Source organism: Streptomyces sp. NPDC058678 (genome assembly GCF_042714835.1).
Taxonomy (GTDB): Bacteria; Actinomycetota; Actinomycetes; order Streptomycetales; family Streptomycetaceae; genus Streptomyces.
Window position 1 is genome coordinate 1 of record NZ_JBHXSG010000042.1, and the last position, 56,099, is coordinate 56,099.

At 70.3% G+C, this 56,099-nt stretch carries 52 protein-coding genes, 4 pseudogenes and 1 riboswitch; of the genes and pseudogenes, 27 read left to right on the plus strand and 29 right to left on the minus strand.

Translation table 11 applies throughout. The features are described from left to right. The 8 genes and pseudogenes from ACFWWR_RS31435 to ACFWWR_RS31470 form a co-directional block, all read right to left on the minus strand. The coding region (locus tag ACFWWR_RS31435; RefSeq protein ID WP_384306765.1) for a nitroreductase family protein at window positions 1-263 on the minus strand (263 nt) is incomplete at its 3' end. A 238-nt stretch (window positions 264-501) separates the two neighbouring features. Next, a complete protein-coding gene (locus tag ACFWWR_RS31440; protein ID WP_383860098.1) occupies window positions 502-1,242 on the minus strand; it encodes an NADPH-dependent F420 reductase in 741 nt (246 codons plus the stop codon). Between the two features lie 105 nt (window positions 1,243-1,347). Further along, on the minus strand, window positions 1,348-1,941 hold the full coding sequence (locus ACFWWR_RS31445) for a TetR/AcrR family transcriptional regulator (protein ID WP_383860101.1): 594 nt from the start codon (window positions 1,939-1,941) through the stop codon (window positions 1,348-1,350). Window positions 1,942-2,194: 253 nt separating this feature from the next. Then, a complete protein-coding gene (locus ACFWWR_RS31450) occupies window positions 2,195-3,031 on the minus strand; it encodes a helix-turn-helix transcriptional regulator (RefSeq protein WP_384306768.1) in 837 nt (278 codons plus the stop codon). Between the two features lie 319 nt (window positions 3,032-3,350). After that, window positions 3,351-4,100 (minus strand): SDR family oxidoreductase, encoded by a 750-nt coding sequence (locus ACFWWR_RS31455; RefSeq protein ID WP_384306771.1) that lies wholly within the window; start codon window positions 4,098-4,100, stop codon window positions 3,351-3,353. 270 nt (window positions 4,101-4,370) lie between these two features. Continuing rightward, window positions 4,371-5,177: an Lrp/AsnC family transcriptional regulator gene (locus ACFWWR_RS31460; protein ID WP_383860109.1), complete on the minus strand. Its 807-nt coding sequence runs from the start codon at window positions 5,175-5,177 to the stop codon at window positions 4,371-4,373. Next, the gene (locus ACFWWR_RS31465) at window positions 5,174-5,347 is read right to left on the minus strand and encodes an AsnC family protein (protein WP_383860111.1); all 174 of its coding nucleotides are present in this window, start codon (window positions 5,345-5,347) and stop codon (window positions 5,174-5,176) included. The genes ACFWWR_RS31460 and ACFWWR_RS31465 overlap by 4 nt, the downstream gene beginning before the upstream one ends. 201 nt (window positions 5,348-5,548) lie before the next feature. Beyond that, window positions 5,549-6,918: pseudogene (locus tag ACFWWR_RS31470) on the minus strand (MFS transporter). 348 nt (window positions 6,919-7,266) lie between these two features. Between ACFWWR_RS31470 and ACFWWR_RS31475 the strand changes: the two are divergent. After that, entirely contained in the window at window positions 7,267-7,623 is a 357-nt protein-coding gene (locus ACFWWR_RS31475) for a hypothetical protein (RefSeq protein ID WP_383860114.1), read from the plus strand. A 295-nt stretch (window positions 7,624-7,918) separates the two neighbouring features. Here the strand turns inward: ACFWWR_RS31475 and ACFWWR_RS31480 are convergent, their stop codons facing one another. Next, window positions 7,919-8,608 carry a TetR/AcrR family transcriptional regulator gene (locus ACFWWR_RS31480; RefSeq protein ID WP_383860117.1) on the minus strand — a complete coding sequence of 230 codons (690 nt, stop codon included), beginning with the start codon at window positions 8,606-8,608 and terminating at the stop codon, window positions 7,919-7,921. Window positions 8,609-8,708: 100 nt separating this feature from the next. Here ACFWWR_RS31480 and ACFWWR_RS31485 point away from each other — a divergent pair, with 100 nt between their 5' ends. The 4 genes from ACFWWR_RS31485 (at window position 8,709) to ACFWWR_RS31500 (ending at window position 11,510) form a co-directional block, all read left to right on the plus strand. Then, window positions 8,709-9,647 (plus strand): NADP-dependent oxidoreductase, encoded by a 939-nt coding sequence (locus ACFWWR_RS31485; protein ID WP_383860120.1) that lies wholly within the window; start codon window positions 8,709-8,711, stop codon window positions 9,645-9,647. A gap of 27 nt (window positions 9,648-9,674) precedes the next feature. Then, window positions 9,675-10,355: an SDR family NAD(P)-dependent oxidoreductase gene (locus ACFWWR_RS31490; protein WP_383860124.1), complete on the plus strand. Its 681-nt coding sequence runs from the start codon at window positions 9,675-9,677 to the stop codon at window positions 10,353-10,355. Between the two features lie 76 nt (window positions 10,356-10,431). Then, on the plus strand, window positions 10,432-10,803 hold the full coding sequence (locus tag ACFWWR_RS31495; RefSeq protein WP_383860127.1) for a DoxX family protein: 372 nt from the start codon (window positions 10,432-10,434) through the stop codon (window positions 10,801-10,803). A gap of 68 nt (window positions 10,804-10,871) precedes the next feature. Continuing rightward, window positions 10,872-11,510, plus strand: coding sequence for an NAD(P)-dependent oxidoreductase (locus tag ACFWWR_RS31500; RefSeq protein WP_383860130.1), 639 nt, complete (start codon window positions 10,872-10,874; stop codon window positions 11,508-11,510). A gap of 171 nt (window positions 11,511-11,681) precedes the next feature. Here the strand turns inward: ACFWWR_RS31500 and ACFWWR_RS31505 are convergent, their stop codons facing one another. Next, the gene (locus ACFWWR_RS31505; protein ID WP_383860133.1) at window positions 11,682-11,978 is read right to left on the minus strand and encodes a hypothetical protein; all 297 of its coding nucleotides are present in this window, start codon (window positions 11,976-11,978) and stop codon (window positions 11,682-11,684) included. 332 nt (window positions 11,979-12,310) lie between these two features. Here ACFWWR_RS31505 and ACFWWR_RS31510 point away from each other — a divergent pair, with 332 nt between their 5' ends. The 6 genes from ACFWWR_RS31510 to ACFWWR_RS31535 all read left to right on the plus strand — a co-directional run bounded on the left by ACFWWR_RS31510 (window position 12,311) and on the right by ACFWWR_RS31535 (window position 20,592). Beyond that, window positions 12,311-13,831, plus strand: a complete 1,521-nt coding sequence (locus tag ACFWWR_RS31510) for an ABC transporter substrate-binding protein (protein ID WP_384306773.1) — start codon at window positions 12,311-12,313, stop codon at window positions 13,829-13,831. Window positions 13,832-13,837: 6 nt separating this feature from the next. After that, a complete protein-coding gene (locus tag ACFWWR_RS31515) occupies window positions 13,838-15,613 on the plus strand; it encodes an ABC transporter permease subunit (RefSeq protein WP_384306776.1) in 1,776 nt (591 codons plus the stop codon). 202 nt (window positions 15,614-15,815) lie between these two features. Further along, entirely contained in the window at window positions 15,816-16,235 is a 420-nt protein-coding gene (locus tag ACFWWR_RS31520) for a hypothetical protein (protein ID WP_383860286.1), read from the plus strand. A gap of 31 nt (window positions 16,236-16,266) precedes the next feature. Further along, the gene (locus ACFWWR_RS31525; RefSeq protein ID WP_383860142.1) at window positions 16,267-16,851 is read left to right on the plus strand and encodes a dihydrofolate reductase family protein; all 585 of its coding nucleotides are present in this window, start codon (window positions 16,267-16,269) and stop codon (window positions 16,849-16,851) included. Between the two features lie 261 nt (window positions 16,852-17,112). After that, window positions 17,113-19,206 (plus strand): tetratricopeptide repeat protein, encoded by a 2,094-nt coding sequence (locus ACFWWR_RS31530; protein ID WP_384306779.1) that lies wholly within the window; start codon window positions 17,113-17,115, stop codon window positions 19,204-19,206. A 378-nt stretch (window positions 19,207-19,584) separates the two neighbouring features. Further along, entirely contained in the window at window positions 19,585-20,592 is a 1,008-nt protein-coding gene (locus ACFWWR_RS31535) for a helix-turn-helix domain-containing protein (protein ID WP_383860148.1), read from the plus strand. 94 nt (window positions 20,593-20,686) lie between these two features. On the opposite strand, the gene ACFWWR_RS31540 is transcribed toward ACFWWR_RS31535, so the two are convergent. The 6 genes from ACFWWR_RS31540 to ACFWWR_RS31565 form a co-directional block, all read right to left on the minus strand. Next, a complete protein-coding gene (locus tag ACFWWR_RS31540; protein WP_383860151.1) occupies window positions 20,687-21,130 on the minus strand; it encodes a peptidoglycan-binding protein in 444 nt (147 codons plus the stop codon). Window positions 21,131-21,744: 614 nt separating this feature from the next. After that, window positions 21,745-22,581, minus strand: a complete 837-nt coding sequence (locus ACFWWR_RS31545) for a zinc-binding dehydrogenase (RefSeq protein WP_384306856.1) — start codon at window positions 22,579-22,581, stop codon at window positions 21,745-21,747. Continuing rightward, window positions 22,532-22,669, minus strand: a complete 138-nt coding sequence (locus tag ACFWWR_RS31550) for an alcohol dehydrogenase catalytic domain-containing protein (RefSeq protein ID WP_384306859.1) — start codon at window positions 22,667-22,669, stop codon at window positions 22,532-22,534. Before ACFWWR_RS31550 ends, ACFWWR_RS31545 begins: the two co-directional genes overlap by 50 nt. 668 nt (window positions 22,670-23,337) lie before the next feature. Next, complete coding sequence (locus tag ACFWWR_RS31555; RefSeq protein ID WP_383860159.1) at window positions 23,338-24,468, minus strand: sensor histidine kinase; 1,131 nt, start codon at window positions 24,466-24,468, stop codon at window positions 23,338-23,340. A gap of 21 nt (window positions 24,469-24,489) precedes the next feature. After that, window positions 24,490-25,194, minus strand: coding sequence for a response regulator transcription factor (locus tag ACFWWR_RS31560; RefSeq protein WP_383860163.1), 705 nt, complete (start codon window positions 25,192-25,194; stop codon window positions 24,490-24,492). 414 nt (window positions 25,195-25,608) lie between these two features. Then, window positions 25,609-26,697, minus strand: a complete 1,089-nt coding sequence (locus ACFWWR_RS31565) for an amidohydrolase family protein (protein ID WP_383860166.1) — start codon at window positions 26,695-26,697, stop codon at window positions 25,609-25,611. A gap of 736 nt (window positions 26,698-27,433) precedes the next feature. On the opposite strand from ACFWWR_RS31565, the gene ACFWWR_RS31570 reads away from it, so the two are divergent. From ACFWWR_RS31570 to ACFWWR_RS31580, 3 genes are all read left to right on the plus strand, one after another. Next, complete coding sequence (locus ACFWWR_RS31570; RefSeq protein WP_384306782.1) at window positions 27,434-27,829, plus strand: DUF5707 domain-containing protein; 396 nt, start codon at window positions 27,434-27,436, stop codon at window positions 27,827-27,829. A 105-nt stretch (window positions 27,830-27,934) separates the two neighbouring features. Continuing rightward, window positions 27,935-28,141, plus strand: a complete 207-nt coding sequence (locus tag ACFWWR_RS31575; RefSeq protein ID WP_384306785.1) for a hypothetical protein — start codon at window positions 27,935-27,937, stop codon at window positions 28,139-28,141. Between the two features lie 959 nt (window positions 28,142-29,100). Beyond that, a complete protein-coding gene (locus tag ACFWWR_RS31580) occupies window positions 29,101-29,259 on the plus strand; it encodes a hypothetical protein (RefSeq protein ID WP_383860175.1) in 159 nt (52 codons plus the stop codon). A 168-nt stretch (window positions 29,260-29,427) separates the two neighbouring features. On the opposite strand, the gene ACFWWR_RS31585 is transcribed toward ACFWWR_RS31580, so the two are convergent. From ACFWWR_RS31585 to ACFWWR_RS31600, 4 genes are all read right to left on the minus strand, one after another. Beyond that, on the minus strand, window positions 29,428-30,336 hold the full coding sequence (locus ACFWWR_RS31585) for a 5-dehydro-4-deoxyglucarate dehydratase (RefSeq protein ID WP_384306787.1): 909 nt from the start codon (window positions 30,334-30,336) through the stop codon (window positions 29,428-29,430). Between the two features lie 10 nt (window positions 30,337-30,346). Further along, window positions 30,347-31,327: a 2-hydroxyacid dehydrogenase gene (locus tag ACFWWR_RS31590; protein WP_384306790.1), complete on the minus strand. Its 981-nt coding sequence runs from the start codon at window positions 31,325-31,327 to the stop codon at window positions 30,347-30,349. A gap of 20 nt (window positions 31,328-31,347) precedes the next feature. Next, window positions 31,348-31,719, minus strand: a complete 372-nt coding sequence (locus tag ACFWWR_RS31595) for a hypothetical protein (RefSeq protein ID WP_383860184.1) — start codon at window positions 31,717-31,719, stop codon at window positions 31,348-31,350. Between the two features lie 217 nt (window positions 31,720-31,936). Further along, window positions 31,937-32,530, minus strand: a complete 594-nt coding sequence (locus ACFWWR_RS31600; protein WP_384306793.1) for an NAD(P)-dependent oxidoreductase — start codon at window positions 32,528-32,530, stop codon at window positions 31,937-31,939. Window positions 32,531-32,726: 196 nt separating this feature from the next. Between ACFWWR_RS31600 and ACFWWR_RS31605 the strand changes: the two genes are divergently transcribed. From ACFWWR_RS31605 to ACFWWR_RS31635, 7 genes and pseudogenes are all read left to right on the plus strand, one after another. After that, window positions 32,727-33,002 carry a hypothetical protein gene (locus ACFWWR_RS31605; RefSeq protein ID WP_384306796.1) on the plus strand — a complete coding sequence of 92 codons (276 nt, stop codon included), beginning with the start codon at window positions 32,727-32,729 and terminating at the stop codon, window positions 33,000-33,002. A gap of 15 nt (window positions 33,003-33,017) precedes the next feature. Further along, window positions 33,018-34,319, plus strand: coding sequence for an ABC transporter substrate-binding protein (locus ACFWWR_RS31610; protein ID WP_384306861.1), 1,302 nt, complete (start codon window positions 33,018-33,020; stop codon window positions 34,317-34,319). Window position 34,320: 1 nt separating this feature from the next. Next, window positions 34,321-35,250, plus strand: a complete 930-nt coding sequence (locus tag ACFWWR_RS31615; RefSeq protein WP_384306799.1) for an ABC transporter permease — start codon at window positions 34,321-34,323, stop codon at window positions 35,248-35,250. Continuing rightward, window positions 35,247-36,224: an ABC transporter permease gene (locus tag ACFWWR_RS31620; protein WP_384306802.1), complete on the plus strand. Its 978-nt coding sequence runs from the start codon at window positions 35,247-35,249 to the stop codon at window positions 36,222-36,224. Before ACFWWR_RS31615 ends, ACFWWR_RS31620 begins: the two co-directional genes overlap by 4 nt. Continuing rightward, on the plus strand, window positions 36,221-37,234 hold the full coding sequence (locus ACFWWR_RS31625; RefSeq protein WP_383860198.1) for an ABC transporter ATP-binding protein: 1,014 nt from the start codon (window positions 36,221-36,223) through the stop codon (window positions 37,232-37,234). Before ACFWWR_RS31620 ends, ACFWWR_RS31625 begins: the two co-directional genes overlap by 4 nt. Further along, the gene (locus tag ACFWWR_RS31630; protein WP_383860201.1) at window positions 37,227-38,279 is read left to right on the plus strand and encodes an ABC transporter ATP-binding protein; all 1,053 of its coding nucleotides are present in this window, start codon (window positions 37,227-37,229) and stop codon (window positions 38,277-38,279) included. The genes ACFWWR_RS31625 and ACFWWR_RS31630 overlap by 8 nt, the downstream gene beginning before the upstream one ends. Before the next feature lie 406 nt (window positions 38,280-38,685). Continuing rightward, window positions 38,686-38,820 (plus strand): annotated as a pseudogene (locus ACFWWR_RS31635) (hypothetical protein); the annotation flags it as partial. 256 nt (window positions 38,821-39,076) lie between these two features. Here the strand turns inward: ACFWWR_RS31635 and ACFWWR_RS31640 are convergent. Continuing rightward, a pseudogene (locus ACFWWR_RS31640) lies at window positions 39,077-39,805 on the minus strand (alginate lyase family protein); the annotation flags it as partial. 474 nt (window positions 39,806-40,279) lie between these two features. Next, on the minus strand, window positions 40,280-40,651 hold the full coding sequence (locus ACFWWR_RS31645; RefSeq protein WP_383877460.1) for a PRC-barrel domain-containing protein: 372 nt from the start codon (window positions 40,649-40,651) through the stop codon (window positions 40,280-40,282). A gap of 114 nt (window positions 40,652-40,765) precedes the next feature. Next, window positions 40,766-40,861: riboswitch (glycine riboswitch) on the plus strand. Between the two features lie 184 nt (window positions 40,862-41,045). Between ACFWWR_RS31645 and gcvP the strand changes: the two genes are divergently transcribed. Continuing rightward, window positions 41,046-43,931 carry an aminomethyl-transferring glycine dehydrogenase gene (gene gcvP, locus ACFWWR_RS31650; protein WP_384306805.1) on the plus strand — a complete coding sequence of 962 codons (2,886 nt, stop codon included), beginning with the start codon at window positions 41,046-41,048 and terminating at the stop codon, window positions 43,929-43,931. Between the two features lie 118 nt (window positions 43,932-44,049). Here the strand turns inward: gcvP and ACFWWR_RS31655 are convergent, their stop codons facing one another. From ACFWWR_RS31655 to ACFWWR_RS31685, 7 genes and pseudogenes are all read right to left on the minus strand, one after another. Further along, complete coding sequence (locus ACFWWR_RS31655; protein ID WP_383877464.1) at window positions 44,050-44,469, minus strand: molybdopterin-binding protein; 420 nt, start codon at window positions 44,467-44,469, stop codon at window positions 44,050-44,052. Between the two features lie 59 nt (window positions 44,470-44,528). Further along, window positions 44,529-45,620 (minus strand): ABC transporter ATP-binding protein, encoded by a 1,092-nt coding sequence (locus ACFWWR_RS31660; protein WP_383877467.1) that lies wholly within the window; start codon window positions 45,618-45,620, stop codon window positions 44,529-44,531. 433 nt (window positions 45,621-46,053) lie between these two features. After that, window positions 46,054-46,902 (minus strand): molybdate ABC transporter permease subunit, encoded by an 849-nt coding sequence (modB, locus tag ACFWWR_RS31665; RefSeq protein WP_383874299.1) that lies wholly within the window; start codon window positions 46,900-46,902, stop codon window positions 46,054-46,056. Next, window positions 46,899-47,720 carry a molybdate ABC transporter substrate-binding protein gene (modA, locus tag ACFWWR_RS31670; RefSeq protein ID WP_383874297.1) on the minus strand — a complete coding sequence of 274 codons (822 nt, stop codon included), beginning with the start codon at window positions 47,718-47,720 and terminating at the stop codon, window positions 46,899-46,901. Before modA ends, modB begins: the two co-directional genes overlap by 4 nt. Before the next feature lie 172 nt (window positions 47,721-47,892). Beyond that, window positions 47,893-48,288, minus strand: coding sequence for a molybdopterin-binding protein (locus tag ACFWWR_RS31675; RefSeq protein ID WP_383874296.1), 396 nt, complete (start codon window positions 48,286-48,288; stop codon window positions 47,893-47,895). A 161-nt stretch (window positions 48,289-48,449) separates the two neighbouring features. Further along, window positions 48,450-48,723 (minus strand): annotated as a pseudogene (locus ACFWWR_RS31680) (amino acid transporter); the annotation flags it as partial. Window positions 48,724-49,020: 297 nt separating this feature from the next. Beyond that, window positions 49,021-49,575, minus strand: coding sequence for a hypothetical protein (locus ACFWWR_RS31685; RefSeq protein ID WP_383874294.1), 555 nt, complete (start codon window positions 49,573-49,575; stop codon window positions 49,021-49,023). Between the two features lie 375 nt (window positions 49,576-49,950). Here ACFWWR_RS31685 and ACFWWR_RS31690 point away from each other — a divergent pair, with 375 nt between their 5' ends. The 5 genes from ACFWWR_RS31690 (at window position 49,951) to ACFWWR_RS31710 (ending at window position 55,929) form a co-directional block, all read left to right on the plus strand. Beyond that, window positions 49,951-51,456: a glycoside hydrolase family 43 protein gene (locus tag ACFWWR_RS31690; protein WP_384306808.1), complete on the plus strand. Its 1,506-nt coding sequence runs from the start codon at window positions 49,951-49,953 to the stop codon at window positions 51,454-51,456. A gap of 183 nt (window positions 51,457-51,639) precedes the next feature. Further along, on the plus strand, window positions 51,640-52,932 hold the full coding sequence (locus tag ACFWWR_RS31695; protein ID WP_384306810.1) for an extracellular solute-binding protein: 1,293 nt from the start codon (window positions 51,640-51,642) through the stop codon (window positions 52,930-52,932). A 6-nt stretch (window positions 52,933-52,938) separates the two neighbouring features. Further along, window positions 52,939-53,937 (plus strand): carbohydrate ABC transporter permease, encoded by a 999-nt coding sequence (locus ACFWWR_RS31700; RefSeq protein WP_383874290.1) that lies wholly within the window; start codon window positions 52,939-52,941, stop codon window positions 53,935-53,937. 68 nt (window positions 53,938-54,005) lie between these two features. Next, window positions 54,006-54,770: a carbohydrate ABC transporter permease gene (locus ACFWWR_RS31705; RefSeq protein WP_383874303.1), complete on the plus strand. Its 765-nt coding sequence runs from the start codon at window positions 54,006-54,008 to the stop codon at window positions 54,768-54,770. Between the two features lie 88 nt (window positions 54,771-54,858). After that, window positions 54,859-55,929, plus strand: a complete 1,071-nt coding sequence (locus ACFWWR_RS31710; RefSeq protein WP_383874288.1) for an endo-1,4-beta-xylanase — start codon at window positions 54,859-54,861, stop codon at window positions 55,927-55,929. Window positions 55,930-56,099: the final 170 nt, after the last annotated feature.

Below are 56,099 nucleotides of genomic sequence, written 5' to 3' on the forward strand. Positions count from 1 at the left end.
AGGCCCTCGCCGTAGCCATCGGTGAAATCCGGGGAGGTCCGCCCCTCCTCCTCGGCCCGGAGCAGCTCTTTGCCCAGGGCGTCCCGCGCCGCACCTGAGACGACGTGCACCGTCCACGGCTGGGTGTTGCTGTTCGAGGGGGCCGTCTGTGCGTCTTCCAGCACGCCGCGGATGTCCGCAGGGGACAGGGCGGTGGGCAGGAACTGCCGGGGGGAGCGGCGGGAGCGTGCGATGTCGGTGAAGGGTGATGCGGTGCCGGGCAAGGCGGTTCCTCTCCGTGGCGCGCAGTCATCTGCCATGCTGCGCTGCGCGGAGGCCGCCGCGGCTGCGGACGCACCCTGCGGGTGCCGGCAGGCTTGCGGATGCTCGCAGGCAGCGGCGTGCCGAAGCTGCAGTCTGCAGCGCGGGGGACTGTGTGCTCTTCGTGTTCGTCTTCGTTCGCGGCGTGCCGGCGCTGCCGCTCTCGTGTCCGTTGCGTGCACGAGAGCCGCGTCGGGTGACTCAGCGGTGGGCGGCGCGGTTCATCTCGACGACGTCGTCGACGGTGGGATGGGCACCGAGGGCGGCGAAGCGTTCCGGGAGGCTGTCGCGGATGGCCGCGTCCTTGGCGCGGTCGGCCGCGGCCAGGGCCGCCGGCAGCTCGTCGAGGGTCAGCTCGGTGCAGTAGGCGGGGCTGTTCGGCTGCTGGCGCCAGGAGTCGGCCAGCGTGCCGGCGTCGTAGGGGTCGAAGCCGGTGTCGTCCACCAGGCTCATGGCCATCTTCCGCGCCTCCTGGGAGTCGCCAGCGACGGGGATGGCGAGGCGGCCGGGCGTTCCGGCCGGGACACCCTTGGTCCGCTGGGTTTCGGCCAGCGCGGCGTTCCACGCCTTGACCACGGGGCGGCCGAGCAGCTCGGCGGTGTACACGCTCTCCACCTGGCCGTTGTCCACCGCCTCGATCGGCTCGCTGAGCATGCCGGGGTAGTAGTTCGAGGTGTCGATGACCACCGTCTCGTCGGGCACCGACGCGAACAGGTCCGCCAGCTGGCCCGCCACCCCGAATGGGATCGACAGGACGATGACGTCCCTGCCCTGGACGGCGGCGTCGGAGAGGTCCGCCGCGCGGGCCCCGGACTCCAGCACCTCCGCCCGGACGGCCTCGGGGCCGCGGGCGTCGGCCACCTGGACGTCATGCCCGGCCGCGCTGAGCTTGGCAGCGAGGTTCCCGCCGATGGCGCCGGCGCCTATGACAGTAATTTTCATGATTTGTTCCTTGCAAGGTTGTGCCGCCCCTTAGGGCAGCGCGATGTGATGGCCGTGTGGTGGTGCCACCTGGCCTAGCTGGGGCGAGGCGCGGCGTCTGGCGTTTTACGCCTGGGTGTCCTGCTGGCGGTAGCCGCTCGCGATGAGCGTGCGGAGCCGGTCGAGTGACTCCTCCTCGGTGCCGGTGCCCTTGATCCAGGCAACGGAGCAGGCCGCGAGGAACAGGTCGTGCCCCCGCACCGACGCGCGCACACGGCCCGCGAGCTGCGCGGCTCGCACGTATTGATCGGTGGCGGAGATGAGGATGTGGCAGGGGATGGTGAGCGGGTTGTCCGGCTCCTGGGCCCGGGCGGCGGCCATGAGCGGGTCCGGCAGCCCGCTGAAGGCGCTGAAGTACTCCTCCATCGCCCGCAGCCACTGCTCCAGCGCCTCGGCCGGGTCACCGAGTTGCTCGATGTCCGCCTGGCGGGCCACCAGCTCCTCGGAACGCGTCTGCAGCACAGCCGCCAGCAGCGCCTCCCGGGTGGGGAAGTGCCGGTACAGGGTGCCGGGCCCGACGCCCGCCTCCTTGGCCACCGCCTCAAGGGAGGTGCCGACCCCGTGCTGCAGGAAGTGACGCTGCGCGGTCTCCAGGAGGGCCGCGCGGTTGCGCTGAACGTCCGCGCGGGGCTTGCGTCCCCGCTGTTCACCGGCGCTCATGCGCCCTCCTGCCTGCCGTGATCCTGCGGCCCGCATCAAAACGGATGCTGCCTCCGTACACATTCGAGAGTAAAGCGGAGGCAGCGTCCGGTCAAACCGGCGGCCTGAGGGCGGAGCCCGGACATCGCAGGGGGCCGACATATTTGGCTGTAGAGCGCAGGGCACAAGCCGTGCGGGCTGCACCATTCCAGGGTGCCCTTGTCCGGCCCCTCCCGCGCCGAGCCCGGCCCGGTCCCGGTCCCGGTCCAGGACGTCAGGGGGTGAGCTGCTGGTGCCCTATGACGGAGAGCAGTTCGAGTTTGCTGTGGCTCTCCGTGCCGGGGCGGGTGGTCAGCACCACCAGGGTCTGGGCGCGGTTCTCGGTGTACAGGAGCTGGGCGTCGACGTCGATGCGGCCGAGTTCGGGATGGAGGATGGTCTTGCAGTCGCCGTAGCGGGCGACCTCCTGAAGTTCCCACATGCGGACGAACTCGGGGCTGTGTTCCTGGAGTTCGGCGAGGATACGGGCGGCTCGGGGGGTGTCGCTGCCGGCTGTCAGCGCGGCCCGCAGGCGTGCTGCCTGGGCGCGGCCGTGGCTTTCGTGGGTCTCCTCGGGATACACCAGACGCTCGGTCGGGTCCATGAACCAGCGGTAGTAGCCGCTACTGGCCAGACCGGTGTGGCGGGTCTGGTCGCCGAGCAGCGCGACGGCCAAGGGGTTCATCGCGAGGGTGTCGACCAGGTCGGTCGTTACCAGGGCCGGGGAGTCGTCCAGGCGGTCCAGGACCCGCATCAGCGTCGGGCTGACGTGTTCGGAGCGGTGGAAGCGGGCCGGTGCGTTGTGGCCGATGAGGGCGAAGAGATGGTCGCGTTCGTCCAGGGTGAGCCGCAGTGCCCGGGCGAGAGCCGCGGTGATCTGGACGGAGGGCTGCGGAGCCCGCTGCTGTTCCAGCCGGGCGTAGTAGTCGGTGGACATGCCGGCGAGCTGCGCGACCTCCTCGCGGCGCAGTCCTCGGGTACGCCTGCGCGGCCCCTCGACCAGCCCGACGTCGCGGGGCCGCAGCATCTTACGCCGGTGGCGCAGGAATTCCGCCAGTTCCTTCTTGTCCATGCCACCCATCCTCGCCGCATCCCGCCCGGCTATCCAGAGACTGCCGGTCCATGGCTGAGCAGTGCTCTCCCACCCGCGCGAAGCCGCTCACACGGCCGACGATCACCTGCCCCTGCGCGACCCGCTGGGCAATTCGCCGGCTGTCGGCGGACGCCGCAGGCCGTCGGCATGGAAGAAGGCCCGCGGCGACGGTCTCCGTCGAGAACGCCTGACGCTTTGGACGGGCCCCGGGCCTCGTCGCCCGGCCTGGCCGATACGACGAGGTTCGTCGTGTGAGGCGCTCGCGTGCTGTTGTTTCCCGTCGGAAACAACAGGTCGGTCAGCTGCCGGCGATCATGGCGAGGACGTCGTCGTAGGAGCCGGTGGCCACCGCGTCGCGGATGAACCTTGCGCGCTCGACGACAATCTCCTTCGCGTCGGGCTTCTCCCGCAGCAGGCCGAGGGCCTCGGTGAGGAAGTCGTCCAACGGCATGGATTGCTCGTTGTCCTGCTGGCCGAGCAGGGTTGTGCGCACGGCGGGCGGGACCACCTCGATCACCTGGACGCCGGCGTCGGCACCGGCGAGCTGGATGCGCAGGCTCTCGGAGAAGGAGTGCAGCGCGGCCTTGGTCGCGCTGTAGGTCGGGGTGCTCTGATATGGGACGAACGCCAGCGCGGAGGTGACGTTCACGACGACCGCGTCGTCCTTGCCCACCAGCAGCGGCAGGAAGGCATACGTCATCCGGATCGTGCCGAGCAGATTGACCGTGACGTGATCCTCGGCGACCTGGAGTTCGGCCGGGTCGAGGAGGTTCTCCCGCAGCATGATGCCGGCGTTGTTGACCAGGATGTTCAGCCCCGGGTGGCTCGCCGCCACGGTCTCGCGGGCCTGGGCGATCGAGTCGGGGTCCGCGACATCGAGGACGAGCGCGTTGATGCCCGGGTGCTCGGCCGTGATGTCGTCGAGGAGTTCCTTGCGCCGGCCGGCGACGATCACCTTGTTGCCGGCCTCGTGCAGACGCAGGGCCAGGCCGAGGCCGATGCCCGAGGTTCCGCCGGTGATCAGGATCGTGTTGCCGGTCATCTTCATGGGGGTCTCGCTCCTTGGTTACGGCGGGCCGGTGAGCGCCCGCAGCCTCGACCGTAGGGGCGCCCGCGCAGGGGCGGGAGAGGACGGTTTATCCATGGATCGGCGGTCCCTGGCTGAGCCGGAGAAGACGCCCTGGCGGTCAGCGCCTCCAGACCGGGCGTAGCGAGCCGCCGGTAGGAGAACCCCTGCAGCACCCAACCACGGGTCGCTCCGTCGCTCCGTACGCAAGGGTCCATGCGCGATCTCAGCCGCCTGGTAGCCGATCGGCGGTCAGCGGCTGGGCTCGTGGGTGAGCTGCTTGACATGCCGCAGGGTCAGGGCGGTTTCCACGGCCTGCACGCCGTCGAGGCCGCCGATCTTCTCGTTGAGGTATGTGTAGAGCTCGCTGGTGCTCGAGGTGGCGACGGTGGCGAGGAGGTTGGCCTGGCCAGTGGTGGCGCCGGCGAAGCGGACCTCGTGGTGTTCTGCCAGCTTCCGTCCGGCGGCGTCGAGTGCGGAGGGGGCGACGGTGAGCCAGAGCATCGCGCTGATGCCGTGTCCGAGGGACTCGCGGTCATGCTGCACTTTGAAGTAGAGGATGCCCGTGGAGCGCAGACGCTCCAGGCGCCGCTTGACAGCGGACTCCGACTGGCCGGTGCTGGTCTGCAGTTCGCTGAAGGTTGCCCGGCCGTCGCGCCGCAGCACGGCGAGCAGCGCCTCGTCCGCTCCTTCGAGAGCGATGGGGGCGGCTACCTGTTCGCTGTACGGGAGACGCAGTGCCGCCTCCTGGTCTGGCTCGAGCGCCTGAGTCTTGTCGAGCCAGCCGAGGGGACCGCCGTAGAAGGTGTGCAGCAGGCAGTGGGCGCTGACCGAAATGACCTGAGGCGTGCGTTGCAGACGGTCGAAGAGCAGCTCGTCGCGGGCCGGTCGGCTGCGGGCTCTCATGGCACACACCACTTCGGTGCCGCCGGAGATGAGATCGACGTGCGAGGTGTCCGGGCGCCGGGCCAGCGCGGTGGCGAGTTGTTCGGCCACGTCGGGAGTGCAGCGCAGCCGGACGACCCAGCTCTGGCGGCCCAGCAGGCTCTCGTCGGTCATACCCCGACGATCCTGAGTCCCGCGGTGGCGCGCAGTTTGCGGAAGCGGCGGGCGACGGTCTGGTCGGACACTCCGAGGATCTCGGCGATACGGCTGAACGGCGCCCGCCCGTCCACCTGGAGCGCATGCAGCAGCTTCAGATCAAGCGCGTCGGGCGAAGGGGACTGCATCGATGGCTCCTGCTTCGAGCGGGTGATGTTCACGTCACGTCGTACAACAGCGCCGTGTGGCCTGGGACCGGAAGGGTCCGGTCCCAGGCCACTGAGCGGCGCCGCGCCCGTCCCCACGGACGGCGCCGGTACCGGCTCGGTGGCTGTCCGCTCCTGAGCCGTGCCGGCACGTCTGGTGTCACCTCGGTGCGGGGCCGGCGCTCACCGCGGGGCGGCGGGTGACTGCGGCCCGGCTGCCGTCCGAGTGTCGGCGGTGGGCAGGTCGGGGGTGCGCGCCCCTTTGACGGAGGCAGCCGGGCCTGCGGCCGGTGGGGCCGACTGCTGCGGCCGGCGCAGCAGGACGAATCCCACCGCGGCGGCCAGCAAGGTCAGGGCGGCCGCGACGACCAGGCAGAGCTGAAGACCGTCGATGAACGCCTGCGACAGGGCGCCTAGGACACGCGGGGTGTCCGCGCCCATGCGAAGCTCGCCGACCGCACTCAGTCCGCCGGCGTCCGCGGCCTCGGTGACGCGCCGGACCGTCGCCCCGTCCAGCCCAGCGGCGGTGAGATGTCCGGGCAGAGCGTCCACGGCCCGAGAGGACAGCAGCGCGCCCAGGACAGCGGGGCCGAGGGCGGCGCCGAGCTGACGGAAGGCGTTGTTGGTGGCAGCGGCCATACCGGCCTGGTGGAACGGCACCGAACTGACGGCGGTGGCGGTCATCGGGGTGATGACGAAAGACACGCCCAGGCCGAGCAGGGCCAGCCGCCAGGCCAGTGAACCGAACGAGGCATTGGCGCCGATCGTGGTCAGCGACAGCAGCGAGACCGCCGCGAGCAGCAGGCCGCCGGGAATCAGCACCCGAGGAGACACCCGGTGCACCAGCCGCCCCATGGGGACACCGAGGACCAGCGTCACTATGCACACCATCAGCAGTCGCCAGGCCGATTCGAGGGTGCTGAGCTGCTGGACCATGCCGAAGTAGAGGCTGAGGGCGAAGAAGAACCCGATGAGCCCGAGAAAGCTGATCATGGCAATGAGCGCGGTGGCGGTGAAGGAGGGGCTGCGGAACAGTGTCAGGTCCAGCATCGGGCTGGAGCTGCGCCGCTCCGCCAGCACGAAAACGACCGACGCTACTACGGCGGTGGACAGGGCAAGCATCACCTTGACGTCGGTGAAGGAGTTGGCGCCGCCCTCGGTGATCCCGTAGACCAGAGCGGTGATGGCCAGCGCGGAGGTGAGCTGGCCGGGCCAGTCCAGTCGGCGCGTGCCTGGGGCTCGATCGACTGGGCGCACAGTGCGATCAGGGCACCCAGACCACTGAAGGCCAGGCCGGCCTGGAAGACCTTCTTGCGGCCGTGCACGTCACCGAAGACGCCCGCGGTGAGGATGAGCGCGGCCATGGGCAGAACGAACGCGACGCTCACCCAGGACAGCTGCGAGGTCGATGTGTCCAGCGCCCGCTGAATGGCGGGCAGGCTCGCCGCGACGGTGGTCACCGGCAGATAGGCGACGAACACGCCGACGCAGGCCATGACGAGTGTGGGCACCCGCCGCTCCTGCGGCGCGTTCGCCGTGGTCGTGACGTTCACGAAAGACTCTCTCCCTCAGGCGCCAGGCGCTGTGATCGGCCAGCTTCCGCCGCAACGTTCCGCCCCGCCGGGGAGCCGAAGCCAGCCACGACCGCCGGATCCCGGAAAACCGACATCCGAGCCTTCGGTCCGGAGGAAGTCCGACCCTGCAAAGAAACTCCGGTCAACAGCTCCCTCCGCTGCACTGCGAAGACGGCGCCGACCAGCGGTGCCCGACGGGGTGAGCAGTCGCATCACCCGACCTGCCCGAAGGTCTGACAGAGCGGCGGGTGCAGCCGTCCCGGCCGCGCTGGAATTCGGGCCCGGGGACGGCGCCGGCAAAGACAAAGGTCGTCATGATCAGTCCTTGTGTGGGAGGGGCCGTCCCGGAGGGCCGGTGACACTCCGAAGCGGCTCCCGCTGACGGTCGTCCGCTACACGCCCAGCCTGTCGACGGCCAGTACCGCCAAGGCCGGTACGACCCTCACCGTGCCCTTCACCCTCCAGGGCGCGGCCACCAAGGTCGCCACGCTGCGCAAGCTGGCCTTCACCGTCTCCTACGACGACGGCAGGACCTGGCAGAAGACCACCGCCGTGAACGGCAAGCTGCTCAAGCTGCGCAGCCCCGCCAAGCCGGGCCCGGTCTCGCTTCGCGTCACCCTCACCGACGCCGACGGCAACACCCTGACCCAGACCATCCACCGCGCCTACCGCACCACCAGGTAAGAGGTCAGGAAACGCAGGTGGCCCCGCCGGTCGCACGGCGGGCCACCTGCGTCGCCGACAGGCTCAGTTTGCTGGTGCCGCGTAACAGCGCACGATCACGAGCTGTTCAGGTCCACGGCATTGCTCGGCTGCGGTCGGCTGCCGCGCCCGCCCGCGGACATCCCGGCGGCCTGGAACCGCACTCGCTCCCGCCAGGCCCGCTCTACCGCTGGACGTTCCGCCTCGCCGGAGACACCACTGTTTGAGCCCCGTCCGGACCGCCACGGCCCACTGGTGGCGCCCGGCGGGCTGAGGCTCAAAGGGCGGTATCCCGGGTGAGGCGGACCATGGCGCGGTAGAGGGCGGCGGGCGGCGGCGCTTCGGGCAGCGGGGGGATCGGTGCGCCGTGCGCGGCGTAGGAGCGGATCATGTGGGCCACGAGGCGGCGCCAGGTGTCGGGGGCGGCGTCGCCGGTGGCGGTGACGACGCCGGCGTTGGCCATGAGCAGGATGACGACGTCCTGGTGGGTGAAGTCGTCGCGCAGGTGCCCGGTGTTCTTGGCGCGGGTGATGAGGTCGAGCAGCCGGTCGTATGCCTCGGCGCGGCGGGCCTCCAGGGTCTTGGCGGCGGGGAAGGTCATGGTCAGGACGTCGGCGAAGCCGCGGTCGGCGGCCTGCATGGCGCAGACGGCGTGGAGGTAGCCGGTGAAGCCGTGCCAGGGGTCGGGGTCGTCCAGGGCGACGGTGACGGCGGCGGCGTAGGCGTCCATGCGCTCGGCGAAGACGGCGGCGACCAGGTCGTCCTTGGTGGGGAAGCGGCGGGAGAGAGTGGCTTGGCCGACGCCGGCCTCGCGGGCGATGGAGGCCATGGACACGCCGAGTCCGGCGCGGGCGTAGAGGCTGCGGGCGGCGGCCAGGATGCGGCAGCGGTTGCGTTCGGCGTCGGCGCGCAGCCCCGCTCCGGGCTGCTGGTCCGGGGTGTCGCCGGGAACTGCGGAAGAAGTCATGCCCCCATTCTATCCAAGTGGAACAGGTTCCCCACTTCTGTTGTTACGCTGTGCGGCAGTGGAAACGGGGAGGCCGTTTCACTTACCGAAGGATGCTGTCATGCGCGCCGTCACGCTCGAATCCGTTCCCTCGACCCCGGCCGTGACCGAGGTGGACATTCCAAGTGCGGGTGCCGGGGAACTGCTGGTGAAGGTGGCCGTCGCCTCGTTGAACGGCATCGACGTCGCCACCGCCGCCGGCTACACGCAAGCATTCATGGAGCACCGGTTCCCCTTGGTGCTCGGCCAGGATTTCGCGGGCACCGTCGAGGCCGCCGGTGAGGGCGTGGAGGGCTTCACGGTCGGTGACGCGGTCTTCGGTGCGGTGATGAAGCCGTTCCTGGGCGCCGGGGCGCTGGCCGAGTACGTCACCGTGCCCGCGGGGCACGGCGTCGCCCGCATCCCCGCGGGCTTGAAGGCGGAAGACGCGGGCGCGCTGGCCGTGGCCGGGACGACCGCCCTCGAGAGCCTGAACGTCGTGTCCCTGGCCGAGGGCGAGACACTGCTGATCTCGGGAGCCTCCGGCGGGGTGGGCGCGCTGGCGGTGCAGCTCGCCGCCGCCCGCGGCGTGAAGGTGATCGCGACCGCCCGCCCCGGCACACAGACCGACTTCGTCACCGGCCTGACCGACGCCGGAATCCACGTGGTCGACTTCACTGGTGACCTTCGGGCCCAGGTCCGCGCGATCGCCCCGGACGGCGTGGACGCGGTGCTGCACCTGGCGGGTGACGGCGCGGCGCTGGCGGGTCTGCTGCGGCCGGGCGGACAGCTCGCCTCCGCCACCGGCCTGACTCAGGACGACGTCAAGGGCCAGGACATCACCGTCCACACGATCATGGCCAACCCCAACGCCCGGACCCTGACCTCCCTGGCCGAGCAGGTCGCCTCGGGCGCGCTGCGGGTGCCGGTCACCGCCACCTACCCGCTGGAGCAGGTCACGGAGGCGTTCGCCGCCTTCGGCGCCAGCACCCCGGGCAAGATCACCGTCTCCTGCTCCTGACCCACATCCAACGGATGAGGAACGACCGTGCCCACGATCGCCATCATCGGCGCCGGCCCCGGTATGGGCCTGGCCATCGCCCGCACCTTCGGCAGCCGCGGCTTCGACGTCGCCCTGATCTCCCGCACCAAGGAGAAGCTGCAGACGCTGGTCGGCCAACTCGGCCGGGAAGACATCAACGCCGAGGCATTCACCGCCGACGTCCGGGACCGGCCCTCCCTGACCGCAGCGCTGGACGCCGTGAAAGCCCGCTTCGGCGGCATCGACGTACTGGAGTACTCGCCGGCCCCGCACTCCCCGGTGCCCGGCCTCACCCTGGCCGCCCCCTCGGAGGCCACGGTGGACGATCTGCAGCCGCAGATCGAGTACATCTTCTACGGCGCCGTCGCCGCCGCCCGCGCGGTGCTGCCCGCGATGCGCGAGGCGGGCGCCGGGACCCTGCTGTTCACCACCGGCGGCGGGTCGGTGGATCCCGTCCCCATGCTCGGCAACGTCAACGCCGCCGGCGCGGCCCTGCGCAACTGGGTCATCAACCTGGACAAGGAGCTGGCCGGCAGCGGTGTGCACGCAGCCCACGTGGCGATCAACGTGTGGATCGGCGGGGGCGGACCGGAGGGCTTCCCGACGGCCACGCCCGAGCAGATCGCCCCCCTGTACTGGGAGTTGCACGAAAACCGCGACTGTGCCGAGGCCGTCTTCAACGCCTGACCGCCCGGCCCATCCGCTCCCGGGTGGGGGCGTCTGCTCCCTCCCTGCCCCGTCCCCTCTGACAAGGAATCCGTACGTGAACGTCCTCTTGTGGATCGTGCAGGCCGTGCTGGCCGCCATGTTCGCCATGGCCGGGGTCGTGAAGTCCACCCAGCCCAAGGACAAGCTGGTCGGCCAACTGCCCTGGACGGCCGACTTCTCCCAGGCCACCGTCCGCTTCATCGGCATCGTGGAATTCGCCGCCGCGCTCGGGCTGATCCTGCCCGCGGCCACCGGCATCGCCCCCGTGCTGACTCCGCTGGCCGCGACCGGCCTGGTCGTGGTGATGGTGCTGGCCGCGATCACCCACGCCCGCCGCAGGGAACCCGGCGCGATCGCCTTCAACGCCGTCCTGCTGATCCTGGCCGCCCTGGTGGCCTGGGGCCGCTTCGGGCCCTACAGCTTCTGACCCGCCCTCCTTATGACCGTCCTCCTGACCACCTTCCTTCTGACCGCCACCGCGAGGAACCACCCCTGATGCGTGTCACCGTCTTCGGCGCGACCGGCGGCATCGGCCGCCTCGTCGTCCAGCAACTCCTGGACGACGGCCACCAGGTCACCGCCCTGGTCCGCACCCCCGCCAAGCTCGCCCTCACCCACTCCCACCTCACGGCCATCACCGGGCAGCTGTCCGACCGCGATGCCGTCGAACAGGCCGTCAGCGGCGCGGAAGCTGTGATCAGCGCGCTCGGCCCGTCCCTGAATCGGTCCACGACCGGCACCCCGGTGACCGACGCAACCCGCGCCATCGTGCAGGCCATGGAGGCGCAGAAGGTGGCCCGCTTCATCGGCCTGGCCACGCCCTCACTGGCCGATCCGAAGGACAAGCCGCACTGGAAGCACAAGGTGCTGCCCGTCATGGCCGGGCTGATGTTCCCCAACGCGCTGGCCGAGCTCAAGGGCATGACCGAGGCCGTCACCGGCTCCGGTCTCGACTACACCATCGCCCGCATCACCAACCCGACGAACAAGCCCGCCACCGGCCACGTCCGCTCCGGGTTCCTGGGCCACGACAAGGTCGGCTCCGCGATGAGCCGCGCCGACATCGCCGCCTTCCTCGTCTCCCAGCTCACCGACACCCGCTACCGGAGAGCCATGCCCACCATCAGCAACTGAAGCCAGAAACCCGCCATGACCTCGAACTCGGCGACTACTCGTTCGGCAACACCCCGCCTGCCCGACGGCCGCCACGGACCCAGCACAGGCCCTCCGAGACGTGCTGGGGGCCATGAAATTCTCGTCGGCGAGTCTTTCGGTGCTGGGATGACGCTCGTGCGGGGTGGCCTTTCAGCAGCGCGTTTCTCGCAGGCGGGCGCGCGCACGACGTCGCAGCCAGCCGCCGGTTTCTCCGATCGCAACCGGCACAGCGGCTGACGCAGCGCACGGGGCGAGCTGCGCGGGCTGGTCGGAGGGCTCGCCCAGCAGCCACAGCGTGAGGGTGACGACCGCCCACCATGCGAGGACCGACAGGGCTGCGCGCCACCAGGCCGATGACCACGCCGAGGGGTTCGGGGTGGTGGACACCTTACGCAGCGCGTTGTCGGAGATGCTGACTCCCGCGTCGAACAGCGCGAACAGGGGCACACAGAAGCGGACAGCGGGTGCAGCAGGTGCCCGGTGCGTTCGCCGGGTGAGGCCTCCCCGGCCTTCTCGCCCTTGTCCCGGAGGTGCCGAGGATCGCCTGGGTGACGGTGAGCCCGACAACGCCATGGCAGAGCCATCGGCCTCGGCTGCCGTCGACCCCTCTTCTGGGCCGGGACGGCCCGATGTGGCCGCGTCACGGTTTGATCTCACTGGTTGAGCCTTCACCTACCGAGGTAGATCAGGTAAGGCTTGCCTTATATGCTGGCGCGGCCCCTTCACCCGATCTTGCGGTCAGGGGACCAGGCCACCTTCTCCCGCGTGACAGGACCCCCATGCGTACGACCTCCTCCCGCGGTCTCTTCGTGGCGCTCGCCCTCACCCCGCTGCTGGCCGGCTGCTTCGTGTCCGGACAGGGCGGCTCGGGCAGGCAGGAGGGGGCGGCGGGCAGGCTGCGGGTCGCTCTCGCGGTGCCGCCGGTGCAGGCGCTGTCGCCGTACAGCAATGACGCCACCGTGCTGAGCAAGCTGTCCGTGGCCGAAGGACTCACCGCGCTGGGCAGGAGCGGTGCCGCCACGCCCGCGCTGGCGAAGTCCTGGAAGCAGACCGACGACACCACCTGGACCTTCGAGCTGCGCAAAGCCGATTTCCAGGACGGCACCGAGGTGACCGCCGAGTCCGTCGTCAACGCCCTCGACCACGCCGAAGCCGCCGAGCCCAAGCCCCGAGTATTGAGCGACGTGACGCTCACGGCGAAGGCCGGGGACACCGACACCGTCACGATCACCACGAAGAGCCCCGACCCGGTACTCCCGCTGCGGCTCGCCAGTCCTGCGCTCGCCATCCTCGCCCCCAAGGCGTACCGCAAGGACGGCACGGTCAGCCCGGTCGGCACCGGAGCGGGCCCCTTCGAGATCACGAAGCTGACCGGCAAGACCAAGGCCACACTGGACCGCTACGACGGCTACTGGGGCGGCAAGGCCAAGGCGCCCGGCATCGACGTGACCTGGATCGCCGACGGCACCGCCCGCGCCAACGCCCTGCGCGGCGGTGACGTGGACATCGCCGAGTGGATCCCCACCGCCCAGGCGAAGCTGCTGGACGACAAGACCCGACACGAAGTGCCGTCCGTACGGAGCGACAGCCTCGTCCTCAACACCGGCAGTGGCCTCTTCACCGACCCGGCGCTGCGCGCGGCGGCCCGTGCGGCCGTGGACGGGTCGGCGCTCGTCGACTCGGTCTTCGGCGGGTACGCCGACCCCGCACAGGGCCTGTTCGGTCCGGCCGTGCCCTGGGCGGCCGGCGAGCGCGTCACGGTCACCGGCCGCGCCAAGGCCGCGACCACGGCACAGGCCAGGTCGAAGACGAAGGGCCGGACACTGCGCCTGGCCACCTACACCAACCGCGCGGAACTGCCCGAGGCCGCCACCGTCCTGCAGCAGCAACTGGAGAAGGCCGGGTTCACCGTGCAGCAGGACGTACGGGAATACACGCAGATGGAGGCCGATCTCCTCGCCGGCAAGTACGACGCCCTCGTCTTCTCCCGGGTGACGCTCCTCGACACCGGCGACGCGGTCGCGTATCTGGCGAGCGACTACACGAGCGACGGCGTGTACAACATCGCCCGACTGAAGGACGCCAAGGTCGACCAGGCCGTCAAGTCCGCCGCCGAGGAGAGCGACACGGCGAAGCGACAGCGGAAGATCATGTCGGCCGAGGCGGCGATCCTGCGCACCGACGCCGTCGTACCCCTGGTCCACGAGAAGGTCGTCCAGGGAATCGCCCCCGAGGTCGAGGGTGTGCTCCTCGATCCTCGCGAGCGCTCCCTGATCGACGTCGACACCCGCCTGAAGTAGCGGCAAGTGAGCGTCGGATCGGTCGGTGGAGATGCCGGCCCGGGCCGGTGGCGCGCGGGCCTCGGTCGCCTCGTGGCCGGGGCCGCGCTGCTGGCGGCCGTCGCCCTGCTGCCCTGGCTGTCCGGGAACGACCCCGCGCTGACGGTCCTGCGGGCCCGCTCGGCCGACCAGGACCCGACCCCGGCCCAGCTTGCCGCCGTCCGTGAGCAACTAGGTCTGGACGACGGGCCGTTCACACACCTCGCGCACTGGCTGGGCGGGCTGCTCGGCGGCGACGCGGGTACCTCCTGGGTGTCCGGCGAAGCGGTCCTGCCCCAGGTGACGGCCGCCTTCGCGGTTTCCTTCACGCTGATGCTCGGCGCGCTGGTGGTCACGCTCGCGGTGGCCGCTCTGGTCAGTGCCCGCACGCTGTATCTCGGTTCTCGGCGGCGGCTGCGCCGGGGGAGAGGGGCCACCGGGGCCGCCGTCCTGGCCGCGCTGCCCAAGTTCCTGCTCGCCTCCCTGCTCGCCACCGTGGGCGGAGTGTGGCTGGGCTGGTTCCCGTCCAGCGGGTGGGAGGGACCGTCGTCGATGGTGCTGCCCGCCCTCGCCCTCGGGGTGCCGTCGGGGGCGATGATCGGCGGCCTGCTCGACCAGGCCCTGCCCGCCGCCTTCCACGAGCCGTGGGCGCGCACCTGGTGGGCCCACGGGTTCGCGCCGGGCCGCATCGCCCGGCATGCGCTGCGTCGCACGTTGGCCGGCGTGCTCCCGCAACTCCTGCCGACCGTCGTGTCGTTGGTCGGCGGTGCCGTCGCGGTGGAGAAGATCTTCAACATTCCGGGCCTCGGCCGCCTCGCCCTGGACGCCGCCATCGCCCAGGACCTTCCGCCCCTGCAGACCGCCGCCCTCGTCCTGGTCCTGCTCGGCACCACCGCCGGTCTTCTCATCCAGGCCCTGCGTCGGGCTCTGCTCGGCCCCGCTCTGCGGGACGGGGCCCTGCCCGCCCTGCACCCGCCGGCCCTCCCGCGGAGCCGTCGCAGCCACTGGGTCGCCGGAGCCTGCGCCGCCGCGCTGCTCACCATGGTCGTCGCCGGGCTGCTCCGAGATCCCCTGCACGTCGACACGGCGGCACGGCTGCTGTCGCCCTCGTCGGCACATCCGTTGGGCACGGATGCGCTCGGCCGTGATCTCCTGGCCCGGCTGGGCCACGGGGCGCTCCGTACCGTGGGCGTGGCCCTTGCGGTGACGGCGGTGTGCACCGTCACCGGGCTGTTGCTGGGCATGGCGGCTCAGGTGGGGGCGGGCCTGACGGAGGCGGTGTCGACCCTCCCGGCAGTCCTTGCCGGCATGCTGGCGACCGCGGTGACCGGCGGCCCGTCCGTGTGGGGTGCCGCGGGTGCGGTCTGCCTGGTCGGCTGGACCCCCTACGCCGCACAGGCCGCGGCCCTGCTCGAACAGGAACGAGCCAGCGGCCATATGCTCGCGTCCCTCTCCTTCGGCGCCGGCCCGGGATATCTGCTCCGCCATCACCTGCTGCCCGCTGTGCTGCCCGCCGTCGTGCGCAACGCCCTCCTGCGCCTGCCCACCACCGTCCTCGTGCTGGCCTCCCTCGGCTTCCTCGGTCTGGGTGAGCAGCCGCCCACCGCGGAATGGGGCCGCCTTCTGTCGGAGAACCAGCCGTACGTGGAACTGGCGCCCTGGACCGTACTCGGTCCAGGGTGCGCGCTCGTCCTGCTTTCCGTTCTGGCCGTATCCGGTACTGCCGCGGGCCGGAGCGGCGCCCGACGAGCAGCCCACCTATGAGGTCGGCGCGGCCGACTGAATCGGCGGTCGCCGCCCCGGCTCCTGGTGGCAGAGGTGCACGCCCGGGCGGCGCGATCAGTGCCGGGGAGATCTGGACCTGGGGCCGGTGGCGCTGCAAAGTGCTGAGCCGACTGCGGTCCGACGTCAAGACTTCTGGGACAGCGGCCCGCCCCCCGGCGTGCTCCTCAGCCGCGAGGAGGTGATGATGCCCACCGTCTGTCACGGCCGGCTCGCCGATCTGGCGAAGCAGGGCATCCCGGTCGCGGCCCAACTCGACGGTGCCCGCCGCCAGTTCTCCGGCTTCAGCATCCCCAAGGGCGCGTCCCACGTCGACACCGCCTACCAGCTCCTCGACTACTCGCTGCGCTCCCTGCGCCGCAGTACTACGACAAGGGCTTCGACGCGGGATCGGCGTCAACGCTTTCGATCTACTCCACTATCCGGTGTTCACCGCGCGGGTCCATCTGCGATGTCGGCTCGTCCAAAATCAGCAGTTCCGGCAGCCGGTACCGGTGCGGGAGCACGCCAGCCGCTGCCACCGCCCGCAGCACTGTTCTGCACCCCGAACAACTTCCCGAGCGAGCAGATGAGTCTCGCCGTGGTTGCCAGTCTGTATCTCTGACACACGAGCAACCGCACTCGAGGAGAGCATCATGACCGCTACCTACACCTTCGACGTTTTTTGCAGCCTCGACGGCTACGGCTCGTACAACAGCAGCGGCGACTGGGGCGGCTACTGGGGCAAGCAAGGCCCCGAGCTCCTCGACCACCGCCTCGGCCTGTACGGGCAGGCGCAGCGGATGGTCTTCGGGGCCAACACGTATCGGGCGTTCGCGCTGATGCTGGCCTCGAGCACCGAGGAGTCCGAGGTGCGTGACCCATGGGTCACCCGGATGCGGAGTCTGCCGACGACGGTGGTGTCGACGACACTCGAAGGACCCCTCGACTGGCCGGACGCGACCCTCGTGAGGGGTGACGCTGTCGACGTCGTCGCTCGGCTCAAGAAGGAGTCCGAGGTGCCGCTGCGCTCGCACGGCAGCCTGTCGATGAACCGGGCTCTGATGGCCGCCGGTCTGGTCGACCGCGTCCAGGTGACGCTCTTCCCTGTGATCACCGGTCGGACCGGGATGGAGCCGATCTTCCAGGGTGCGGCCGACTTCGACCTCGAGCTGATCGAGAGCCGGACGCTCGACGGCCACATCCAAGAGCTCATCTACCGGCCCACCCTGCATGTCTGAGTCCGCCCATGCACCCCACCCCCTCAGCCGAACCTGACCGGAAGTTCCCGCTGACGGACATGCCGACCGGTGCCGGAGTCGATCACGCGGGGCTCGGGGCGCCCTTGGCGCGTACAGACCAGCTCAGCCACGCCGCTTGCCGGGATGCTCCCGCGTATTTTCGCCGATCTCTGACAGACCGGCTGAAAGGTGTTCCTGCCCTCTCGACAACGCCGCGCCTTTCATGAAAATGCCCCTATCGGGGGATATCGGGGAGGCCGCATGTCTGGGCTCTTGCGGCGCGGTGAGCAGCCTCTGCACGGGCTGTTCGGCTTTCTTACGGTGGTCATCACCGGCTGTGTGGCCATCGCAGCAGCCATCACCTGGTTGTCCGGTCCGTGGGCGGCGGGTGTCGGTGCTGCCGTGACCGCCGTGTACGGGCTGACAGCCGACCTCTTTCGGCCACGGCGGCGCAGCCGTGAGGAGACGGACCTCTTGCGCGACGCCCAGGGACGTATTCCCCGGGCGCGCCAGGTCAGCAGGCCCGAAGCGGCGGGTGTGCGAGCCGCTGAGGGCGGGGCAGCGCCGCCCTACGTTGCCAGAGACGCAGAGCAGGAGGTCGTACGCAGGCTGCTGGAGACGCGCTTTGTGCTGCTGGTGGGCGAGTCCGCAGCCGGCAAGTCCCGTCTCGGCTATGAGGTGGCACGCGCTCATTTCGCGTCCTACCGCTTTGTCGCCCCCCGCACGCGGGCTGCCGTCCCCCAGGCGGTGGTCTGCGCACGCAGCTACCGCCGGGCTGTGCTGTGGCTGGATGACCTGGAGAACTATCTGGGCTGGGACGGCATCACCGTGACGCTGCTGCGAGCGCTTCTCGACGGTGGAGGGGGCCATGTCGTCCTCGCCACCATGCGCGTGGAGGAGTACCGGCGCTTCGAGGCCCGTGAGGAGAGCCGCCTGACCGGTTCTGATCGTGATGCCTGGCGTACGCAGCGCGAGGTGCTCCAGGAAGCGGCAGTGATCCGGTTGTCCCGACGCTGGTCCGCGGGCGAGTGCCGGCGCGCCACCGCTCACATCGGCGACGCGCGCATCGCGGCCGCCCTGCACTCCTGCGACCGGTTCGGCATCGCGGAAACCATCGCGGCAGGACCGGAACTGATGGCGGCATGGGAGAACGCCTGGGCACCGGGCACCAATCCGCGCGCCGCCGCCCTGGTCACGGCGGCCGTCGACTGCCGCCGCGCCGGCCTGCGCAGCGGGGTGACACGGGAACTGCTGGAACTGCTGCACGAGCCCTACCTGGCCGCACGCGGGGGCTCCGACCTCCGCCCGGAGGCGATCGACGCAGCCTTCCAGTGGGCCTGCACGCCGGCGCTGGCCACCAGCGGGCTTCTCATCCAGGACAGCAACAGCCGATACCAGGCCTTCGACTACCTGCTCAACACCCCCAATCTCGGTCCCCTCCCGGACCACCTGTGGGCTTCACTCATTGCAACGGTCGGTCCGGAAGACGCCTACGACCTCGGGCTCGTTGCCCATCAGCAAGCCCGGCTGCGACGCGCGATCACCGCGCTGACGCGGGCCCACGAAGGAGCCGTAGCCGAAGCAGAACTTCCCCTCGCGCTTGCCCTGGGCGACAGCGGACGCCCCCGCGAAGCCGCTGCGCGCCTGCACCGCATCGCCCAGCGGCCCGGTAACGATCCCCTCTTCGCACTCACGGCCCGGCACCAGGCGGCCTTCTTCACCGGAGAGGCCGGGGCCGCACACCAGGCGGTGCGGATGTTCCGCAACATCGTTGCCCAAGCCCAGGCCCTGTTGGAGCAAGCGCACCCCGACGTACTCGACGCCCGCCACCAACTGGCCTACTTCACCGGCCAGAGCGGCGACACCAGCGGCGCCGCGCAACATTTCCGGGCTCTGCTTGCGGACCGCGAACAGCACCATCCAGACGACCACCAGCAGATCATCGCCACCAAGCGCAGCTGCATCTGGTTCTCCATCCGCTCTGACACGATCGGAGAATCCGAACGGCACATGCACACCCTGCTGGACGAAGCCATCACCCGCCTCGGGGCCGATGCCCCGCACACGCTGGCCATCCGCAGCAGCCTAGCCACCCTCGCCGCCCGTGCCGGCCGCCATGACGAGGCCCAGGCATGTTTCGCCTCCCTCATCGAAGACCGCATCCGCCTGCTGGAGGCAGAACACCCCCACGTCATCCGCAGTCGCCTGGACTGGGTGCAGGCACTTGCCGGCGCGGGACGCATTGAGCAGGCCCGCGCCGAGGCACTCAGCGTGCTGCACACCGCCGAACAGGTCCTCGAACCCGGTCACCGCCATCTGCACTTCGCCAGGCACCTTCTTGCCCAACTTCCTTGAACGCCCTGCGCCGGGGACGCCCGTGGCAAGCGCTTCGTGGGCAAGGCAAGGTGCCGGAGTGGTGCAAGCAGTGGTGCGCTGGTGCAGCGGTCGGCGGCTCAGCGCACGAGAAGACGGTACTGCTTCATCGATCTGGAACTGTGTCTGGCGCCCGACCAGTCGCCCCGTGCCGCAATGCCCCGCCCCGGCGCGAACCCCCCGCGGAGACCGTCGGCCGGCACGGCCACCACCACTGACGCGCCCGGGGACCCGGCTTCCGTCGTTGCGCGGGCCGGACCAGGTGTCGCAATCCCGTGACAGGCCACCCCCTGTTCCCTCAGGTACACGACATGCAAGGTGGGAGGCGAGCACACCAGAGCGGCCGGGGGGACAAGACAGATGATGCAGGACGTGTTCAACAGCCAGGATCTGCCGCCGGAGGACCGGGTCGGTGCATGGCAGGAAATCACAGCGCACTCACTCGCACCGAACGAGTTCAGCTTCAGCACCGACCAGAAGTCCGAGTTCCAGGCTTCCCTGCGAGCGGCGCAAATGGACGAGGCGCAGGTCGTGTCGCTGACCTACTCGACCCTGAGATCCAGACGAACCCCGAAACTGATCCGCCGCTCCGACCCGGACATGTACGTGATCGTCTTCGTTCAGAGGGGACGGCACGGCATCGTCCAGGAAGGTCGCGAGGAGAACTTTGGCGTCCAGGACCTGATGCTGTACTCCGAATCCCGGCCCTACGAAGCCTTGGTGGACAGCCAACAGGGCATGGGGGCCTCGGTGTTGGCGAGAATCCCCCGCAGCAGACTCCCCCTTCCCTCGAACCAGCTGGACCGGCTGGTGGCGAGGCGGCTGCCCCGGGGGGACAGCGGCGTCGGCGGCCTCCTCGCGGGATTCCTCACCCGCCTCGCCACCGACACCACGACCCCCTACCGACCGGCGGACGCCCGGCGCCTCGGCACGGTCATCGTCGATCTGGCCACCTGCTGGCTGGCCCACTGTCTGGAGGCCGAGGACCAGACACCCACGGAGACCCGTCAGCAGGTGTTGCTGTTACAGGCCCAGGCGTTCATCGCCGGGCACTTGGGCGACCCGGAGCTCTCACCGGCCACCGTGGCAGCCGCCCATTTCATGTCCCTCAGATCGTTGCACCGCCTGTTCCAGAACCAGGGCACGACGGTCGCCGCGTTCATCCGTCACCAGCGTCTCGCCCGCACGCGGCACGAGCTGGCGGACCCGCTGGCCGCAGGCCGGCCTGTACACGCGATAGCGGCCCGCTGGGGCTTCCCCCGTCCAGCCGACTTCACCCGCGCGTTCCGCGCCGCGTACGGCATGACGCCCAGCGACTACAGACGCCTCACCCTCAGCGACACCCCCTGGGCCGACAACTGCCGATAGGCCCCCGGACGAGCGCCCGGCACCTGACCCGAGGGTCCCGTGCCGGGCGCTGCGGCGGCTTGGGCCGTCAGCCGTCGGCGGCGAACCGGCGGGCTCAGTCGGAAGCGGCCACCCGGAGGAGCGGCCACGTCTGAGGACCGGCGAACCCGTCAGCAGGGAGATCCATGTCGGCCTGGAAGTCCTTGACCGCCGCCTTGGTGCTCGAGCCGTAGATGCCGTCGGCCGTGAGGCCGTAGCCGATGTCCTTGAGGAGGCACTGGGCTTCGATCGTCTGGTTGCTGAAGGCGTTGTACGTCGGGACGTACGTGACCGTCGTGGAGTAGCCGTACTCGGCGTACTTCGGGACGACCGTGCCGTAGTAGGCGTTGTACTGGTCGTAGAGGTAGTACTGCCGACCGCTGCAGCTGTACGTGGCGGCCTGGGCCACCGGTGCGACACCGGCAAGTGTGGCGGTGAGCGCGACGGTCAGGCCGGCCAGCGCGAGGCGTCGGCGCGTCCGTGTCAGAGGTGCCGTGCCAGGAGTGGTCTTGGGACGCATGTGCTCCCCGTTTCTGTGTCGAAGTGCTGTCGGGGAGCCGTGATCAGGGCCTCCCACTCGGGACTTGGGACAACCCTGGCGGCGAGGAAGCCGGTTGCCCTTCGCGCTGAGCGCCAGGGGATTGGCGATGCGTGCCGGGAGAGACGGGACGGGAGGGGAGTGAACGGGGAAGACCCCCACGCGGCGGCAGCGCCGCAGACCACCGGCCCGTCGTCGACAGCGACATCCGGGGCTGTGCCACCAGCGGTGGTGGGCCGACAGGTACCAGCGCACGATCTGTTCGAGGCCGGCCGTGCCGGGCACCGCCTGCGCGACGATGTTCGCGCTCAGTGTGTGCAGTTGGTCGGTGATCGCCAAGGCTACGCCATCGCACTGCTGGATGCCGAGCAGCACAACTGAGATGCCATCCGCGTGTCGATCACAGGGCTGGTCTGGTCGTACAGGGTTCCTGATCGGTGATCGGTGATCGGTGATCGCGCCGGAGCCGGCGCATGACGGCAGGCCTCTTGGTAGTTCGGGGATGCGAACCACCGATCACCAGGAGGCGTGACGGCGAACAGCCGGTCGCAGGAGCCCGGTTCGCGCTGTTCGAGCTCGATGAAGCGACCCGGGTGTCATGGCATGAGGAGCACTTTGCCGATCTGCCGTTGGCTTTCCAGGTACGAGTGGGCCTCGGCTGCCTCTGCCAGGGGATAGGTCCGGTCGATGATCGGGTTGATCTTTCCGGCCGCCAGCAGCTCCAGGCACAACTGCTGGTCCCGCAGGGTCGCGCCGCGCACACTGGCGATCCTCACCTGCCCGCCGATGAGGGCGAGTGCGTCCAGCTCGAGCCGGGAGCCCTGGTCGGTAGGTGTGCCCAGGACGATGACCGTGCCGCCGAGCCGTATGCAGGAGAGGGAGAGCTGGAAGAAGTCGTTGCCGCCGACACAGTCCCAGACCGCGTCGGCGCCCAGACCGTGCGTCAGCTCCCTGACCTGTTCCGGCAGTCGGGTATCGGTGTAGTGCACGATGTGGTCGTAGCCGAGCTTCCTGAGCGCTTCGTCGCGGTCCGGCTTGGTGGTGGTGCCGATGACGGTGGCTCCGCTCAGTTTGGCCAGTTGTGCGCAGGCGATCGCCATCCCGCCGCTGGCGCCGGTGATGACCACGGTGTCGCCGGGACCGACAGGTGCTTGCCGCGCACAGTTGAGCGGGGTGGTGTAGGTCCACATGGTGGCTGCGGCTGTCTCGAAGTCGACGCCGCCGGGGATGGGAAGGATCGCGTCCTGGCGGCGCACGACGTACTGGGCGTATCCGCCGAAGACCTGGTGTCCGGGGTAGGCGGTGTCGATGCACAGGTTTTCAAGGCCGGGTACGCACAGGGCGCAGTTGCGGCACGGCGGGTGCGGAAGCTGCACCGCCCTGTCACCCGGGGCGCCACCTGGTGACGTTCTCGCCGGTGGCGACGATTTCACCAGCCGCGTCCCGGCCCAGCTGGAACGGCAGAGGCCATGGCGGCCGTCCCGGGAGAGGCTGCGGCAGGTTGCCCGCGCGGTACCGCAGATCCCGCTGTTGACGGCCGTGGCGTGCACGCGCATCAAGATGTCGTCGGGGCCGACCTCGGGAATCGGCGCTTCTATGTACTTGAGCACCTCGGGCCCGCCATGTTCGAACAGGCGGACCGCCATCATGGTCTGTTCCACTTTCACGTTCCTTAAGGTCGTTACGCGGTTCATCAGGGCTGCATGGAGCCGCCTGCGCCTCGCCCGCCCCGGTGAGACCGTGTGCGAGCGGCCCTCGGCCAGGCGGCTTACCAGGGGTGGATCAGGAACTGAACGGTCCGACGATCGGCCCCGTAGTGAGGTGCCGCACAGCAGGGTGAACAACGCTGTCCACCGGCGGGACGAGGAGTGCGTGCATGACTGCCAGACAACAGCCGCCTCATAAGGCATGTACCGCTGGGCGTATGAAGCTTCCATGAAGCCGGGCTCTCCACATTTCCGGCCTGGGGCGGGGGCCCGCACGTCACGGGAGAAGGATCAACTTGCCGCGCTGGTGGCCGGCTTCGCTCAGAAACTCGACCAAATCATCAACGCGCCGACCGCGGCCGGGGCGGCTCACAGCCACTCGTTGAGCACTGCGACGAGCAGGGTCGCCTCGTAGCGGACGGCGAGCTCAACTTCTCAGCTTCTCCGGGGCCGATGGGCCGATGGGCCGATAGGTCGTCTGGGTCAGCGGGAGACCGGAGGCATGCCGCCCCCTGGGGCGGGTTCCTGCGGTAGGCGCAAGGTGAAAGTTGCCCCCTTGCCCAGCCCGGCGGATTCCGCGGTGATGTCTCCGCCATGGGCTCGGGCGATGCCCCGGGCGATGGCCAGGCCGATGCCGCTGCCGCCGGTGGCAGCGGGGCGGCCGGGATGCTCGAGGCGTTCGAAGCGGTGGAAGATGCGCTCGAGGTCGTGTTGGGGGATGCCGATGCCGTCGTCCATGACGCGGACGATCACGTGGTGCCCGGGCGACGGTTCGGTGTGCACGGACAGCGCCACATGCCCGTGCGGATCGGATGCGGCCAGTGCGTTGCCGAGCAGGTTCACCAGAACCTGCGTGATCCGGTCCGGGTCGCAGAAGGCGCCGACGTGGGTGCCTGCGTCCACGACGAGGGTCACCATCTGGTCGTCGTACTGGGGGCGCAGTCGCTCTGCTGTGGTCCGTGCCACCTGTCCCATGTCGGTGGGCTTGCGGTCGAGATCGAAGGCGCCCTCCTCCGACCGGGACAGGCTGGAGAGGTCGCCCGCCAGGCGCTGCAGCCGGTGAAGGTCGTCGGCGAGGGAGGCGAACATTGCCTCATCGGGGCTGAAGATGCCGTCGGCCATGCCCTCGATCTGGGCGCGTAGGAGGGTGATGGGGGTCCGCATCTCGTGGGCGACCTCGGAGATCAGGCGGGCGCGGCGGCGTTCGGTGTCGGCGAGGGCTGCCGCCAGCGTGTTGACGTCTTCGACCAGCGCTGCCAGGCCCGGCTCGCTGGGGAGTTCGAGGATGTCGCCGTAGTGTCCCTCGGCGAGCCGGCGCGTGGCGGTGCGTACCTTGTCGAGCGGACGCAGCAGAAACCGGGACAGGGCGAAGGACGCCGGGAAGGCCGCGGCCACTCCGAACCAGAGGCCGACCTGCAGGACCACGTCGCCTTCGACGTCGTCAAGCCCGAGCCACACCTCGATCAGCGCGCTGATTCCCGCCATGGCCAGCAGCGCCAGGAGGAGCACCATGACGTGCGAGAGCACCAGCCGGTTGCGCAGCGACAGCCGCTCCTGGATTCGGCGCAGCCGCGCACGAAGCCTGTGGGGGGCCGGGGAGCGGGAGGGCGGCATGGGTGGTGTCCTTCCTGGCCGCTAGGCGGGGCGCCCGATGAACCGGTAGCCGATGGTGCGGACGGTGCCTACGAACCGGGGTGCGTTCGCGTCGTCGCCGAGCGCGCGCCGCAGGGTGCGGATGTGTACGTCCACGACGCGCTCGTCGCCGAAGAAGTCCTCGCCCCACACCTGGGTCAGCAGCCCGCGCCGGGTGAAGACCCGTCCCGGTGCCCGGGCCATGACGAACAGCAGATCGAAGTCGAGGGCGGACAGCTCCACCGTCCGGTCGGCGTCGACGAGGACGGTCCGTGTCTCGGGATCGACGGTCAGTCCGTCGAAGCGCAGCATGTCGTCCTCGTGGGCCGCCTCGGACCGGCTTTCGGTGCGCCGCAGGATGGCGCGTACCCGTAGCGCCAGTTCGCGGGGGCTGAACGGCTTGGTGACGTAGTCGTCGCTGCCGGTGGTGAAGCCGATCAGCCGGTCGACCTCCTCGTCCCGGGCGGTGAGCATGATCACCGGGATCTGGCTCGCCTCCCGGATGCGGCGCAGGACCTGGAATCCGTCCAGCCCGGGGAGCATCACATCGAGCACCACGAGGTCCGGCCGGTCGCGGGTGACGGCCCGCAGGGCGGACGGTCCGTCCGCGGCTTCGATGACGTGGATCCCGTCCGCCTCCAGGTAGCCGCGCACGGTCATGCGGATCTTGGGTTCGTCATCGACGACCAGAACGCGCTGCGTACTCATCGTGCTCGCTTTCCATCGCCGAGGTGGGAAGGGGAAGGGGCGTCCGGGCCGCTGGGTGAGCGGCGGCGTGGAGGTAGAGGGCCTCGAATGTGGCCAGCGTACGGTGGATGTCGTGGCCGGCGACGATCTGGTGCGGCAAGCGCCATCGACTCGGCCGCGACGGCGGGTTGTCCGCTGCCGTGGCCTCCATGGTGACCGGGCACTGCGGCTCCGCGCGGCAGGAGAGACGACAAGCCACGTAGGAAGCGGACCTGCGCAAGCCGGCTTCCCCGTCCTGCGGGCCGCGTTCGCCCGGCCGCCGACGTCGATTTCCGTCGATGGTCCCTCCGTCGTCCGGCGCCGACCTTTGCACAGAGCGCCGCCCGCGCCCCGTCGGTGGGGCAGCGGGCGGCGGGGATGGCGTGCGGTCGCGGCTCAGCGCGAGCCGGCACGGCGTATACGCGCCCGCAGCTTCGGGAACTGGTCGAGGGCGTTGGTCCGCTCCAGAGCGATCCGCTGGCGCCGGCTGTAGATCTCGTCGACGGTCGGTTCGGGGTCGCCTGCCTTGAGAAGCGGCAGGCTGCCCTTGAGGAAGGGCATCGTCTCGACGTTGTCGGCCGCGTAGAGGTGGCGGGTCGCCGGCCAGTCGCTGCCGAACATGATGTGGTCGGCGGGCACCAGCGACGACAGCGGCTGCAACTGCGCGGCGGTGAACGCCTGTGCGTCGTCGAAGTACATTCGCGAGAGGTACGTCAGGGGACCTTCCGGCAGCACCTCGTTGAACGGCGGGAAGGCCGAGTGCCGGGTCGCGAGCCGGTAGGCCAGGAACGGCAGTGCCCCGCCGCAGTGCGTGAAGTGCCAGCGGATGTTCGGGTAGTCCCGCAGGACACCGTTGTAGATCAGGCTCGTCATCGCACGGGTCGCGTCGAACGTGTACTCGAAGACGTTGTTCCCGGCCGGGATGTCGGGGCCGAAACAGAGCTTCGGAGCCGGGTTGACCTCCGGACCCGTCGGGTGGACGTAGACGTAGGCACCGCGGTCATTGAGGATCTCGTACAGAGGCGCGAACGAAGGGTCCCCCAGGTAGGTGCCCTTGTAGTTGGTGAGCAGACAGATGCCGTCGAGGTCCAGTTCGCCGAGCGCGCGGTCCACCTCGGCCACCGAGCCCTCGATGTCGGGCATCGGGGTGACCGCGAAGATCCCGAACCGGTCACCACGGGTCTGTACGAGGTCGCGGGCGTAGTCGTTGACCGCGCGGGCGGTGGCGCGCCGGTCGTCGACCGGGCCGACGGTGACCTGGAGGTCGCCGAACGACAGGACGCTGGCCTGGATCCGGTACTGGTCCATGAAGGCCAGGTGCCGATCGACCGACCACGGACCGTACGCCCCGGTGATGGCGCCGAGCAGGCCGTAGCGCTTCAGGTAGTCGTTGTACACGTCGGGGGAGTAGTGCGCGTGGGTATCGATACGCCAGTTGCCCTTCGGCAGCCCCGGACCGGACGCTGCCGTCTCCGGACTGGCCATGGCAGCAGGCACCGTGGCCGCCGCCGTGACAAGCGCCGCGGCCGATGCCCCTTCGATCATCCTTCGACGCGAGATGTTCCGTCGCAGGTTCATTTCCAGTTCCCTCTTCATTCTGTGTGTGAGTCAGGTCGTAGGTGTGTGCGTGCGTCACGGCGCCGTCGCCAGGCCGGGCAGGGCCTGCGCAGGACGGTGGATGGGGCCGGCGCCGTGCCGAAAGGGGCAGGCAGGTGTCGCGGTCGTGGCTGCGCGGCGATGGTGCCTGCCGAAGGGAGACCTCTGTCTCCTCGGGCGTGCGGCGCGGTCCAGACCGATCGGGGAGTGCGGGCGGGTCAGTCGCTCCTCGGCTGGGCCGGTCGCCGCCCACAGCTCGGCGCGGAGCTCATGCGGGGGAACCCCATGGCGCCGACGTTGCCACGCCGACCGGTGGTCGGCTGTGGAGCGGACCCGCGAGCAACGCCGTCGGCCCCGCCGCCGCCGGCCCCGCACAGGCCTGCGGTTCCTTCTTGCAGCGCGTCATCGCCGACCGCCTGCCCACAGGGTCCACGTGCCTGGCCGACGCCAGACGAAGGAACGCGCCGAGCACGACGGAACCGGACAGCGCGGTGTGAACCGTTGTAGTCCGGTGCCGCACAGCAGGGTGATCAACGGTGTCCACCGGCGGGACGAGGAGTGCGTGCATGACCGCCAGACAACAGCTGCCTCATAAGGCACGTACCACTCAGCACATGAAGCTTCCATGAAGCCGATCGCCAAACTGGCGCCCACTTCCTGCAGCGGTCTCCGCCTCTCCCAGGTTCAAGTGCCGCCGCCCCCGGCCGCCGTGCTGCGCGTAGGCCGGAGTCACCGCGCTTGCCGCGCGGCCAGTATGGGTACGACGGCGCAGGTGCCGGCCTGGCCGGCGACCTCGCCATTCGCGAAGAAGGGGCTGACCGTTAAAGACCTGGCCGCCGTGGATTCGGCCGTCTGCAAGCCGTCCGGTGAGGACACCGTGCGCTGCACCTGTGCCTTCACCGTCACCCGCGCCGATGCCGAGGCGTCCCCGCGCGGTCTGTGGCACGTCGCCGTCCTGGCCACCGCCGAGGACGGCGACACGACGCTGGACACCAACGCGGCCGACTTCACGGTTGCCTGATACAGACGCGCAGGCGATCGTGGCATGTGAGCAGTTGAGACCACGTGCGCCCTCATGCCGGGCAGAGGAAAGCAGGTCGTGATGTCGGCGGAGGGGTTGTTACGGATGTCGGTCGACGGTGAGGAGTTCGAGGTCTGCCAGCCGCACGACAGCCCGGGCACCTACCACTTCACCTGGCTGACCGGGCCCGACCCTCAGTACGGGTTCGGGTTTCGCAGCCACCCTCCGGTGCACGTCGGCAGGGCCGATCTCGAGGAGGCCATCCGGGACTTCCTCTCGCAGGTGGACCCCGACACCGGACACATCGAGTGATCACCAGTCCAGGCCTGCACCGTGTGCTGCTCGGCCCTGCACAGGCGTCGTCCGCCCGGCTGCAGGCGCGCCGGAGCGGAAGTCGAGGGGCTTGGTCCAGCCCAGGAGCAGCATCCAGCCACCCGCCGCCGTGACCGGCGGTCCGGTGCAGCGGGTATCGCGGCTTCCATGGGTTTCGGAGAGAGCAGCCATACCCGGATGAGGCCCGGCCGGCGTGTGCGGACGGTACCCGGCGTCAATGCGGCGCCAGGGTATTGATGCGTGAGGGTGATGGTGTGGGGACGGTCAGCGCCGATTTCCCGTCGTTGCGCAGTGCCGCGAAGTCGTGAACGACCCTGTGGAGAAGGGTTTCTGCGTGTGGCAGGCCCTTGCTGTGGGGCCGCCGCGGCGGGTCAAACCCTTGCCGTCTGAAGTGACTTGTCAGCCCCTCGCCGCCTACCGCCCGCACCTGTGCTGCCGCTCTCATAAGGCCGGTGCCGGCGGCATGAATGCCCGGCACGGTCAGTGTGGATTCCCGGCGCGGCGAAGGAAGAGACATGGTGAACGAGCTCAGGTACGGCGACCAGATCCATCTGCAGAACGGCTACAGCGCCTGGCAGGGCGGCTACCTCGACACCAACGGCGGCAGCTCCAACTCCGGGGCGTAGTACGGAGTCGGCACCGCCGACTCATCCGCCCGCGGCAAGGGCACCGGTACGTGGGAGGTCCTCTCCGCCTCGGGGAAGGCCACCGGCGCACCGGTCGCCGGCGGTGACCTGATCTATCTGCGCAACCTCTACGGCGGTGACGGCGGCTACCTCGACACCAACAGCGGCACCTCCACCGATCAGACGAACCACGGCGGAAAGTACGACGTCTGCACCTCCCCGGGCCAGGACCGGGCCACGGGAACCGGCCGCCGGCGAATCTTCGCCCGGACCTCCAGTCCTCTCGACCAGAACGTCCGGGTCGGGGACACGGTGCTCCTGTGGAACGTCTACGGCGACAACGGCGGTTTCCTGGAGACCAACGGCGGCAGCACCGCCACCAGCGGCGGCAAGTACGACGTGTGTACCAACGCCTACTTCAACCGCAGCTCCGACGTCGCCGACTGGAAGATCCACAAGGCCCAGGCCTGACCACAGTCACCCCCTGCGCCTCGGGCCGCTCACCGCCCGGGGCGCGGCTGGGGGAGGGAAACGATGTGCCGCGCGGAGAAAGGAAGTCGCCCGCTCCGCCAACGGCCCGGAGTTCTCCTGCGGAAGATGCGGCTGCCACCGCGCCAACGACCCAGCCGTGGAGGCCGGTCAGTCGAGTACGGCACGTCCCTCGGCAATGATGGCCGCGAGTTCCTCGACCTCCGGTTCGGTGAGGGGCGTCAGCGGCGGACGGACCGGCCCGGCCTTGACACCGGAGAGGGTCACGCCCGCCTTCACCAGCGACACGGCGTATCCCGGCACCCGCCGACGCAGTCGGACCAGGGGATGGAAGAAGGACCGCTGCAGCGCGTCGATCCGTGCCTGGTCGCCCTCCTCGATCGCGCGGTGGAAGGCGAGTGAGATGTCCGGCGCGAAGGCGAAGGCGGCCGAGGAGTACAGCTCGACACCCAGTGCCCGGTAGGCCTGTTGGCTCGCCTCGGCCGTGGGCATGCCGTTGAAGAACTGGAAGCTCTTGCCGGATGCGCTGAGCGTGTCCCGTACGGCGGGGACGATCCGCGCGACGAGATCGAGGTCGCCCGTGCCGTCCTTCAGGCCCGTCACGGTCGGCAGCTGGGCCACCTCCGCCGCCGAAGCCTCGTCGAAGCGGGCGTTGGCCCGGCTGTAGACGATCACTGGCAGGTCCGTCTCCTGGCCGACCGCACGGGCGTAGGCGACGAGCCCCGCGGCGGGTGACTCGACCAGGTAGGGCGGCATGAGCAGGAGGCCGTCCGCGCCGGCCTCGGCCGCGGCACGGGCGAACTGCCGGGCCAGACCCAGCGCGCCGCCGGCTCCGGCGTACACCGGGACGCGTCCCGCCGCCGCGTCGACGGCGGTACGCACGACCGCGGCATACTCCTCGCGGTCCAGGGCGTGGAACTCGCCGGTGCCGCAGGCGATGAACACGCCGCCCGGTCCGGCGTCGACCCCCACCGTGACGTGCTGGTGCAGGGCATCGAGGTCGACGTCACCGGTGGCGGTGAAGGGGGTGACGGGGAAGAAGAGAACGCCTTCGAGCACGAGTGGATTCCTAACGGGTCGGAGAGGTGGAGGGGGTGGCCGGCGAGGGACCGTCGTCCACGGCTTGGTGATCACCGGCGTGCACCACGTTGACGAGCGGATCTCCTCGTCGCAGGCGCCCGATGTTGTCGGCGATCTCCGCCGCACGCGCGGCGAAGGTGTCGGCGGTGTGACCCGAGTGGTGCGGAGTCATGAGGACGTTGGGCAGCTCGCGGAAGGGCAGTCGGCTCGGTGCCTGGGGCGGGCCGCACCACCACACGTCCAGCGCGGCGCCGCCGATGACGCCGGAGCGCAGTGCCTCGTACAGCGCCTCCTCCTGCACCACCGGCCCCCGCGCCACGTTGACCAGCAGTGACCCGGGTCCCATGGCCGCCAGTTCGGCCGGACCGATCAGGCCTCGGGTGGCTGGGCTCAGAGGGACCGTGACCACCACGACGTCGGACTCGGTGAGGAGTTCGAGCAGCCGGTCGTTACCGCCGACCCAGTCGGGCCGCAGGTCGGCCGGGAACGGGGCAAAGGGGTCGCGCCGCACGGCGCGCACCCGCAGCCCGACCGCCTGACACAGCCGGGCGACCTCGGTGCCGGTCTCGCCGAACCCGATGATCCCCACACGGCGGTCCCGCAGCGTCGTCCCGAAGGGGAGCCCGGGGGCAACGGCCACATTGCGCCATCGCCCCTCGCGCAGGGCTCGGTCGGCGCCCAGCACGTCGCGGGAGAGCATGAGGACGGACATGAGCACGTACTCGGCGATGGAGCGGCCGTGGTGGTGGGTGGTGGTCACCGTGACTCCGGGGCCGAGCGCGGCCAGCGGGATGCCGTCGTAACCGGCGCCGACGACGTGGACGAGCCGTAATCGCGCGGCCCGCCGGGCGTCCTCGGCCCGCAGTGTCGAGCCGACGTAGACCTCGACGTCCGGGAGCGCCTCGGAGATGCGTGCCGCGTCCCAGTCGCAGGCGTCCAGCCAGTCATGGCTGCCCTCCGTACGCGTCATGAGCGGCTCGTGGAACCGTCTCAAAATGCGGTGATTGAGCATGATGCGCATGAGGAGGTCACCACCTGAAAGTTCTTGAGCGAGAAGGACGGGTCGAAGCGGCGCATGTATCCCGTGTCGTCGCGGTCGCGCAGTCCGCAGTCGAGGTACTGCCGGTGGAGGCGGGCGAGTGCGTCCCGGTCCAGTTTCACGCCCGGCACGGTTGCGGTCGGCACGGCGACGGCGCCGTCGCGGGACCGCAGCGGCGCGGGGTCCACCACGTCCTCGTCGGCGCGCTTCCAGGGCCAGTGCGCGTAGGGCTCGTGCACACGGACCGAGTTGAGCTGGGGCAGGTCGCGGAACGCCACGGGTGTCACGGCCGCGTCGACGATGCGCTCGGAGGTGCCTGCCATGCCGCCATCCTCATACATAGTCAGCGTTCTCATATATAGACACTAGTTGTACGCACGGGTGCGCGGTGGTGTCAATGGGCAGCCCGGTCGAGCGAGCGGCGGCGCCAGCCGGGCGCCGCCGCCCACGCGGTTCAGGAGGCGGCGGCCTCCGGTACGGAGGTGAGCAGGACACCCTCGGTCATGAGACTCCGCAGCTTGCGCAGCGCCAGGTCGCCCATCACGCACGCGTCTCCCGCGTGGCGCCGGCGATGTGCGGAGGCCGGGCCGCCCGGTCGGACTCCAGCAGTGCGCGCGGCGCGTCCGGTTCGTCGGTGAAGACGTCGAGCGCCGCCCCCATCCGGCTCGCCTGCACCGCCGCGACCAGGGCCGGTTCGTCGACAACGCTGCCCCGTGCGACGTTGGCCAGGTAGTCGCGAGGGCCGAGCGCGTCCAGTACCTCGCCCGAGACCAGGCCCTGGGTGTCCGGGCCCCCGGCGACGGTCGCGACCAGCGCGTCGCACGTCTCGGCCAAGGGCTCAACGCTGGGCAGGTGGCGATGTCCGACGTCGGGCACCGGCGTCCGCGTGCGGTACGCGACGTCCACGCCGAACCCTCGGGCCGTCGCGCGACGGCCCGGTCGATCCGGTTCAGAGGATGCCGCCCCGTTTGTCGCGGCGCTCTCCAGGGCGGGGAGCAGCGCAGGCACTTGGTCAAGGGGGCCTGATCGGCGAGGTGACAACTCCCGTCGGTTGAGGTTCCGCGACGTGCGGCGCTGGGCCGCCGAGGACTGCTGTCCCGACCGGTGCTCCGAGGCTCCGGCCGGATCTCGCACAGGCCGCGGTGGGCCGGTGCCGGGTCGCGCCCGAATGTCCGATCCTGCGGATGTCTTGACGCTGCCACGGCACCGGTTTAGCTTCGGCGTTCACGGATGAAGACCAAGTACGTAAGTGTAGACAGCCGGTGGTGGCCGGTCCCAGACCCCGAGTTCGGAACGTGACACATCAGCACTTTCCCGGAGACACGCGACGATGAAGTCCTCCGTTTTATCCGCCCAGCGCGCCGCACCACGGCGGCCCCGCACGACGAGCGCGATGCTGCTGGCGGGCGTCCTGCTCACGTCCAGCGGGTGCGCCGTGGCCAACAGCGCGGGTGGCGACACCGGCCGCGCCGACGGCCGCACCCTGCGGGTGGTGCTCACCCAGGAACCGCCGACCCTGGAGCCCTGTGAGGCGTCACTGACCGGGACGGGCGTCGTCGTCCGGTCCAACATCACCGAACCCCTGGTCGAACGAGATCCCACGTGAGGTGAGCTGAACCCCCTGCTGGCGACCGGCTGGAAGCAGACCGCGCCCCGCACCTGGACCTTCGACATCCGCTCGGGGGTGACATTCCAGAACGGTGCCCCCTTCACCGCCGAGGACGCCGCCTTCTCCATCGACCGGGCCGTCAACTCCGACCTCGCCTGCAACGTGGAGGGCTACGTCTTCGGCGACGATGACCTCGAGGTGAAGGCGGTGAACGACGACCGTCTTACCGTGACCACCAAGGAACCGGACCCCATCCTGCCGCTGCGCCTGAGCTTCGTGGAGGTCGTGCCCCGCACGACCGACACCGAGGCCAAGGTCCGTGTCCCGATCGGCACCGGCCCCTTCGCCGTCCGCTCCTGGCAGCCCGGAGCGGCGATCTCCCTCGACCGCTTCGACGACTACTGGGGCAAGGCTCCCGACTTCGCACGGGCCCGCTATGTGTGGCGCAGCGACGCCAGTGTCCGCGCCGCCATGATCGACAAGGGTGAGGCGGAGATCGCCGTCGCGCTGGATCCGATGGAGGCGGAGAAGGACACTACCGCCGCCTACCCCAACAACGAGACGACCGCCCTGCGGCTGGACGGCCGCGAGGCCCCGCTCGACGACATCCGGGTGCGTCGGGCCGTCGACCTGGCCGTGGACCGCGACGGCGTCATCGACGCCCTCCTCGGCGGTCTCGCCGAACCGGCCGGCCAGTTGGTGCCGCCCGGAGTGGTGGGGCACAGCGACGCGATCGAACCGCCCCGGCAGAACGTCGCCGAGGCCCGCGCCCTGGTTCGGGAGGCGACCGCGGACGGAGTGCCGACCGACCGGCAGATCACCCTGGTGGCCCGCAACGGCATGTTCGCCGGGGTGTCGGAGACGGCGGAGGCCCTCCAGTACCAGATGCAGGAGATCGGACTGAACGTACGGGTCCGGATGGCCGACACCGCCACCCAACTCCAGTACCAGCTCCGCCCGCTGCCCAAGAACGTCGGGCCCATCGCCTTGCTGATCATGCATGGCAACCAGGCCGGTGACGCGGCCTTCACCACCAGCCAGTACCTGCTGAGCGACGGCCCTCAGTCCACGTTCGGCACCGACGCTCTCGACCGGCGCATCGCCGCGGCGGGCGCGCTGTCCGGCGAGAAACGTCAGGAAGCCTTCGCCGACCTGCTCACCGAGCAGAACCAGTCCGTCGTCCAGTACGCCCATATCGCCCACATGAACGGACTGCTCGGCCTGTCACGGTCGATCCGGTACGAACCGAATTCCGCGACCGGAGACGAAATGCGGCTGGCCGAGGTCCACTCGGCCAAGGGGGCGAAGCACTGACATGATCCCTTTCCTGCGCAAACGCGTACTCTCCAGTGCCGTCCCCCTGGTCTGCGTCGTCCTGGGCGTGTTCTTCCTGGCCCGGATGACCGGCAACCCCGTCGACCTCTATCTCCCCCTGAGCGCCACCGCCGAGCAGCGAGCGGAGTTCTCCTCCGCGCAGGGCTTCGACCTGTCGATCCCGGCGCAGTTGTGGAACTACCTCGTCGACGCCGCACAGCTGGACTTCGGCACCTCACTGCGCACCGGGCAGTCGGCGGGCTCGATGGTGATCGACGCGTTTCCCGTCACCCTTCAGCTCGCCGGTGTGACCATGCTGCTGGCGATCACCGGAGCCGTGCTGGTCGGCAGCCTCGCCGCCTACCGCCCCAACTCCCTGATCGACAGGATCGCCAGCCTGCTGTCGATGACGGCCGCCAGCATCCCCGACTTCTGGTTCGCCATCATGGGCGTACTGGTCTTCGGTGTGAGCCTGGGGTGGTTGCCGACCTCGGGCACGCTCGGCGGCCCAGAGATATGGGTCCTGCCCATCGCGACCCTGCTGATCCGCCCCTTCGGCGTACTGGTCCAGGTGGTGCGCGGCAGCATGGTCAGCGCGTTGTCCGCCCCCTACGTCAAGATCGCCCGGGGCAAGGGCGCCACGCCCCGGCGCGTGGTCTTCGGGCACGCCCTGCGCAACGCCGCGACACCGGTCCTGACCGTCGCGGGCGACCTGACGGTGGGCCTGGTCAACGGCGCGGTGATCGTCGAGACGATCTTCGGCTGGCCCGGCATCGGCAAGCTCATGATCGACTCCATCCTCCAGCGCGACTTCGCGGTCCTGCAGGCAGCCGTGCTCCTGACCGCCGTGACGATCTTCGCGCTGAACATCCTCGTCGACGTCTGCCACGCGCTGACCGACCCCCGAGTGCGACAGGCGGTGCCGGCGTGAGCGAAGCGAGCAGCACGACCCGAGAAGGGACCGACGTCCCGGAGGGAGCCTCCCCCGCCCACCACCGGCGGCCGAGCCTGTGGCGGATGCTGGGCCGGGACCGGGCCGCGGCCGTCGGGGCCGTCATCCTCACCGTGGTCGCCCTCGTGGCCCTCTTCGGCCGGCTGTTCATCGGCGACCGCGCCCAACGCCAGGACCTGGACGCCTCCCTGCGTCCACCGTCCCTGAGCGACGGGGTGTACGGGCTGCTCGGCACCGATGTCCTGGGGCGCAGCATGGTGGCCCGGCTGATCGAGGCGGCGGCGACGACGCTGTCCGTGGCCGTCCCTGCGGTGCTGTGCTCGCTGGCGATCGGCTCGGCCCTCGGGCTGTGGGCCGGCTACCACGGAGGGCGCCGCGAGAGCGTGGCGATGCGGCTCGCCGACGTGATCCTCAGCTTCCCCTCGCTGCTGATCGCGGTGGTCGTGCTGTACGTCTTCTCGCCCAGCGCGCTGAACCTCGTACTGATCCTGGCGGTGACCCGTATCCCGGTGTACCTGCGCACCGCGCGGGCCGAGGCGGCGGAACTGCGCAGCCGGCTGTTCGTCGACGCGGCCCGGACCTTCGGCACACCAGGTCGGGTGATCATCTACCGGCACCTCCTGCCGATCGCCCTGCCGACCCTGCTCACCGTCGCCACCCTCGACTTCTGCTTCGTGATGCTCACCGAGTCGTCGCTGAGCTTCCTGGGCATCGGAATCCAGCCCCCGGACGTCAGTTGGGGCCTGATGGTCGCCCAGGGACGGCAGTACCTCCAGACCGCGTGGTGGATCACCGTGCTGCCGGGACTCGCCATCGTGCTCACCACCGTGTCCGCGACGGTGCTCGCCGCCTGGGCCCGCATCGCCACCGACCCCGCCCAGCGCTGGCGCCTGAGGCTGCCCAAGAAGCGCCGGGCCGTCTCGGCCGCCGTTCCTCCGGAGATGATCCCGTGACGAGCAACACCGCTTCCGCCCCGACCACCACGGACACCCCCGCCCTGGATGTCGAGGGGCTGTGCGTGGACCTGAGCACGCCCTCCGGGACGGTACGCGCCGTCGACGGCGTCAGCTTCAGCGTGCGCCGCGGCCGCACCCTGGCCCTGCTGGGCGAGTCCGGCTGCGGCAAGTCGATGACCGCACTGTCCGTGGTCGGTCTGCTGGACCCCGCGGCGGCGGTCACCGGCGGTGCCGTCCGGGTCCGGGGCGACGACACCCTCCGCATGAGCCCCGCGGAACGCCGCAAGCTGGCCGGCCCGGTCCTGTCGATCGTCTTCCAGGACGCCCTGACCGCCCTCAACCCGGTGCAGCCGGTGGGCAGGCAGATCGGCGAACCCTTCCGCATCCACCACAAACTCTCCCGGCGCCAGGCCCAGGAGAAGGCGATCGAGCTGATGACGCGGGTGGGCATCCCCGAGCCGAGGCAACGGGCCAGGTCCTATCCCCACCAGTTCTCCGGCGGCATGCGGCAGCGGCTGCTCATCGCGATGGCCGTCGCCCTCGCTCCCGACGTGCTCATCGCGGACGAACCCACCACCGCCCTCGACGTGACCGTGCAGGCGCAGATCATGCGGCTGCTGCGGGACCTCCAGGACGAGCGGGACATGGCACTCGTCCTGATCACCCACGATCTGGCCGTGGTCGCGCAGCGCGCCGACGACGTGGTCGTGATGTACGCCGGCACGGTCGTGGAGAACGGACCGGTGCACGACGTCTTCTCCGCACCCCGCCACCCCTACACCCGGGGACTGCTCGACTCGGTGCCCGAGGGCAGCGTGCGCGGACGCCCGTTGCCCGCCGTTCCCGGCAGCCCGCCCGAGCTGAGCGCGGTGCCGCCCGGCTGCGTCTTCCAGGCCCGTTGCCCGTTGGTGCGCGAGCGCTGTGTCCAGGAGCGGCCGTCCCTGCGTCCGTCGGGCGACGGTCGCTTCGCCGCCTGTCACTTCTCCGAGGAGCTCGACCGTGTCTGAGTCCCGCGCCACCACCGCCGCCCCCGGGCCCCGAGCGGACGGTACCCAGGACAGCCCGCCGCTGCTGGAGGTACGAGGACTCACGAAGACCTTCGGCAGCGGCCGGCGCCGGCTGACCGCCCTGGACGGGGTGGACGTACGGATCGGCCGGGGCGAGACCCTCGGACTCGTCGGCGAGTCGGGCTGCGGCAAGTCCACCCTGGCCCGGGTGCTGCTCGGGCTGGAGCGTCCGGACGCGGGCACCGTGCGGTTCGACGGAACCGACCCCTTCGCGCTGCGCGGCAAGGAGCTGCTGGCCTGGCGCCGGCGCGTGCAGATGGTCTTCCAGGATCCCTTCGCCTCGCTCAACGCCCGCATGTCCGCCGCCGACCTGATCGGCGAACCCTGGCGAACCCACCGAGACGTCGTACCGGGGGCGAAGGCCCGCGAGAAGCGGATCCGCGAACTGCTCGCCCTGGTCGGACTGCGGGAGAGCGACGCCCACCGCTACCCCAACGAGTTCTCCGGCGGCCAGCGCCAACGCATCGGCATCGCCCGCGCTCTCGCCCTGGACCCCGATCTCATCGTCTGCGACGAACCCGTCTCCGCCCTCGACCTGTCGGTGCAGGCGCAGGTCCTGAACGTACTCTCCGACCTGCGGACGCGCCTCGGTGTCACCTACCTGTTCATCTCCCACGACCTGTCCGTGGTCCGCTACATCTCCGACCGGGTCACCGTGATGTACCTGGGCAAGGTCATCGAACACGGGGACACGGAGGACGTCTTCGAACAGCCCCGACACCCCTACACGGCCGCGCTGATGTCGGCCGCCCCCGTCCTTGGCACCGGCCACGACACCCACCGTCAGGAGATCCAGCTCCAGGGGGAGATCCCCTCTCCCTTCGACATCCCCTCCGGGTGCCGCTTCCGCACCAGGTGCTGGCGTGCCGAGGACCGGTGCGCGACCCAGGCACCTCCGGTCGTCGTGCGGGAGAGGGCGGACGGCGCCGAACCCCACACGGCCCTGTGTCACTTCCCGTTGGAGGCCGAGCCCGCGGGCGCCTGACCGGTCGGCAGTTCCTCTCCTGGTCACAGCGGAGCCGACGTGCTGCTCCAGGTCTCCACCGGCTTCGGCCTGACGTGACCGCCGCAGCGGTCTCCTCACCGGCGAGAACAAGACCTTCGACCGGCTCTCCCTCGACGCAGGCCGCGACACCCCTGGCCAGCCGTACGGATTCACGGTCTCCGTCAGCCGCGACGGCACGCAGTGGGGCGAACCGCTCACCCGGGGCTCCGGCCGCTCCTTCACCCAGGACGCGGTGTTCCCCGGGCAGACCACCGCCCGCCATGTACGGGTCACGCTCACCGCGAGCGGGCCCGTGCTCTGGGTCGTCAACGACATCCGCCTGTACGGCGACGGGCCCGACGCCGCCTCGACGCTCCAGGCCGAGAAGACCACGACCGTGCGAGGCGTGGAGCGCGGCACGGCGGCCACCGGAGTGCTCGGCTCCGGCGACTGGGTGGCCTTCCGCAAGACGAACATCCGCGGAAAGAACCTCACCGTACGAATCAACTCCGCCTGCACACAGGGTCGTTCGATCCAGCTGCGCCTGGACGCGCCGGACGGTCCGGGGGCCGCGACGGTGCCCGTCGCGGGTACCGCGGGACTGGCAGGAGCAGTCCGTGACCCTGAAACGCGAGGTCACCGGCGCGCACAACCTCTACCTCGTGGCGAAGGGCCCGGGCCGGGTCGCCGCGCTCGACTGGCTGACGATCAGGCCCTGACACACGCCGACCGGGCCGGGCGGCGGGCTACGGAACCCTGCCGCCCGGCCCGGCCGCGATGCCCGCCGCCTACCGGGATCAGCCCGTGATGGAGTCCAGTTGCTCCGCTGCCGGGCGCAAGGCCCACAGATCGCCACCCGGTGGCTCCTCCAGTGAGAGGACGGCCCGCCGAGCCTGCCGGTCGCCCGCGTCGACGGCCGCGTGCACCACGTCAGTGGCCGCATACCGGTGGAACTCGAGCTCCGGGTGCGGCCAGGCGGCGGCTCCGGTCGCGGCGGGCAGCAGGTAGTCGACCGCACGGAACAGGTTCTGCCCGTCGGGTCCCCGGTACGTCCACAGGTTCACGCCGACGTGCCGTCCGATGGCCGCGAGCCGGGTGTGGGCGACCAGGGTGAAGGTCGAGTAGTGCCAACTGCGCGTGCGGCTCAGTTCTTGGGGCTGGCTGCCGTCGGCGGCGATCTGCGGAGCTATGCGCGTGCTGCCCGCGCTGAGGACCGTTCGGCGGGCCAGGCTCTTGTCGCCGGTCGCGTAGGCGAGGGCGGCGACCTGCATGTCGTGGAAAGTGCCGTGGTTGTTCGTGGCGGCGGCCTCCTGCTTGCCGAAGTCGCTGTTCCTGAGCCAGCTGAGGATGTCGGTGTTCCACTTCGCCATGCCGGTGCGGTCCGCCTTGGTCCAGCCGGCGGCGCCGGTGTCGAGGATGGCGAGCGCGTCGAGGACGCTGGTGTACGACTGCGAGAAGTCGATGATGCCGATGGCGCGGTCCTCGTATGTGCAGGGGATGAACTGCGCGTGGTTCAGGTGCGGGTTCGAGGGAGGGCCTCGGGGCGCACTTGGTGAGTGCCTGCACGGGCGGAGGTGACCTTGCGAAGGCCGGCGAAAGACGCATTGCCTCAGCGCCCGGTCACTGATGACGAGCAGTGCGGGCGCGCAGGTCGGTGGGGTGATGTGTTTGCGCCGGGGCGGGATGGCTGGTGATCAGCCGCCGGGGAGCCCCATGGCGGCACTGCTGGAGGTCAGCGCAGGAGCCGAAGGGCTGACGTCGGGGGGGGGGGGGGCGGGGGGCCCCGCCGGCCCCGGGGGGGGGGGGGGGATGGACCGGCGTGGCTGGGCGCGTTGCGGGGGAGCGGGTGCGGGTGGGGTAGGCGTGCGGTGGCCTGGCTCGGCGGGGGGCGGTGTGTGCGGGGTGGGCCGGCGTGGCTGGGCGTGTGCGGGGGGAGCGGGTGCGGGTCGGCGGGGTGCGTCGTGGGGGCGAGTTGGTGGAGTGGTTCTGGGGCGGTGGGGTCAGGGGTCGTCCGTGCCTGCCAGCTTGCCGAAGTTGTGGTCCGGGAAGGGGGGAGGGGCGGCCAGGTCCAGGCCGTAGTGGTGGTAGAGCTGGAGTTCTTGTTCGGGGGAGAGGTGGCGGCCTACGCCGAAGTCGGGGGCGTCCTTGATCAGGGCGCGGTCGTAGGGGACGTGGAGGGTGCCCTCGATCAGTTCGCTCGGTTCCAGGGGGACGAACGCGTCCCTGGAGAAGAGGCCGGTGCGTATGGCGGCCCACTCCGGTTCGCCGGTCGCGTCGTCGAGGTAGACCTCGTCGATGGTGCCGAGCTTCGTGCCGTTGCGGTCCAACGCCTTGCGGCCGATCAGGTTGCGCGGATCGATGTCGGTCTGCACGGGCCCTCCACTTGATCGCAACTCATCCGTAAACACTACAAAAGAGCAGATTCCGGAAGGTGGCCACTCGAAGGTCGGAGCGTGGACCTCGCTGGTACGCTGACAAACGGCTGCTGACCCCGTGCGGGAGAGTCCTCCAGACATCATCGGAGGCGCCGAAGGAGCAAATCCTCCCCGGAATCTCTCAGGCCCACGTACCGCATGGACGAGGTCACTCTGGAAAGCAGGGCGGGTGCCGACGGCGTCGACGGCTTCCGCTCTCACCGACGGTGAAAGTCGGGTGCCCTCGGGTGTCCGGTGAAGCTCTCAGGTTGAGATGACAGAGGGGGAGGCCGTCCGGGTACCCGCGCCGTGGTGACCCTCGAAGGTCGTGTCAGACCAGGAGGCCTCCGTTATGACCGCCCATCGCATTCCGCTCTCCGAGCTCGAGCAGGGAATCCCCTTCGAGCAGCGCCACATCGGGCCCGACCAGGAGGCGCGGGCCAAGATGCTCGCGCAGGTCGGGTACGGCTCACTCGACGAGCTCACCGCCGCCGCGGTCCCGGATGTGATCAAGAACGCCGACGCGCTGGAGCTGCCGGGCGCGCGCACCGAGGCCGAGGTGCTGGCCGAGCTGCGTTCGCTGGCAGACCGGAACCAGGTTCTCGACTCCATGATCGGGCTCGGGTACTACGGGACCTTCACGCCGCCCGTCATCCTGCGGAATGTCATGGAGAACCCCGCCTGGTACACGGCTTACACGCCGTACCAGCCCGAGATCTCCCAGGGGCGGCTCGAAGCCCTGCTCAACTTCCAGACCATGGTCGCCGACCTCACCGGGCTGCCGACCTCCGGTGCCTCGCTGCTCGACGAGGGCACCGCGGCCGCCGAGGCACTGGCGCTCTCCCGGCGCATGGGCAAGAACAAGAAGGGGCTTTTCCTGGTCGACGCGGACACGCTGCCGCAGACCGTCGCCGTGATCGAGACCCGCGCCGAGCCGACCGGTGTGGAGGTCGTGGTGGCCGACCTCAGCGACGGAATTCCGGCCGAGATCGCCGGTCGTGAGATCAATGGAGTGCTGCTCCAGTACCCGGGCGCCTCCGGGGCCGTACGCGACATCAAGCCGGTGATCGAGCAGGCACACGAGCTCGGCGCGCTGGTGACCGTCGCCGCCGATCTGCTGGCGCTGACGCTGCTGAAGTCCCCGGGGGAGCTCGGTGCGGACATCGCGGTCGGGACGACGCAGCGCTTCGGTGTGCCGATGGGCTTCGGCGGACCGCACGCCGGATACATGGCAGTGCGCGAGAAGTTCGCGCGCAGCCTGCCCGGAAGGCTCGTCGGGGTGTCCGTCGACGCGGACGGGAACAAGGCGTACCGGCTCGCCCTGCAGACCCGTGAGCAGCACATTCGACGGGAGAAGGCAACCAGCAACATCTGCACCGCGCAGGTGCTGCTCGCGGTGATGGCCGGTATGTACGCCGTCTACTACGGCCCCGACGGCCTGCGGACCATCGCGCGGCGCACCCACCGGTACGCCACGGTCCTCGCCGCGGGCCTGACGGCCGGCGGCGTCGAGGTCGTGCACGGCTCCTACTTCGACACGCTGACCGTCCGGGTGCCGGGGAGGGCCGCCGAGATCGTCGCGGCCGCGCGGGCCAACGGCGTCAATCTGCGGCTCGTGGACGGCGACCACGTGTCCATGGCCTGCGACGAGACCACCCTGCGGGCCCAACTGGGCGCCGTGTGGGCCGCGTTCGGGGTCGAGGGCGACATCGAGGCGCTCGACGCGGTCACCGAGGAGACTCTTCCGGGCGCGCTGCTGCGGAGCGACGAGTACCTGGCGCACCCCGTGTTCCACCAGCACCGCTCCGAGACCGCGATGCTGCGCTACCTGCGCCGCCTGGCCGATCGCGACTACGCGCTCGACCGCGGCATGATCCCGTTGGGCTCCTGCACCATGAAGCTCAACGCGACCGCCGAGATGGAGCCGGTCACCTGGCCCGAGTTCGGGCAGTTGCACCCCTTCGCGCCCGCCGAGCAGGCGCAGGGCTATCTCACGCTCATCCGTGAGCTGGAGGAGCGGCTCGCCGAGGTCACCGGATACGACAACGTGTCGCTGCAGCCCAACGCCGGCTCGCAGGGGGAGCTGGCCGGGCTGCTGGCCGTACGCGGGTATCACCGTGCGAACGGTGACGAGCAGCGGACCGTGTGCCTGATCCCGTCGTCGGCGCACGGCACCAACGCCGCCAGCGCGGTCATGGCGGGCATGAAGGTCGTCGTCGTGAAGACCGCCGGGGACGGCGAGATCGATGTCGAGGACCTGCGGGCGAAGATCGAGCAGTACCGGGATGAGCTGTCGGTGCTGATGATCACGTACCCGTCGACGCACGGTGTCTTCGAGGAGCACGTCGCCGACATCTGCGCCCAGGTGCACGAGGCGGGCGGCCAGGTGTACGTCGACGGGGCCAACCTGAACGCGCTGGTGGGCTTGGCCAAGCCGGGGCACTTCGGCGGTGACGTCTCGCACCTGAACCTGCACAAGACCTTCTGCATCCCGCACGGCGGGGGCGGTCCGGGCGTCGGCCCGGTGGGTGTGCGTGCGCACCTGGCGCCGTATCTGCCGAACCACCCGCTGCAGCCCGCGGCGGGGCCGGAGACGGGTGTCGGGCCGATCTCGGCCGCGCCCTGGGGCTCCGCCGGGATCCTGCCGATCTCGTGGGCGTACGTCCGCCTCATGGGCGGGGAGGGGCTCAGGCGGGCCACGCAGGTGGCCGTGCTCAGTGCCAACTACATCGCCAAGCGCCTGGAGCCGCACTACCCGGTGCTCTACACCGGCCCGGGCGGGCTGGTCGCGCACGAGTGCATCATCGATCTGCGGCCGCTGACCAAGGCGACCGGGGTGAGCGTCGACGACGTCGCCAAGCGGCTCATCGACTACGGCTTCCACGCTCCGACGATGTCCTTCCCGGTGGCCGGCACGCTGATGATCGAGCCGACCGAGTCCGAGGACCTGACGGAGCTCGACCGGTTCTGCGAGGCGATGATCGCCATTCGAACGGAGATCGAGAAGGTCGGCAAGGGCGAGTGGTCCGCGGACGACAACCCGCTGCGGAACGCGCCGCACACCGCCGGCGCGATGGGCGGGGAGTGGGAGCACGCCTACACGCGCGACGAGGCCGTCTTCCCGGCCGGTGTGTCGGTGGCGGACAAGTACTGGCCGCCGGTGCGTCGTATCGACCAGGCGTTCGGAGACCGGAACCTGGTCTGCTCCTGCCCGCCGCTGGATGCGTACGAGGACTGACGTTTTGTAGTACGTGCTGAGGGCTCCGTCCGGTTGTCGTACGTGCTGAGGACTCCGTCCGGTTGTCGTACGTGCTGAGGGCTCCGTCCGGCTGTTCGTCGGGCGGAGCCCTTGTGTGTCATGGGGTCGCGAGGGAGACCTCGGTCGACTTGATCAGGGCGACGACCACGGTGCCGGGTGCGAGGGCGAGGTCGGTCACGGCGTCTCTGGTGATCACCGCGGTCAGATCGCCGCCGTCGAGGGCCACCTTGACGGCGGCCATGGCGCCGCCGGTCGTGATGTCGCGGACGGTGCCCGGGAGCTGGTTGCGGATCGAGACGCCCTCGACCGGGGCGGTGGCGAGGGAGACCTCCGTCGACTTCACCAGGGCGTGTACGGCGGCACCCGCGGTGAGGCCGAGTTCCTCGGCGGCCTCCAGGGTGATCGCCGCGGTGAGGTTCCGGCCGCCGGTGAGGCGGACCTTGACCGTGGCCATGACCTCGCCTGGGGTGACGGCGGTGACGGTGCCGGGGAGCTGGTTGCGGATGCTCAGGCTCATGGGGAGGGCCTCGCCGGGGGTAGGGGAGCGGGGGTCCCCACGGTAGTCGGAGGTGGGGCTTATGCCGGGTATGCGTGCGTCTGGGTCGCCTTGACCGTTGCCCAGGCCGGTGCGCCCGGGTGCAGGTCGAGCTCCGCCGCGGCGGCCGTCGTGAGGTCGGCGGCGAGGGGGAGTTCACCGGTGAGGTCCACGCGGATCTGGTCGCCGTGGGTCTCCAGGCCGGCCACTTCGCAGCGCCAGAGGTTGCGGGCGCTGGAGCCGGTGGGGCGGTCGCGGTAGAGGGTCACGGCGCCCGGGGGGAACGCGACGAAGACCGGTCCGGCGAGGTCCTCCGTGGTGGTGATGGCGGGGCCGGCGTCCAGACGGACCGTGTGGCCATCGGCCTGGCCCTTGTAGAGGTTGAGGCCGACCAGCTGCGCGATGTAGTCCGTGCGGGGGTGGCGGGCGATGTCGGCGGGTGAGCCCTCCTGGACGACCAGGCCGTGCTCGACGACCACCAGCCGGTCGGCCAGCACCATGGCGTCCAGCGGGTCGTGGGTGACCAGGACGGCGACGGCCTCGAACTCGGCGAGGTGGCGGCGGAGTTGGGCGCGTACCTCCAGGCGGGTGCGGGCGTCCAGGGCTGCCAGGGGTTCGTCGAGGAGGAGCAGGCGGGGGCTGGTGGCCAGGGCGCGGGCCAGGGCGACGCGCTGGGCCTGGCCGCCGGAGAGGCGGCGGGGTTTGGCGCCGGCGTGGTCGGCGAGGCCCATGCGGTCCAGCCACTCGGCGGCCTGCGCGCGGGCCTCCGCCTTGGTCGCGCCGTGGCAGCGGGGTCCGAAGGCCACGTTGTCGAGGGCGGACAGGTGTGGGAAGAGCAGGTAGTCCTGGAAGACGACGCCGACCGGGCGGGACTCGGGGGGCGTACGGTCCAACTCGGCGCCGTCCAGCCGTAGATGGCCGCCGGTGAGCGGGGCGAGGCCGGCGAGGGCGCGCAGGGCGGTGGTCTTGCCGGCGCCGTTCGGGCCGAGCAGGGCGACGACGTCGCCGGGGGCGGCGGTGAGGCTGACGTCGAGTCGGAAGGTGTCGCGGGCGACGACGAGGTGGGCGTTGAGGCCTTCGCCGCGGGTGCCGTCGGCGGTGGCGTCGGTTGTGGTGTCGTCGACGTTGGTCATGAGGGGCGTGTCCTGGAGTGGCTGGAGTGGCTGGAGTGGGGTGGGCTGTGGGGGCGAGGTCGGGGGAGAGCGAGGGGTGGGGGTGGGGAGGGTTCTCGTACGTTCATAGGTGTGGGCGACGGTGCGGGGCGTCTTCGGACGGGGTTCGTGCGGGACCGGGGTCGGTGTGGGCCGGGGGTGAGTCGCGCAGCCCGGCGTTGACGGGGTGCCGCCTGCGCCCACCCGTGCCGCCCAAGCGGCACGATTGCCCGCAGGTTGGGCCCACCTGTGCCGTCCCGAGCGGGCACGATTGCCCGCAGGTTGACGGGGTGGGTGAGGCGCGGTGGGGGCGGCGGGCAGGGTGGGTGGGGGATGCGCCCACCCCAGCCGTCCCGAGCGGCGCGATTGCCCGCAGGTTGACGGGGTGGGTGAGGCGCGGGTGGGTGGTGGGGGGTCATGAGGGGGTCATCCAGCGGTCGCGTAGACCCGCGAGGACCGCGATCGACACGGCCAGCAGGACCAGGCTGAGGGCGATGGCGGCCGCCGGGTCGTTCTGGAGGGCCAGGTAGACCGCGAGTGGCATGGTCTGGGTGCGGCCCGGGAAGTTGCCCGCGAAGGTGATCGTGGCCCCGAACTCGCCGAGGGCTCGTGCCCAGGCGAGGACGGAGCCCGCTGCGATGCCCGGCATGATCAGCGGCAGCGTGACCCGGCGGAACGCGGTGAAGCGGGAGGCGCCGAGGGTGGTGGCCGCCTCCTCGTAGCGCGGGTCGGCGGCGCGCAGGGTGCCCTCGACACTGATGACGAGGAACGGCATCGCCACGAAGGTCTCGGCGAGGATCACGCCGGTCGTGGTGAACGGGATCGTGATCCCGAACCAGGAGTCCAGCCACTGCCCGACCACGCCGTTACGGCCGAGGGCGAGCAGCAGTGCCACGCCGCCGACCACCGGGGGCAGGACGAGGGGCAGGGTCACCAGAGCGCGGACCAGACCGCGGCCCGGGAAGTCGGCGCGGGCCAGCAGCCAGGCCAGGGGGACGCCGACGACCAGGCTCAGCGCGGTCGCCGCCGTGGCGCACACCAGGGACAGGCGGAGGGCCTCCCAGACCTCCGCACTGGCCAGCTGCTCGGGGAGGCTGCGCCAGGGCGCTCGTACGAGCAGGGCGACCAGCGGGAGGAGCAGGAACGCCAGCCCTGCCAGGGCGGGGAGGAGGAGGGGCAGGGGCACGCCTCGGCGGGCGCGTGCCGGAAGACGCCGGCGCCCACCCTCCACGGTGTCGGCCGCGGCCTTGTCGGGCCCGGTCATGGCGTGAGGAACCCGGCCCCGGTCAGGACCTTCTGGCCCTCGGCGGACTTCACCAGTTCGATGAAGGCCTTGGCGGCGGCGGGGTTGGGCGCGTTCTTGAGGAGGGCGATCGGGTAGTCGTTGACGGCCTCGGCCGACTCGGGGAAGTCCACGCCCGCCACCTTGTCACCGGCCGCCTTCACGTCGGTCTTGTAGACCACGGCGGCGTCGGCCTCCTTCAGCTCGACCTTCGTGAGGGCGCTCTTGACGTCCTGCTCGTAGGAGACCGGCGTGAGCTTGAGGCCGGCGGTCTCCAGGGCCGTCTGGGCGGCGGAGCCGCATGGCACCGTCTTGTCGCACAGGACGACCTTCAGGCCGGACTCGGTGAGGTCCTTGAGGGAAGTGACCTTGTGCGGGTTGCCCGGCAGGGTGGCGATCTCCAGCTGGTTGCGGACGAACGTGGCGGGCGGGCCGACGGCGTCCTTCGCGTCCGTCACGATCGCCATCGTCTTGGCGCTCGCGGCGGCGAACACGTCGGCCGGGGCGCCGCCGGTGATGTTCGCGGCGAGGGTGTCGCTGCCGCCGAAGCTGAAGGTGATCTTCGTGCCGGGGTGCTCCTCCTCGAACCGCTTGCCCAGGGTCGTGAAGCTCTCCTGGAGAGAGGCGGCGGCGAAGACGGTCACCGTGCCGGAGAGCTTCGCGGAGGAGCCGGATCCTGCCGCGCCCGATTCCGCCTCGGAGGAGCCGGACGAGGAGCACGCGCTCAGGGCCAGCAGTGCGGTGGCTCCCGCGCCGACCGCCTGCAGGGTCCGGCGGGTCCGGCGAACGGAACGGGTCATCACGGGGCCACTCCCTCGGTCTGCATGGAGAAGAGCCCGTCGGACCCTTCCGTTGCGCCGATCATACTTCCGCATATGCGAGGCATAAGTCAGCTGCGGCATCGCATGAGCTGGGGGGAAACGCATGCAGGCTGGCATGTGCGTTCATACGCAAGTCTCGTCGAGGGGAGCCTCAGACGCGGTCGATGTGTACATTCGTCGACTTCACGCGGGCCGTTGCCTCCATGCCGATCTCCAGGCCGAGTTCCTCGACGGCTTCGCGGGTCAGCAGGGAGACGAGCCGGTGCGGGCCGGCCTGGATCTCGACCTGGGCGGCGACGTCGCCCAGCTTGATGGCGGTGACGATGCCGGGGAAGGCGTTGCGGGCGGAGGTGTACGGCGTGTCCTCGTCGGTGCTCGCGGCCTTGGCCAGCTCCACGGAGAACGCGGCCAGGTCCCGTCCGTCGACGAGCCGCCGCCCGCTGTCGTCGCGGTGGGTCGCCACCCGCCCGGCGTCCGCCCAGCGGCGCGCGGTGTCGGAGCTCACGCCGAGCAGTCTTGCTGCCTGGCCGATCGTGTAGGACTGCATGCGGTCACGATAGGGCCGTGAACGGTGGGTCGTGGATGTGGGGCGGGGTGCGGCGAGGACGGGGTGGTGCCGTGCTCAGCCGGTGTGGACGCGGGCCCCGCGGGGCCGGCCCGGTCCCGCCTCGCGCAGCACCTCTCGGGTGACCCGGGGCGACCTCGTCCTGGCCGAAGAGGAAGAAGGGTGACGATCACCAGCACGATGGTCGCCACGGGAGACGGCAGGCCGGCCGCGAGGGCCGCGATGCCCGGCTGCAGCCGTGGCCGAGAAGCCGCCGACGCCGGTCGGACACATGACCCGCCGCCAGCGTCGGCCCTGGTGCGTGGGCTCGGGTGTGGTGTGCGGGCCCTGAGGGCCGCCGCCCTTGCCCATGCCGGACAGGCCTTCCAGCATCCAGGAGCGCAGACGTCTGGGCGGCGGGTGTTCGGTGGTGGCCATCGGGCGTGCTCCTGGAGAGCGGCTCAGTGTGTGGATCCGGCCATCATGCGTACGGCCAAATCAGCGTAGGCGGAGAGTGATACCAGAACCCACGGATTGCCGGGCCTGAGCGCGTCAAGCTTCCGTTGAGACGGCGCGCTGGAGGTCGGCGCGGGCGTCAGTAGCAGGTCAAGCCGGTGATCGTCCGCCCGACGGCCGGTGGGGCGGGGTACGTGGCGTGCGGGGAGATCGTCCGAAGGCGGACACCCGGAGTCATGACGTACGACCCTTTCCGGCCGCCCCGCGCAGGTGGCGCCGTCACTCGAGGCCGGAGATCTTGAACACGTGCAGGGCGGTCTCACGGTCGATCCGCTGGGAGAGGCGGCCCAGGACGGGGGCGCCGCAGGTGAGCGAGCCGCGGGAGGCGGATGTCTGGGCGTCCTCGTCCAAGCGGTGCCAGAGGTCCGGGTTGTCCACCAGGACCTGCGGGTCGATCTCCACCCGGCCGCCGAGCACGTCCCGTAGCACCAGCCGGCGGCTCAGTCCGTCCGGGCAGCTGACGGAGACCAGCAGGTCGGTGCGGACCCGGCGCTCCCGCAGCAGTCCACGGGACGCCAGCCAGCCCTCGCCGGCGCGCACCCGGGGCGGGCAGAGCACCACGAAGAGCAGCAGTCCCAGCGCCAGCCACAGGGCACCGCGCCAGAGCGTGAAGCAGCCCTCGCCCCAGTCGATGACGAGCAGCAGCCCGAGAAGCGTGGCCGCGCAGCGGACGGAACTGTGCAACTCCCGCACCCAGCGCCGGTCGTGCACCGCCGCACCGGGCCCTGGAGCGCTTGCGCCGGCCGGCTCGTGCCACACGTCGCGGAGTCCCATGGGGCCGACGGTAGGGACTCCCCGGGCGGGGCGGCATCCGTTGACGCCAGTCTGACGGGTATTCGGCGGTTCTTGACGCGTCAACCGCGGGCGCTCGGCGGGTGCACGGCGGGTGGGGCGCTTCCGCGCCGCCGTGGGGGCTCCCGCCGGGCGCCCCCACGCGCTGCCGACAACCCTGAAGAAGCGCATCGGAGCACTCCGGAGCGCGCCCTCTCGGCTTCATCGCCTGGCCTCCGGGCGAACGTCCCGGAACGCGGGCGAGCGCGGCTGACGGCATCTTGCCCCGGCTGTCCGGGCCACCTACAGTGCGCCCGTAACGTTCGTTGGATCATCCGAAAGTTTCGCCCGCCGCGACGCTCGAAGGGACTGACGCGCATGCGGACGTACGGCAATCCCGTGATCGGTGGCTTCCATCCGGATCCCAGTGTGTGCCGGGTCGGTGACGACTACTACCTCGTGTGCTCGAGCTTCGAGTACTTCCCCGGTGTCCCGCTCTTCCACAGCCGTGATCTCGTGCACTGGCGCCAGATCGGCAACGTGCTGGACCGACCGGGACAGTTGGAACTGCCCGACGACACGGTGGCCTCCGGTGGGATCTACGCCCCGACGATCCGACACCATGACGGCCGCTTCTACATGATCACGACGAATGTGTCCGGCAAGGGCAACTTCCTTGTGACCAGCGATCGTCCCGAGGGTCCGTGGTCCGACCCGGTGTGGATCGACCTGCCGGGCATCGACCCCGACCTGGCCTGGGACGACGACGGAAACTGCTGGTGCGCGGTCTCCGGAGTCCGGGTCGCGCGCATCGACCCGGTGACCGGCAAGGTACTGGAGGGCCCCCTTGCGGTGTGGTCCGGAACGGGACTTCAGCATCCCGAGGCCCCGCACCTCTACCGGATCGGCGACTGGTGGTACCTGATGCTGGCCGAGGGCGGCACCGCGCTCGGCCACAGCGTCTCGATCGCCCGCGCCCGCGACCCGCGTGGCCCCTACGAGCCGGCGCCGGCCAACCCGGTTCTCTCCCACAGCGGCACCGGCCTGCCGATCCAGTGCACCGGCCACGCCGACCTGGTCCAGGCGCCCGACGGCACGTGGTGGATGCTGCTCCTCGCCACGCGCCCCCGCGGCTTCTTCCCGTCCTTCCACGTCCTGGGCCGGGAGACCTTCCTGACCCCGGTCGAGTGGGTGGACGGCTGGCCCCGCGTCGGACCGGTGCTCGAGCGGCATCCGGCGCCGGCCGCCTGGCAGCCCGTCGAACTCCCGCCGGAACGCGACGACTTCGACGCCGGGCGGCTCGCACCGCACTGGATCTCCCCGCGCGGCAGGCCGGAGGGCGCCTGGTCGCTCGGCGAGCGGCCGGGGTGGCTGACCCTGAGGGCGACCGGGGACAGCCTCGACCGGCCGGGGCACACCTTCGTCGGACGCCGTCAGCAGCATCCGGAGTGCCGGGTGGCGGCGCGTCTGGACCCCGGAACCGCACGTGCGGGCCTGTCCGTTCGCCTGGACGAGGCCCACCACTACGACGTCGAGGTCGCCGGGGGAGAGGTGAGCATCGTCGCCCGGATCGGTCCGGTACGGCAGGCTCTCCTCCGCCGGCCCGTACACGCGGGGCCGGTCACGCTGGTCGTCGAGGTCCGTACGACATCCCCCGTGCCGCCGACCGCCAGGAGTTCCCGGGACCGGGCTCCGGGAGTAAGGCCCGGGGGCCCCGACGCGGTCGTCTTCTCGATCGAAGGCGGTGAACCGCTGGCCGAGTTGGACGGCCGCTACCTGTCCACACAGGTCGCCGGCGGCTTCACCGGACGCGTGATCGGCATGTACGTCACCGAGGGCAGCGCGTCCTTCGACTGGTTCGCATACGCACCGTCGAGCTCCTGAGGCAGCCGCTTTCCGGAACAAGTCGACGGCGGACTCGCTCAACATTCCCCGCGTACAAGGGGTTGCCACCGTTTGGGAGCTGTCTCTAGGGTGCGGCAACAACGAACCTTTCTGGATCAACTCCGAAACTTTCGGTCCAGCGGACAGGCGTGGACGCGCCGTCCCGTACCCAAGGAGCGCAAAATGGGCGACCCGGCACTGTCCCGCCGCGGGTTCCTGGCGGCGTCCGCCGCGGCCGGTCTGAGCATGACGGCACTGAGCGGCTGTGGCGGCGACTCGGACGGAGGGTCGTCGGGGACGACCACCATCGAGTGGTGGAACATCTCGACCACCGAGCCCACCAAGGGCGTCTGGGCCGCACTGGCCAAGAAGTTCGAGGCCCAGAACCCCAAGGTGAAGATAAAGATCGTTCAACTGGAGAACGAGGCCTTCAAGTCGAAGATGACCGCGCTGACCGCCTCCGGAAAGCTCCCCGACATCTTCCACACCTGGGGTGGCGGCGTGCTGAAGCAGCAGGTCGACGCGGGCCTCGTCGAGGACCTCACGGACCGCACCAAGCCGTGGGGCGACGCCCTGCTGTCGGTCGCCAAGGAGCCGTACCTGCTCGATGAGAAGGTGTACGGCGTCCCGTTCGACATCGGCATGATCGGCTTCTGGTACAACAAGGCGCTCTTCAAGCAGGCCGGCATCAGCACGCCCCCGACCACCTGGAGCGGCTTCCTCGACGCCGTGGGCAAGTTGAAGGCCAAGGGCATCACCCCCCTCGCCCTCGCGGGCAAGGAGACGTGGACCGGCATGTACTACTGGGCCTACCTCGCGATGCGCACCGCCGGCGCCGAGGCACTGCAGAAGGCCAACGACGACAAGGACTTCACAGGGGCCGAGTTCGTCGAGGCCGGCGAGCACCTCAAGGAGCTCGTCGACCTGAAGCCCTTCCAGAAGGGCTTCCTCGGCGCCGCCTACTCCACCCCCACCGGCCAGGCCGCCGCGGTGGGCAACGGCAAGGCCGCGATGGAACTCATGGGCCAGTGGGCGCCGGTCGTCGAGGCGGACGCCGGCAAGGGACTCGGTGACGACCTCGGCTTCTTCCCGTTCCCCGAGGTCGAGGGGGGCAAGGGTGCCATCACCGAGGTGTTCGGCGGGGGCGGCGGACACGCCCTGCGCCAGGGCGCACCGCAGGCCGCCGTCGACTTCCTGAAGTTCTTCGCCTCCGAGTCCACCGACCTGGAACTCGTCAAGAAGACCGGCGTCCTCCCGGTGGTTCCGAGCGCCGAGAGCGCCATCGCCGACCCGAACATCAAGGCCGTACAGGCGCAGTTGAAGAGCGCCACCGGTTTCCAGCTCTACCTCGACCAGGCGTACGCGCCCGCCCTTGGCCAGGAGGTCAACGACAGCGTCGGCGCGCTGATCGCCGGCTCCAAGTCCCCCGAACAGGTCACCGAGTCGATCACCAAGGTCGCGAAGGAAGAGCAGTAGCCGGCGATGACCTCCACGTTCCTTCCGGACAAACGGACCGGCCCCGACGTCGACGTTCCGCCCCCGGCCGCAGGCAGCGCCCGGGGGCGGGCCCGGCGCCGCACGCTCAACTGGCTCACCGCTATCGGCTTCCAGCTGCCCGCCCTGGTTCTCTTCGGCGTACTGGTGCTGCTGCCGATCCTGTTCGCCCTGTACGCCGCGTTCTTCCGCTGGGGCGGCTTCGGCATGCCGTCCGACTACATCGGGGTCGACAACTTCACCCGGCTCTTCGACGACCCCGTCTTCCTCGGTGACCTGTGGCGCTGCCTCGTCCTGGTCCTGCTGTCGCTCGCCCTGCAGCTGCCGTTCGCGCTCGCCATGGCCGTCCTGCTCAACCAGAAGGTGCGCGGCCGGGCCGTCTACCGGATGCTGTTCTTCGCGCCGTACGTGCTGTCCGAGGCCATCACCGGCGTGCTGTTCAGCATGATCTTCGCGCCGGACGACGGACTCGCCGACCGGCTGCTGGGCGGGATCGGCCTGGACGGGCTGGGCGGGGAGTGGTTCGCCGACCCCTCCACCGTCATGGCGACCCTCTTCCTCGTCATGACCTGGAAGTACTTCGGCTTCCACATGATGCTCTACCTGGCCGGACTCCAGTCCATCCCCCGTGAGTTGACCGAGGCGGCACTCATCGACGGCGCCGGACCCTGGCAGCGTTTCCGCAACGTCACCCTGCCGCTGCTCGCGCCGACCCTGCGGATCAGTGTCTTCCTGTCCGTCATCGGATCCATCCAGCTCTTCGACCTGGTCTGGGTGACCACCGCGGGTGGCCCCGACCACCACTCCGAGACCATGGCCGTGACCATGTTCCAGTACGGCTTCAAGCGCTACCAGGTCGGATACGCCAGCGCGATCAGCGTGGTCATGTTCGGCATCAGCCTCGTCTTCGCTCTCGCCTACCAGCGGTTCGTGCTCCGCCGCGACCTCGAAGGAGCGACCACGACGATGAGAGGAGGCGGGAAGTGACGACCACTCAGAAATCCCGTGGCAAGTCACTGCCGGTGCACGTCGTCCTCATCGTCGCCGGCGCGGTGATGGTCGTACCGCTGCTCTACGCGATGGTCTCCGGCTTCAAGTCCACCGACGAGCTCTCCCGCAACCCGATCGGGCTGCCCGACTCGTGGGTGATCTCCAACTACACCGACATCCTCGGCTCGGGCGCCTTCTGGCAGCTGCTCGGCAGCAGCACGCTGATCGCGGTGGGGACGACCGTCATCGTCGTCGCGGCCTCCGCGCTCGCCGCGTTCTCCTTCGCCCGGTTCGCCTTCCGCGGACGGGAGATGCTGTTCACCCTGTTCACGATGGGGCTCATGTTCCCCTTCGCGGTGGCGGCCCTGCCACTGTTCCTGCTGCTGCGCTCCATGGGCCTGCTGGACAACCCGCTCGGCGTGATCCTCCCGCAGGCCGCGTTCGGGCTTCCGATGACGATCATCATCCTGCGCGGCTTCTTCCGGCAGATTCCGGGGGAGCTGGAGGAAGCGGCCACGCTCGACGGGTGCACGCCGTTCGGGTTCTTCTGGCGGGTGCTGCTGCCCATGGCGCGGCCCGCGCTCGGCACCGTGTCGGTCCTCGCCGTCGTCACCAGCTGGAACAACTTCTTCCTGCCGCTGCTGGTGTTCACCGAATCCACGTGGTGGACCATCCCGATCGGCGTGCAGCAGTTCCAGGGCCAGTACTCCACGGACACCGCCAAGGTCTTCGCCTACCTGGTGCTGGCCATGGTCCCGGCCCTCGCCTTCTACTCGGTCGCCGAGCGCCAGCTCGTCGGCGGCCTCACCGCCGGCGCCACGAAGGGATGACCCGCGCCGACGGACGTACGGCTCACCCTCCCCCACTCTCGACCTCGTTCGAGCCGGGGGAACCCAACCGCACGTGAGGAGTCGCACCATGCGCACTACGACGATCCGCTCCCGCACCCGGCTCAGACTCGCCGGCGCCCTCGCGACCGTCCTGGTCACAGCGGGCATCGCCACCGGGCCGGCCGCCCAGGCGGGCGAGCAGCACGGCAAGCAGCCCACGCTCGCCGACCTGGCCGAGCGCCACGGCCGCTACTTCGGCAGCGCCACCGACAACCCCGAACTCACCGACGAGCCGTACAAGGCCCTCCTCGGCAGCGAGTTCGACCAGATCACCCCCGGCAACGGCATGAAGTGGTACGCCACCGAACCCCAGCAGGGCGTCTTCGACTGGTCCAAGGGCGACGAGATCGTGAACCTCGCCCGGGCCAACCACCAGAAGGTGCGCGGGCACACGCTGGTGTGGCACAGCCAGCTGCCCGGCTGGCTCACCGGCCGCGACTGGACGGCCCCCGAGCTGAGGGCCGTGCTGAAGAAGCACATCCAGGCGGAGGTACGCCACTACAAGGGCAAGATCTACGCCTGGGACGTCGTCAACGAGGCGTTCAACGAGGACGGCACCTACCGCGAGACGATCTTCTACAAGACGCTCGGCCCCGGCTACATCGCCGACGCGCTGCGCTGGGCCCACCAGGCCGATCCGAAGGCCAAGCTCTACCTGAACGACTACAACGTCGAGACCATCGGGCCGAAGAGCGACGCGTACTACAAGCTGGCCAAGGAACTCCGGGCGCAGGGCGTGCCGCTCCACGGCTTCGGCCTCCAGGCCCACCTGGCCCTTCAGTACGGCTATCCGACCACGCTGGAGGACAACCTCCGGCGCTTCTCCCGGCTCGGCCTGGACACCGCGCTCACCGAGGTGGACGTCCGCATGTACGTGCCGGCGGACGAGGCGAAGCTGGCCACGCAGGCCGAGTGGTACCGGGACATGACCGAGGCCTGCCTCGCGGTGCGGCGGTGTGTCGGCATCACCCTGTGGGACTACACGGACAAGTACTCGTGGATTCCCGCGTTCTTCGAGGGCGAGGGTGCGGCGCTGCCGTGGGACGAGCAACTGGCGCCGAAGCCGGCGTACTTCGCGATCCGGGAGGCGCTGAAGTAAGGACCCGTTGCTCCGGCGTTCGTGAGGGGGCGCCTGAGCAACGCCCCGTTCCCGGGCACCCGCGAGGGGGGTGCCCGGGAACGGCCCTGTTTGGGGCGTGGCGGCGACGTGGGGTGGTTACCGGCGCGCGGTAGGAGGGGGCGGTGTCGGGGGGGCCGGCTGCCGGTCGG

Bases quoted from the DNA above. Each gene is read 5' to 3' on its own strand.
- ACFWWR_RS31440 (WP_383860098.1), bottom strand. From the start codon at position 1,242: ATGAAAATTACTGTCATAGGCGCCGGCGCCATCGGCGGGAACCTCGCT.
- ACFWWR_RS31445 (WP_383860101.1), bottom strand. From the start codon at position 1,941: ATGAGCGCCGGTGAACAGCGGGGACGCAAGCCCCGCGCGGACGTTCAG.
- ACFWWR_RS31450 (WP_384306768.1), bottom strand. From the start codon at position 3,031: ATGGACAAGAAGGAACTGGCGGAATTCCTGCGCCACCGGCGTAAGATG.
- ACFWWR_RS31455 (WP_384306771.1), bottom strand. From the start codon at position 4,100: ATGAAGATGACCGGCAACACGATCCTGATCACCGGCGGAACCTCGGGC.
- ACFWWR_RS31460 (WP_383860109.1), bottom strand. From the start codon at position 5,177: ATGACCGACGAGAGCCTGCTGGGCCGCCAGAGCTGGGTCGTCCGGCTG.
- ACFWWR_RS31465 (WP_383860111.1), bottom strand. From the start codon at position 5,347: ATGCAGTCCCCTTCGCCCGACGCGCTTGATCTGAAGCTGCTGCATGCG.
- ACFWWR_RS31480 (WP_383860117.1), bottom strand. From the start codon at position 8,608: ATGACTTCTTCCGCAGTTCCCGGCGACACCCCGGACCAGCAGCCCGGA.
- ACFWWR_RS31485 (WP_383860120.1), top strand. From the start codon at position 8,709: ATGCGCGCCGTCACGCTCGAATCCGTTCCCTCGACCCCGGCCGTGACC.
- ACFWWR_RS31500 (WP_383860130.1), top strand. From the start codon at position 10,872: ATGCGTGTCACCGTCTTCGGCGCGACCGGCGGCATCGGCCGCCTCGTC.
- ACFWWR_RS31510 (WP_384306773.1), top strand. From the start codon at position 12,311: ATGCGTACGACCTCCTCCCGCGGTCTCTTCGTGGCGCTCGCCCTCACC.
- ACFWWR_RS31520 (WP_383860286.1), top strand. From the start codon at position 15,816: ATGATGCCCACCGTCTGTCACGGCCGGCTCGCCGATCTGGCGAAGCAG.
- ACFWWR_RS31525 (WP_383860142.1), top strand. From the start codon at position 16,267: ATGACCGCTACCTACACCTTCGACGTTTTTTGCAGCCTCGACGGCTAC.
- ACFWWR_RS31530 (WP_384306779.1), top strand. From the start codon at position 17,113: ATGTCTGGGCTCTTGCGGCGCGGTGAGCAGCCTCTGCACGGGCTGTTC.
- ACFWWR_RS31535 (WP_383860148.1), top strand. From the start codon at position 19,585: ATGATGCAGGACGTGTTCAACAGCCAGGATCTGCCGCCGGAGGACCGG.
- ACFWWR_RS31540 (WP_383860151.1), bottom strand. From the start codon at position 21,130: ATGCGTCCCAAGACCACTCCTGGCACGGCACCTCTGACACGGACGCGC.
- ACFWWR_RS31555 (WP_383860159.1), bottom strand. From the start codon at position 24,468: ATGCCGCCCTCCCGCTCCCCGGCCCCCCACAGGCTTCGTGCGCGGCTG.
- ACFWWR_RS31560 (WP_383860163.1), bottom strand. From the start codon at position 25,194: ATGAGTACGCAGCGCGTTCTGGTCGTCGATGACGAACCCAAGATCCGC.
- ACFWWR_RS31565 (WP_383860166.1), bottom strand. From the start codon at position 26,697: ATGGCCAGTCCGGAGACGGCAGCGTCCGGTCCGGGGCTGCCGAAGGGC.
- ACFWWR_RS31570 (WP_384306782.1), top strand. From the start codon at position 27,434: ATGAAGCCGATCGCCAAACTGGCGCCCACTTCCTGCAGCGGTCTCCGC.
- ACFWWR_RS31575 (WP_384306785.1), top strand. From the start codon at position 27,935: ATGTCGGTCGACGGTGAGGAGTTCGAGGTCTGCCAGCCGCACGACAGC.
- ACFWWR_RS31590 (WP_384306790.1), bottom strand. From the start codon at position 31,327: ATGACGCGTACGGAGGGCAGCCATGACTGGCTGGACGCCTGCGACTGG.
- ACFWWR_RS31595 (WP_383860184.1), bottom strand. From the start codon at position 31,719: ATGGCAGGCACCTCCGAGCGCATCGTCGACGCGGCCGTGACACCCGTG.
- ACFWWR_RS31605 (WP_384306796.1), top strand. From the start codon at position 32,727: ATGAAGTCCTCCGTTTTATCCGCCCAGCGCGCCGCACCACGGCGGCCC.
- ACFWWR_RS31615 (WP_384306799.1), top strand. From the start codon at position 34,321: ATGATCCCTTTCCTGCGCAAACGCGTACTCTCCAGTGCCGTCCCCCTG.
- gcvP (WP_384306805.1), top strand. From the start codon at position 41,046: ATGACCGCCCATCGCATTCCGCTCTCCGAGCTCGAGCAGGGAATCCCC.
- ACFWWR_RS31655 (WP_383877464.1), bottom strand. From the start codon at position 44,469: ATGAGCCTGAGCATCCGCAACCAGCTCCCCGGCACCGTCACCGCCGTC.
- ACFWWR_RS31660 (WP_383877467.1), bottom strand. From the start codon at position 45,620: ATGACCAACGTCGACGACACCACAACCGACGCCACCGCCGACGGCACC.
- modB (WP_383874299.1), bottom strand. From the start codon at position 46,902: ATGACCGGGCCCGACAAGGCCGCGGCCGACACCGTGGAGGGTGGGCGC.
- modA (WP_383874297.1), bottom strand. From the start codon at position 47,720: ATGACCCGTTCCGTTCGCCGGACCCGCCGGACCCTGCAGGCGGTCGGC.
- ACFWWR_RS31675 (WP_383874296.1), bottom strand. From the start codon at position 48,288: ATGCAGTCCTACACGATCGGCCAGGCAGCAAGACTGCTCGGCGTGAGC.
- ACFWWR_RS31685 (WP_383874294.1), bottom strand. From the start codon at position 49,575: ATGGGACTCCGCGACGTGTGGCACGAGCCGGCCGGCGCAAGCGCTCCA.
- ACFWWR_RS31690 (WP_384306808.1), top strand. From the start codon at position 49,951: ATGCGGACGTACGGCAATCCCGTGATCGGTGGCTTCCATCCGGATCCC.
- ACFWWR_RS31695 (WP_384306810.1), top strand. From the start codon at position 51,640: ATGGGCGACCCGGCACTGTCCCGCCGCGGGTTCCTGGCGGCGTCCGCC.
- ACFWWR_RS31700 (WP_383874290.1), top strand. From the start codon at position 52,939: ATGACCTCCACGTTCCTTCCGGACAAACGGACCGGCCCCGACGTCGAC.
- ACFWWR_RS31705 (WP_383874303.1), top strand. From the start codon at position 54,006: ATGGTCGTACCGCTGCTCTACGCGATGGTCTCCGGCTTCAAGTCCACC.
- ACFWWR_RS31710 (WP_383874288.1), top strand. From the start codon at position 54,859: ATGCGCACTACGACGATCCGCTCCCGCACCCGGCTCAGACTCGCCGGC.